Source organism: Aureitalea sp. L0-47, assembly GCF_026126405.1.
Classification (GTDB): domain Bacteria; phylum Bacteroidota; class Bacteroidia; order Flavobacteriales; family Flavobacteriaceae; genus Pukyongia.
In genome coordinates this window covers 1-57,671 of sequence record NZ_JAFMTQ010000008.1, presented here as the reverse complement: position 1 = coordinate 57,671, position 57,671 = coordinate 1, and the positions used below count along the sequence as shown (strand labels likewise).

At 43.8% G+C, this 57,671-nt stretch carries 48 protein-coding genes and 1 riboswitch (1 of these 49 running past the window's edge); of the genes, 8 read left to right on the top strand and 40 right to left on the bottom strand.

Annotated features, from left to right (window positions below; translation table 11 throughout):
* On the bottom strand, positions 1-2,116 hold the 5' portion of the coding sequence (locus tag J1N09_RS09395) for an alkaline phosphatase family protein (protein WP_265199917.1). Its footprint begins 437 nt before the window's first position; 2,116 of the gene's 2,553 nt are visible here — the first part of the coding sequence; it begins with the start codon at positions 2,114-2,116; the stop codon falls past the left edge of the window.
* Positions 2,103-2,249 carry a hypothetical protein gene (locus J1N09_RS09390; RefSeq protein WP_265199916.1) on the bottom strand — a complete coding sequence of 49 codons (147 nt, stop codon included), beginning with the start codon at positions 2,247-2,249 and terminating at the stop codon, positions 2,103-2,105. Before J1N09_RS09390 ends, J1N09_RS09395 begins: the two co-directional genes overlap by 14 nt.
* 120 nt (positions 2,250-2,369) lie before the next feature.
* Between J1N09_RS09390 and J1N09_RS09385 the strand changes: the two genes are divergently transcribed.
* Positions 2,370-3,164, top strand: a complete 795-nt coding sequence (locus tag J1N09_RS09385) for a T9SS type A sorting domain-containing protein (RefSeq protein WP_265199914.1) — start codon at positions 2,370-2,372, stop codon at positions 3,162-3,164.
* A gap of 57 nt (positions 3,165-3,221) precedes the next feature.
* Here the strand turns inward: J1N09_RS09385 and rlmN are convergent, their stop codons facing one another.
* The 9 genes from rlmN to rsgA all read right to left on the bottom strand — a co-directional run bounded on the left by rlmN (position 3,222) and on the right by rsgA (position 12,473).
* Positions 3,222-4,262 (bottom strand): 23S rRNA (adenine(2503)-C(2))-methyltransferase RlmN, encoded by a 1,041-nt coding sequence (rlmN, locus tag J1N09_RS09380; protein ID WP_265199912.1) that lies wholly within the window; start codon positions 4,260-4,262, stop codon positions 3,222-3,224.
* 75 nt (positions 4,263-4,337) lie between these two features.
* Complete coding sequence (locus tag J1N09_RS09375; protein ID WP_265199911.1) at positions 4,338-5,993, bottom strand: T9SS type A sorting domain-containing protein; 1,656 nt, start codon at positions 5,991-5,993, stop codon at positions 4,338-4,340.
* A gap of 109 nt (positions 5,994-6,102) precedes the next feature.
* Entirely contained in the window at positions 6,103-7,152 is a 1,050-nt protein-coding gene (queA, locus tag J1N09_RS09370) for a tRNA preQ1(34) S-adenosylmethionine ribosyltransferase-isomerase QueA (RefSeq protein WP_265199910.1), read from the bottom strand.
* 78 nt (positions 7,153-7,230) lie between these two features.
* Positions 7,231-8,472 carry a 3-phosphoshikimate 1-carboxyvinyltransferase gene (locus J1N09_RS09365; protein WP_265199909.1) on the bottom strand — a complete coding sequence of 414 codons (1,242 nt, stop codon included), beginning with the start codon at positions 8,470-8,472 and terminating at the stop codon, positions 7,231-7,233.
* Positions 8,469-8,711 (bottom strand): DMT family transporter, encoded by a 243-nt coding sequence (locus J1N09_RS09360; protein WP_265199908.1) that lies wholly within the window; start codon positions 8,709-8,711, stop codon positions 8,469-8,471. Before J1N09_RS09360 ends, J1N09_RS09365 begins: the two co-directional genes overlap by 4 nt.
* A complete protein-coding gene (locus tag J1N09_RS09355; protein ID WP_265199907.1) occupies positions 8,711-9,037 on the bottom strand; it encodes a nucleotide pyrophosphohydrolase in 327 nt (108 codons plus the stop codon). Before J1N09_RS09355 ends, J1N09_RS09360 begins: the two co-directional genes overlap by 1 nt.
* 114 nt (positions 9,038-9,151) lie before the next feature.
* Positions 9,152-11,065, bottom strand: a complete 1,914-nt coding sequence (locus J1N09_RS09350) for a DUF3857 domain-containing protein (protein ID WP_265199906.1) — start codon at positions 11,063-11,065, stop codon at positions 9,152-9,154.
* Positions 11,066-11,082: 17 nt separating this feature from the next.
* On the bottom strand, positions 11,083-11,535 hold the full coding sequence (gene dtd, locus J1N09_RS09345) for a D-aminoacyl-tRNA deacylase (RefSeq protein WP_265199905.1): 453 nt from the start codon (positions 11,533-11,535) through the stop codon (positions 11,083-11,085).
* Between the two features lie 8 nt (positions 11,536-11,543).
* Complete coding sequence (gene rsgA, locus J1N09_RS09340) at positions 11,544-12,473, bottom strand: ribosome small subunit-dependent GTPase A (protein WP_265199904.1); 930 nt, start codon at positions 12,471-12,473, stop codon at positions 11,544-11,546.
* A gap of 79 nt (positions 12,474-12,552) precedes the next feature.
* Between rsgA and J1N09_RS09335 the strand changes: the two genes are divergently transcribed.
* Positions 12,553-13,014 carry a hypothetical protein gene (locus J1N09_RS09335; protein WP_265199903.1) on the top strand — a complete coding sequence of 154 codons (462 nt, stop codon included), beginning with the start codon at positions 12,553-12,555 and terminating at the stop codon, positions 13,012-13,014.
* Positions 13,015-13,042: 28 nt separating this feature from the next.
* On the opposite strand, the gene J1N09_RS09330 is transcribed toward J1N09_RS09335, so the two are convergent.
* Together J1N09_RS09330 and J1N09_RS09325 are read right to left on the bottom strand one after the other, a co-directional pair.
* Positions 13,043-14,143 (bottom strand): bifunctional 3-deoxy-7-phosphoheptulonate synthase/chorismate mutase type II, encoded by a 1,101-nt coding sequence (locus J1N09_RS09330; protein WP_265199902.1) that lies wholly within the window; start codon positions 14,141-14,143, stop codon positions 13,043-13,045.
* On the bottom strand, positions 14,133-15,002 hold the full coding sequence (locus tag J1N09_RS09325; RefSeq protein ID WP_265199901.1) for a prephenate dehydratase: 870 nt from the start codon (positions 15,000-15,002) through the stop codon (positions 14,133-14,135). Before J1N09_RS09325 ends, J1N09_RS09330 begins: the two co-directional genes overlap by 11 nt.
* A 234-nt stretch (positions 15,003-15,236) precedes the next feature.
* Here J1N09_RS09325 and gldA point away from each other — a divergent pair, with 234 nt between their 5' ends.
* Positions 15,237-16,136 carry a gliding motility-associated ABC transporter ATP-binding subunit GldA gene (gene gldA / locus J1N09_RS09320; RefSeq protein ID WP_265199900.1) on the top strand — a complete coding sequence of 300 codons (900 nt, stop codon included), beginning with the start codon at positions 15,237-15,239 and terminating at the stop codon, positions 16,134-16,136.
* On the opposite strand, the gene J1N09_RS09315 is transcribed toward gldA, so the two are convergent.
* The 15 genes from J1N09_RS09315 to thrA form a co-directional block, all read right to left on the bottom strand.
* Positions 16,123-16,875, bottom strand: coding sequence for a head GIN domain-containing protein (locus J1N09_RS09315; RefSeq protein WP_265199899.1), 753 nt, complete (start codon positions 16,873-16,875; stop codon positions 16,123-16,125). The genes gldA and J1N09_RS09315 overlap by 14 nt on opposite strands.
* 7 nt (positions 16,876-16,882) lie before the next feature.
* The gene (locus J1N09_RS09310; RefSeq protein WP_265199898.1) at positions 16,883-17,992 is read right to left on the bottom strand and encodes an acyloxyacyl hydrolase; all 1,110 of its coding nucleotides are present in this window, start codon (positions 17,990-17,992) and stop codon (positions 16,883-16,885) included.
* A gap of 27 nt (positions 17,993-18,019) precedes the next feature.
* A complete protein-coding gene (locus J1N09_RS09305) occupies positions 18,020-18,769 on the bottom strand; it encodes a head GIN domain-containing protein (RefSeq protein ID WP_265199897.1) in 750 nt (249 codons plus the stop codon).
* A gap of 1 nt (position 18,770) precedes the next feature.
* On the bottom strand, positions 18,771-19,862 hold the full coding sequence (locus J1N09_RS09300; RefSeq protein WP_265199896.1) for an acyloxyacyl hydrolase: 1,092 nt from the start codon (positions 19,860-19,862) through the stop codon (positions 18,771-18,773).
* 22 nt (positions 19,863-19,884) lie between these two features.
* Positions 19,885-20,841 carry a threonine/serine dehydratase gene (locus tag J1N09_RS09295; protein WP_265199895.1) on the bottom strand — a complete coding sequence of 319 codons (957 nt, stop codon included), beginning with the start codon at positions 20,839-20,841 and terminating at the stop codon, positions 19,885-19,887.
* Between the two features lie 19 nt (positions 20,842-20,860).
* Positions 20,861-21,490 (bottom strand): phosphoadenosine phosphosulfate reductase family protein, encoded by a 630-nt coding sequence (locus J1N09_RS09290; protein ID WP_265199894.1) that lies wholly within the window; start codon positions 21,488-21,490, stop codon positions 20,861-20,863.
* Between the two features lie 71 nt (positions 21,491-21,561).
* On the bottom strand, positions 21,562-21,972 hold the full coding sequence (locus J1N09_RS09285; protein WP_265199893.1) for an RrF2 family transcriptional regulator: 411 nt from the start codon (positions 21,970-21,972) through the stop codon (positions 21,562-21,564).
* Between the two features lie 50 nt (positions 21,973-22,022).
* Positions 22,023-22,979: a methylenetetrahydrofolate reductase [NAD(P)H] gene (gene metF / locus J1N09_RS09280; RefSeq protein WP_265199892.1), complete on the bottom strand. Its 957-nt coding sequence runs from the start codon at positions 22,977-22,979 to the stop codon at positions 22,023-22,025.
* A complete protein-coding gene (metH, locus tag J1N09_RS09275) occupies positions 22,979-25,666 on the bottom strand; it encodes a methionine synthase (RefSeq protein ID WP_265199891.1) in 2,688 nt (895 codons plus the stop codon). The genes metF and metH overlap by 1 nt, the downstream gene beginning before the upstream one ends.
* A 7-nt stretch (positions 25,667-25,673) precedes the next feature.
* Complete coding sequence (locus tag J1N09_RS09270) at positions 25,674-26,684, bottom strand: homocysteine S-methyltransferase family protein (protein WP_265199890.1); 1,011 nt, start codon at positions 26,682-26,684, stop codon at positions 25,674-25,676.
* Positions 26,681-27,100 carry an OsmC family protein gene (locus J1N09_RS09265; protein ID WP_265199889.1) on the bottom strand — a complete coding sequence of 140 codons (420 nt, stop codon included), beginning with the start codon at positions 27,098-27,100 and terminating at the stop codon, positions 26,681-26,683. The genes J1N09_RS09270 and J1N09_RS09265 overlap by 4 nt, the downstream gene beginning before the upstream one ends.
* A 12-nt stretch (positions 27,101-27,112) precedes the next feature.
* Entirely contained in the window at positions 27,113-27,907 is a 795-nt protein-coding gene (gene proC, locus J1N09_RS09260) for a pyrroline-5-carboxylate reductase (RefSeq protein ID WP_265199888.1), read from the bottom strand.
* A 176-nt stretch (positions 27,908-28,083) separates the two neighbouring features.
* A riboswitch (SAM riboswitch) is annotated at positions 28,084-28,190 on the bottom strand.
* Between the two features lie 109 nt (positions 28,191-28,299).
* Positions 28,300-29,601 (bottom strand): threonine synthase, encoded by a 1,302-nt coding sequence (gene thrC / locus J1N09_RS09255; protein WP_265199887.1) that lies wholly within the window; start codon positions 29,599-29,601, stop codon positions 28,300-28,302.
* Entirely contained in the window at positions 29,601-30,527 is a 927-nt protein-coding gene (locus J1N09_RS09250) for a homoserine kinase (protein WP_265199886.1), read from the bottom strand. Before J1N09_RS09250 ends, thrC begins: the two co-directional genes overlap by 1 nt.
* A 4-nt stretch (positions 30,528-30,531) precedes the next feature.
* Positions 30,532-32,970 carry a bifunctional aspartate kinase/homoserine dehydrogenase I gene (thrA, locus tag J1N09_RS09245; RefSeq protein ID WP_265199884.1) on the bottom strand — a complete coding sequence of 813 codons (2,439 nt, stop codon included), beginning with the start codon at positions 32,968-32,970 and terminating at the stop codon, positions 30,532-30,534.
* Between the two features lie 159 nt (positions 32,971-33,129).
* Here thrA and J1N09_RS09240 point away from each other — a divergent pair, with 159 nt between their 5' ends.
* On the top strand, positions 33,130-33,663 hold the full coding sequence (locus J1N09_RS09240) for a hypothetical protein (RefSeq protein WP_265199883.1): 534 nt from the start codon (positions 33,130-33,132) through the stop codon (positions 33,661-33,663).
* Positions 33,664-33,821: 158 nt separating this feature from the next.
* On the top strand, positions 33,822-35,078 hold the full coding sequence (gene metK / locus J1N09_RS09235; RefSeq protein WP_265199881.1) for a methionine adenosyltransferase: 1,257 nt from the start codon (positions 33,822-33,824) through the stop codon (positions 35,076-35,078).
* Positions 35,079-35,207: 129 nt separating this feature from the next.
* Here metK and J1N09_RS09230 read toward each other — a convergent pair whose 3' ends face one another.
* From J1N09_RS09230 to alaS, 9 genes are all read right to left on the bottom strand, one after another.
* Positions 35,208-35,858 carry a response regulator transcription factor gene (locus J1N09_RS09230; RefSeq protein ID WP_265199879.1) on the bottom strand — a complete coding sequence of 217 codons (651 nt, stop codon included), beginning with the start codon at positions 35,856-35,858 and terminating at the stop codon, positions 35,208-35,210.
* 88 nt (positions 35,859-35,946) lie between these two features.
* Complete coding sequence (locus J1N09_RS09225; protein ID WP_265199877.1) at positions 35,947-37,890, bottom strand: sensor histidine kinase; 1,944 nt, start codon at positions 37,888-37,890, stop codon at positions 35,947-35,949.
* Positions 37,883-38,125, bottom strand: coding sequence for a hypothetical protein (locus tag J1N09_RS09220; RefSeq protein WP_265199876.1), 243 nt, complete (start codon positions 38,123-38,125; stop codon positions 37,883-37,885). Before J1N09_RS09220 ends, J1N09_RS09225 begins: the two co-directional genes overlap by 8 nt.
* A 72-nt stretch (positions 38,126-38,197) precedes the next feature.
* Positions 38,198-40,222, bottom strand: a complete 2,025-nt coding sequence (locus tag J1N09_RS09215) for a sensor histidine kinase (RefSeq protein ID WP_265199875.1) — start codon at positions 40,220-40,222, stop codon at positions 38,198-38,200.
* 35 nt (positions 40,223-40,257) lie between these two features.
* Positions 40,258-41,619 carry a hypothetical protein gene (locus J1N09_RS09210; RefSeq protein WP_265199873.1) on the bottom strand — a complete coding sequence of 454 codons (1,362 nt, stop codon included), beginning with the start codon at positions 41,617-41,619 and terminating at the stop codon, positions 40,258-40,260.
* A gap of 200 nt (positions 41,620-41,819) precedes the next feature.
* Positions 41,820-43,679: a PQQ-like beta-propeller repeat protein gene (locus J1N09_RS09205; protein WP_265199872.1), complete on the bottom strand. Its 1,860-nt coding sequence runs from the start codon at positions 43,677-43,679 to the stop codon at positions 41,820-41,822.
* 187 nt (positions 43,680-43,866) lie between these two features.
* On the bottom strand, positions 43,867-44,406 hold the full coding sequence (locus J1N09_RS09200; protein ID WP_265199870.1) for a DUF6252 family protein: 540 nt from the start codon (positions 44,404-44,406) through the stop codon (positions 43,867-43,869).
* 79 nt (positions 44,407-44,485) lie between these two features.
* Positions 44,486-45,436, bottom strand: a complete 951-nt coding sequence (locus J1N09_RS09195) for a GSCFA domain-containing protein (RefSeq protein WP_265199869.1) — start codon at positions 45,434-45,436, stop codon at positions 44,486-44,488.
* A 2-nt stretch (positions 45,437-45,438) separates the two neighbouring features.
* Positions 45,439-48,051, bottom strand: a complete 2,613-nt coding sequence (gene alaS / locus J1N09_RS09190; RefSeq protein WP_265199868.1) for an alanine--tRNA ligase — start codon at positions 48,049-48,051, stop codon at positions 45,439-45,441.
* Between the two features lie 121 nt (positions 48,052-48,172).
* On the opposite strand from alaS, the gene J1N09_RS09185 reads away from it, so the two are divergent.
* Positions 48,173-49,150: a M23 family metallopeptidase gene (locus tag J1N09_RS09185; protein WP_265199867.1), complete on the top strand. Its 978-nt coding sequence runs from the start codon at positions 48,173-48,175 to the stop codon at positions 49,148-49,150.
* On the top strand, positions 49,150-49,479 hold the full coding sequence (locus J1N09_RS09180) for a MerR family transcriptional regulator (RefSeq protein ID WP_265199866.1): 330 nt from the start codon (positions 49,150-49,152) through the stop codon (positions 49,477-49,479). Before J1N09_RS09185 ends, J1N09_RS09180 begins: the two co-directional genes overlap by 1 nt.
* Before the next feature lie 531 nt (positions 49,480-50,010).
* Here J1N09_RS09180 and J1N09_RS09175 read toward each other — a convergent pair.
* The 3 genes from J1N09_RS09175 to der all read right to left on the bottom strand — a co-directional run bounded on the left by J1N09_RS09175 (position 50,011) and on the right by der (position 56,895).
* Positions 50,011-50,934 carry a type IX secretion system membrane protein PorP/SprF gene (locus J1N09_RS09175; protein WP_265199865.1) on the bottom strand — a complete coding sequence of 308 codons (924 nt, stop codon included), beginning with the start codon at positions 50,932-50,934 and terminating at the stop codon, positions 50,011-50,013.
* On the bottom strand, positions 50,935-54,750 hold the full coding sequence (locus J1N09_RS09170; protein ID WP_265199864.1) for a gliding motility-associated C-terminal domain-containing protein: 3,816 nt from the start codon (positions 54,748-54,750) through the stop codon (positions 50,935-50,937). It abuts the gene before it with no gap.
* An 840-nt stretch (positions 54,751-55,590) separates the two neighbouring features.
* On the bottom strand, positions 55,591-56,895 hold the full coding sequence (gene der / locus J1N09_RS09165; RefSeq protein WP_265199863.1) for a ribosome biogenesis GTPase Der: 1,305 nt from the start codon (positions 56,893-56,895) through the stop codon (positions 55,591-55,593).
* A gap of 109 nt (positions 56,896-57,004) precedes the next feature.
* On the opposite strand from der, the gene J1N09_RS09160 reads away from it, so the two are divergent.
* On the top strand, positions 57,005-57,502 hold the full coding sequence (locus J1N09_RS09160; RefSeq protein ID WP_265199862.1) for a GTP-binding protein: 498 nt from the start codon (positions 57,005-57,007) through the stop codon (positions 57,500-57,502).
* The last annotated feature ends 169 nt before the right edge of the window (positions 57,503-57,671 follow it).

The following is a 57,671-nucleotide window of genomic DNA, read 5'->3' as shown; positions in this document are numbered from 1 at the left end:
CATAATACCCTTTCGGATTGGATTCATCGGCTTCTCGTTTATCATCTATCAAACATTCCACGCCTCCTTTATCCATCATTTGCATCATAAGAGAAGTTCCCGACCTTGGAAGACCCGATACTATTACGATTTGATTATCTCTGTACTTAAAATTATTCTTATCGCGAAGTTCAAGAGGGGTTTTGATCTTCTCCTCAATATTTTCTAATGCTTTCTCTTCTCTGTAACTGTATGTTTTGGCTGTTAAACGAGCCGATGTCTCGAAGGCAAGTTTAGCATTATCTAGATCTCCCAGTTTCTCTAATGCCCTTCCCAGTGCATAATGAGCGGCGGGATAGTATTTAACTAATTCAATGCTGGTTAACGCATATTCTGTCGCTTCCTCATATTCGCCTAATTCGAACATTGTATCAGACATCGCCTTATGGTATTTTGACCTATCCGGATCAAGTTCGATGGCCTGTTCAAAGCATTCCCTTGCCTTCTGAAAATTCTGAAGAATAAACTGAATATTACCAATTCTGTAATGAAGTTCAGCGTTTGGTTTTATATCTCTGGCCTCTTCTAAAACTTTCAGAGCTTTCTTTGTATATCCATTTCCCAGAAGAATATCCGCTTCAACAAAGTAAATATTGTAATTAACAGGTGTTTTTACTTTTTTAAAGGCCTCAAGATACGTTTCTGCACTTTCATAATCCTTTTGACCAATGCATACGGTCATCATATCGATATAATAGGGAGCAAGATCAATTGGAGGCTCCTCTTCTAAAAGTTCAAGCAAAATGCTTTTGGCTTTTTCGTAATCCTTCTTGCCTAAATATACTCGAGCCAAATTATGTTTAAGCTCACATTTGGTTCTATGAATACTTGTTTCGATCTTGTCGTCGGGTCGCTCAATATATCCAAGTTCAATAAGTTGCTCCATGGTTTCTTCATCGGACAGAATATCATTTCGTTCCTCCTTTTCTAATTCGGCAAAATCTCCCTCAACATCTTCCCAACTATCTATATACGATGGAGAAGTCGGGCTTTTATACATGTCCATAATAACTTTACCGTCCATATCCTTCCCGATTGGAAGTCCGAAATGATGCAATATCGTGGGTGCCACATCAATTAAACTCGCTCCAAAAATCTTCTCATTCTTTTTTATATTAGGACCACTTGCCACAAAAATTCCGAACTGCCTGTGATCTAAGGCAGGGGCAGCAGCAACCTTAGGCATGGCCAGTATTCTTTTATTGCCAGATTCGAAACCGTGATCGGACATAACGATTACCGTAGTGTCGTCGTCAATAAGACTCAGAACACGCCCCAGCATCATATCCTGAAATCTATAAGCTCCTGTGACTACTCCATTATAAAGGTCATACAATTCCTGACGAACCCCATCCAGTTTAGGCGGATGATACTTCATAAAGGAATGGCAGAAATGATCGATCATATCGAAATAGACTGCCATAAAATCCCATTCGGTTTCTCTCAATAAATAAGTGGAAGCATTGTGCAATGAAACGTTTTGAGTAAGAATTTTCGAAAAAGGAATAAGTCCATTATTCTTATCCTCTTGATCGATCTTCGCAGCATCAGGTATAAAGGGTAGAAAGTGCTCGTGAGTGATTTCCCAGGGAAACATTCGAAGTTCTTTAAGAACTTCCCTAAGATTTTCAGGATGAATGGTGCCATCTTGCATCCCTCGCTGTTGTTTTGGGTCGGCACTAACTCTCTGAAATTTATCTGTTACAATAACACCATTAATAGGCTCTGCAGGAAAACTAGGCCACCACCCTACTACATTACTTTTATACCCTTCATGATGTAGAATGTTCCATAAAGCTCTAACTTTTCTTGAATTTGCCGTTACAGGGCGTAAAGCTTTTTTATTTGGAACAACTTCAATAAAACCCAAAATCCCATGCTTATCTGGCGTTTTACCGGTTGCTACTGTACTCCATAACATCGGACTGTATGGTGGATTCATGGTACTCATATTACCATATACCCCATTGTCAATTAACTTTTTTAGTGATGGCATCAGCCCCTTTGCCAACATTGGGCCAATGATTTTCCAATCGGCTGCATCCCATCCAATTAATAGTAACTTATTCCTTTTCATATTCTTCATTCAGGTTTTGTTCTTTCTTTAATTTTCGCCAGGCAGTAAAGGCAAGATCTCCGTAAGCCAGGTGACCAAGAGAACTACTAAGCGGCATATTTGAAAAATCTATTTCTCGCTTTTTTTTCTTCATTTCCTCTAAATTTTTGCAATAGTAGGTTGGATTTAATACATTTACTCCAAACCAATTTTTAAACCTGAGTTATTTTTTTCGTAAAAAAACAAAAGATAACTCGCAAAACCTAAAATTAATATGACTAAAATTACGAAAAACAACCTAGGTAAAAGAATTGCCAAATATGGTGCCTTATCGCTTGCCATTGCTGGTGTAGCGGATGCTACAGGGCAAGTAGTTTACACGGATGTGGATCCAGATTTTGTAGGTGGACTTGGAGATAGTTTTGCTATCGACTTTGACGGAGATTCCGTTGATGATGTGACTATCCTGCAATCTAACAACGGTAATTATGAGCTTGTTCAAGCAAATACCGTAGGACCAAACGGTGTAGTAGCAAATAGTAATGGATATCTTTATGCTTCTAATCTTTCATATGGAACCCCAATCGATGGTGCCCTTACTTTCTATAGTGGAGGTGCGTCTTTCTGTGCAGGAGTTGGATATGCTGGTAGTGCGTTTTGCGGGACTGGTGAAGGATATCTTGGCGTAAAATTCGATGCTGGTGGAGGAACAACTCACTATGCTTGGGTACGTGTTGACATCGCCGACAGTTCAAACTTTACTGTACTTGACTACGCTTTCGAAGCTACTCCAGACACTGCGATCAATGCAGGTGATATGGGAAGCTTAGGTTTGGGAGATCAGGCTTTCAACAACTTCAATTATTTCGTTACAGAGAACAGTCTAAACCTTTCTGCAGCTAATGTAATGGAGGAAATAACCATTCACAACGTTCTGGGACAGCAAGTGATCAATCGACAATTATCTTCAACTTCTGAGGTAATCGATGTTTCAGCCTTGAAGTCTGGAATTTATCTTGCAACAGTTTCCATAGAAGGAACACGTAAGACAATCAAATTTGTGAGATAATCACAATTCAAATTTTAAAAAAGCGGCTTTAGGGCCGCTTTTTTATTTAATATCATATTAGGATTTATTCGCCAGTTGTCCGCAGGCAGCATCTATGTCCTTTCCCCTGCTGCGTCTCACCGTTACCGGAATTCTCTGAGACTCTAGCCCACTTATGTAACGATTGATGGCCTCGTCGCTGGCTTGCTGGAATTCCCCATCGTCGATAGGGTTATATTCAATCAGATTTACTTTACAAGGGACATACTTACAGAACTGAATGAGTGCCTTGATATCGGCATCTGTGTCGTTTACATCTTTCCAAACTACATATTCATAGGTAATACGCCGTTTTGTTTTAGAATACCAATATTCCAAAGCATCCCTAAGATCAGTAAGAGTAAACTGTTTTGCGAACGGCATGATCTGCTCCCTGGTTTCCTGAATCGCCGAGTGGAGAGAGACCGCCAGGTTGAACTTCACCTCATCGTCCGCCAATTTCCGGATCATCTTTGGTACTCCTGAAGTTGATACGGTAATACGTTTGGGTGACATCCCCAGGCCTTCGTCCGAAGTTATCATCTCAACAGACTTGAGGACATTCTTATAATTCATCAACGGCTCCCCCATTCCCATGAAAACTATATTGGACAGTGGCCGGTCATGGTATAGTATACTTTCCCTATGGATAGCCACCACCTGGTCATAGATCTCATCCGGGTTTAAGTTGCGCATTCGTTTGAGCTTTGCCGTAGCACAGAATTTACAATCCAAACTGCATCCTACCTGTGAAGAAACGCAGGCCGTGGTCCTGGATTCCGTAGGGATCAAAACCGACTCCACCACATATCCATCGTGTAATCGAACCGCGTTCTTAATGGTGCCATCAGTGCTTTTCTGCAGGCTATCCACCTTAATATGGTTGATCACAAAACGTTCTTCAAGCTGTGCCCGGGTGTCCTTAGAGATATTCGTCATATCCTCGAAACTGTGTACCCCTTTGTTCCAAAGCCACTCATATACCTGGTCACCTCGGAACTTCTTATCACCAATACCGATGAAAAAATCCTGTAATTCCTTTTTGGACAATGCCCGTATGTCTTTCTTTGCCGAACTCATGTGGCTGCAAAAATACCACATAATTAGTTACTTCAGTATTGCAGAGGGAGAAGTAAGAGAAAGTAATGATGAAACTTAGCGGTTAATGATGATCTTCTTAGTGATATCGGCACCACTATCTTCGTCGATAAGGTGAAGGAAATAGACACCCCTGGTGTAAGATTCCACGCTTATCATATTCATTGTACTGGACAAAGATCCGCTGGAAAGCATTTGCCCCGTTACTGTGTAGAAGCGATACACCAGGTTCGGGTATCTTGAGTTTTCTACAGTAATTTGTGTAGAGGCTGGGTTTGGATATATGCTCAATTGACCTGTTAACACATTGTCCTGTACAGAAAGTATGTTCTGCATAGTGTCTACAGTAGATTGACCTGTTCCATCCGGATCAAGCCATTCCATTAGTCTGCTGTTGGCATCAGGGCCTGCGTTCCACGAAATACCAAACCTGCCATAAATATCGTAATCACCGTTATTCTGGGTTCCTTCACAGAAAGCTTGCCCGGCGTATAATTGGCCGATTACGTGTCCGGATTCGTTGAACAAGGGCGATCCTGATGACCCGCTCTCGGTAGTTCCTATTTCCCATCCGTCTCCATTACCCACCGAAACACCTTTTATCAACCAAACCTCGGTACCGTTGGCGTTCTCTTTAATAGCACCGCTATCATCACGACACACCTTCATGATATCACCGTTCGGGTGGTGAATACCTACTTCAAATAAGGGTATTTCGTCCGTATTATCCCAACCGGCGAATGCAACGTCCCATGTACCTGGTATTTCATCGAAGAGTTCAACCAGCGCAAAATCGCTGAGAGAATTATTTGCCTTCAATTCGGCACCACTCATGGTAAAATTTGTCTGAATATCTCCACTGTCGCCTTCTGTTCCGCAGACGGGGTTCGGACTTACCCAATTAAAGCGTACCGACCAAAGCGCCGGATCACTATTTTCTAAACAATGGTTTCCTGTTAGTAAGAAAGGTGTTTTATCTCTCGCCGTATTGTTCATCAGTACGGCCGAACAAAGGTACCCGTTGCCAAGATTAAGAAGGGCAACTGCCTTTTTTACAAGGTCCTTCTTATCGTCGAAATCCTCTCCAATAGGGCAGTTTACGTCGTAATTACAATCTCCGGAGTCATTGAGGCCCCTCATGCCATCGACAAAGGTAGTTACCTGTCCCATCCTATATCCATGGATTAGGCCTTCCAATAGCAAACTTGCATCCTCTTGAACCACTGCTGGCTCGAAGTATTCTATCCTAATAATATCCCCCTCCACAAACCAGGACCCTAATCGTAGGTCGGGCCTATTGCTGTTTTGTGTATAAGTCCGGGAAAGGTCTGTACCGTCGTCATTGAAAAAATGCAACCTACCGCCTTGTGGCATGTAGAGTTCCCTGAAGTTTACGCTTAAATTGATCGCCTCGGGTGAATGAATGGCCATTTGCCAAACTTTATCACCATTTGGTAAGACGGTTAATTCCCCTTGTTGCTGAATGTCGATTTGCAAAGACCTGTTTACTCCATAACGCCAGGGTAAACTCTTATCTCTGTCATTGATTAAATCCTGCTGATGAATCTGCGTAAGGTCCAAAGGAGACAGTTCGATAGGTGTTACCGAACGTAGATTGTGCTCCCAACTAACCGGATAATAGTCCTGCCCTTCCTGAGCGAAGGAAGTAATGATTATCGAAAAAAGAAAAAAGTAAAGTAAAACTTTTCTCATAAAGGATTGATTAGTTGCTCTCTAAGCATACTAAAGTACCCTTTTATTTTGATTTTTGAAAATCAAAATAAAGAATATAAAAAAACCCGGCAGTACCGGGTTTATGTTTTTAAATGATCAACATTGCGTCGCCGTAGGAATAAAACCTGTATTTCTCCTTAATAGCTTCTGCATAGGCCTCCTTCACGAATTCGTGTCCGGCAAATGCGGCAACCATCATAAGCAAAGTAGATTTAGGCGTATGGAAGTTGGTTACCATGCTATTTGCGATACTGAAATCATAGGGAGGAAAGATAAATTTATTGGTCCAGCCACTGTAAGCATTCAGGGTGTTGTTTGATGAAACAGAGCTTTCCAAAGCTCTCATCACTGTTGTCCCAACAGCACAAACTCTGCGTTTTTCAGCTATTCCCCTATTGATGATATCTACAGCATCGGCCGGAATTATTATCTCTTCAGAATCCATTTTGTGTTTGGAAAGGTCTTCCACTTCAACAGGACTGAATGTTCCTAATCCCACATGCAGTGTTAATTCAGCAAAATTCACCCCTTTAATTTCGAGACGCTTCAACAAATGCTTTGAAAAGTGCAATCCTGCCGTTGGAGCTGCAACTGCTCCTTCATTTTTTGCAAAGATCGTCTGGTATCGCTCCGCATCTTCCGGCTCTACATCACGCTTGATATATTTTGGCAATGGAGTCTCACCCAGTTCGTTCAGCTTGTTTCTGAATTCTTCATAGGAACCATCGAACAGAAAACGCAGCGTTCTTCCTCTGGAAGTTGTATTGTCGATCACCTCAGCAACCAGGGACTCATCCTCTCCGAAGTACAGCTTATTTCCAATCCTGATCTTACGCGCAGGATCTACGAGCACATCCCATAGACGGGTTTCAGGATTCAATTCTCTCAAAAGGAACACTTCGATGCGAGCACCGGTCTTTTCCTTATTTCCGAACAATCGTGCCGGGAAGACTTTTGTATTGTTCAAGACCAATACATCATCTTCTTTGAAATAATCGATCAGGTCCTTAAACATTTTATGTTCAATCGTCTTGGCATTTCGATCTAATACCATAAGCCTAGCTTCATCCCGGTTGGCTGCGGGATATTCTGCCAGCATTTCAGTGGGTAGATCGAAATTAAAATTTGAGAGTTTCATTCCCATAAGTAAGCGGATTTATAGTCAAAAGCTGCAAATATACAATCTCAGAACAGGGGTTGTCAAGTAAATCGGAATTTATATTTCGAAATCACTCCGAATCCCTACTAGAGACAGGTCATCCCAGAACCCCGGATAGGATTTCGAAACGACCCCTGAATCTTCTACAAATAGGGTAGTCTTAAGTGCCAACGGAGCAAATGCCATCGCCATACGATGATCGTGGTAGGTCTTTACATTTACTTCGGAATTTATCTTTTCTGAAGCCAGTAGATGGAGGGAATCATCAGTTATTCGAATCGATGCTCCCAATTTTTCCAATTCTGTTTTAAGGGCCTGGAGCCGATCGGTCTCCTTGATCTTTAGCGTATGCAAACCCCTTAGCTCACATTCGAGACCGAGGCCAAAACATGTTACTGCGATCGTTTGTGCAATATCAGGAGTTTTGTTGAGATCAAGCTCGATCTTATCCGAAGGAATAACGCCTGTTTTCGACAGTATCATTGATTGATCTGAAGGATGGAAACTCGTCCTAACTCCTAGTTTCTCATAAATGGTTATCAGCGCAGAATCACCCTGAAGACTTTCCTCCCGGTAACTCTTCAACTTAACCGAAAGATCTTCAGAAAGTGCCACAAGACTGTAGTAATACGATGCAGAGCTCCAATCAGACTCGACAGTGAGTTCAATACTTTCGGAAGAACTAAGATGTGGTATGATGATCCTATTTTCAGAAAAAACAACCCGGCAACCAATTTGTCTTAGCAATGCCGCCGTCATTTGGATATACGGGAGCGAGGTAACTTCACCCTGGAGTTGCAGTTCAAGGCCCTGGGGAAGCGACGGTGCGATAAGCATCAGCGCCGAAATGTATTGGCTGCTGGTACCTGCAGCAATTTTAATAATCCCGGAGCGAAGTCCGGCCCCTTTAATAGATAGAGGTGGATAACCTTCCTTTTCAATATAAAAAATATTAGCTCCTAACTCTCGAAGTGCATCCACGAGAATGGCAATGGGACGTTCCTTCATTCGTTCACTACCAGTAAGAACCACTTTTTTACCCGGTTGTGAGGCGAGCAGGGCAGTGAGAAAGCGCATTGCAGTTCCAGCGTGATTAATATCGATCTCCTCTTTATTCTCTTCTGAAAGTGCAGATTGGAGAATACGAGTGTCGTCACTATTGGATAGATTATTGATCCTGATTTCCGGATAGATCGACTGAAGGATCAGAAGGCGATTTGATTCACTCTTGGAGCCCGTGATCTCTACGACGGGCGTATTCGGCACCCAGTTATGATCCCTGCATAGTTTAACGGTCATTTTTTCTGATCTTCCTTCTTAAGCCGTGCATTGAATTTTCCGTAGGTAACAAAAAAGCCATATACCAGTCCTGCACCAAGCACACCTCCGATGAATAGAATCGGATTTTGTTCCGTAAGGAATGCAAAAGAGAAGCGATCAATAGCCCATTTGATCACTATGAAAAGTACAGCGAATGCGACTGCCAGGGATATTACCGACCTCCAGAAACCGGGAGTTGAAATTACACGTTTGAACATTAGTTAAGTTTTTTATTTCCGTGATGACGGTCGTGGTCACGTGCGGTCTTTTTATTCAATTTTTTGTAAAAGGCAGCCTCGAGGTCCACACCTGTTTGATTCGCCAGGCAAAGAACCACAAAAACAACATCTGCCAGCTCTTCCCCCAGGTCTTTCCCTTTGTCGCTTTCCTTTTCGCTCTGTTCACCGTACCTGCGTGCGATGATCCTGGCCACTTCTCCTACTTCTTCAGTTAACTGCGCCATGTTCGTGAGTTCATTAAAATAACGCACTCCATGTTCCTTGATCCACTCGTCCACCGCCTGCTGCGAATTCTTTAGTTCCATACGTTCAATTTATCTGATCACTTTTACCTACCAATATTTGAATATGAGCAATTCCCTCATCCAAAGTACTATTTTACAAAGGTAATTTATCGATTAAAATCACCAATTCCCTAATCATTTCTTTATTAATACAATTTTAGATCGGTCTCGCTTTGCGACTTCCTTAATAAAATCTACATATTCGTTAAATGTTTCCTTAGGGTGCCTTCCTGAATTCAGTATGAACTCTCGTTTATACAAAAAATCATCTCCATCTTTAACCAGCTCTGCTTTGTAGGTACCAAATTGTGAGTTGATCTCTATTTGTTCGAAAACAGACTCCACATTGTAATTTTCCGGGATTGCCCATCTAATCTCATCGCGTTCGGTATAGCCCCGCTTTATCACAACAGGTTGGGTCCGTTTTTTACTCTTTGAAGGAATGTTCTTTAGTCGCCTGAACAAGTTGGGATTCAACAAGATTCGGTCTCCCGCTTTTGAACAATAACCTGCTGTTTCGAATTTCAAGGACTCCTCGAAAACAATATTTTCCTTGTCATTTCTGAATTCAATATTATCCAGTCGAAGATCATTTAAATGAGACCAGGTATTCTTGTATGAAGAATCCTGTTCGTCTGCCTTGGCGTCTTTCAGACCGTACCTGAAATGATAAGAAACACCCGATGACGCCTGAAGAATCTCACCTGTCACTAAAAGCGACTCTTCAAGGGACGCCTGCCCCGTGATCCTCTCCAGGTTATCCTCTTCACTGTACTCATGCGTATTTATTATTACGCCTCCTTCCGGGGTGACCATCAAGACTTTCCTGTTGTCTGTATGCACCCCTAAATAGTTGAACGGCGCATCCTGGTTTGTGCACTCCAGAAACACTCGTTCATCTTCAAATGGAAGGGTGAGGATCACATGGTTACCTTGAAGTGCTACAAATTGCTCATCAATATCCTGGCCATTTGGACCCGAATTTACTATTGTATAATAGGATTCTATCCCCTGGCTCTCAAACAGAGCCATCGTATAATTTGTTAGGCCTTTACAATCACCGTAGCCTAATTTATCAACTTCTGAGGCGAGAGTTGGCTGCCAGCCCCCTATCCCAATCTGAACGCTAACATAGCGCGTCCTGGATTGCATGTACTCATAAATTATCCGAGCCTTTTCCCGTGGATCATCTATGCCAAGCACCAGCGATTTTACGCGAGCAATAGTGGACTGAGGCAATTCACGCCTCCCATTTAACAATTGCCGATACTGCCATAATCCAAAGTCTTTCCAATTCGAAATACTGGCCCTCTTACCTTTTAGCACAAAACGGGATGGAGCAATCCTAACCATCGGTAGAAATTCTGTATAATGCGGACCCATTTTCTCTTGTTCGATAGCAGGAAGATCTCTTACTTCATAAGAGATCAATTCATCTGATACAATTGTTTCTACCTCTCTGCCAACCAGGTTGTAAACACGAGGGTTCAAAGGTATTCTTGATGGATTTTTAAGTACATATTTTGAGCGTTCCAGACCTACACCAGTAAATGGGTTTGGCACCCAAAGTGGAAGAAACGAAGTAGAGGATGAACGCCAGTCACGTTTAAATTCAAAAGTAAAGGGGTAAAAGGCCGGTGTGAAATCCAGCACCTTCATGCGGCTGTCGGAATAAAGGTTAGAACCTGTAGCGCTCACGTCCTGAAAATCCTTTTCTTGAAATTCCTTGATTATTGTACCATTTTTATCATAGACTTTTGCCTCAACTAGTTCCACGGAAGTATCTTCATCGTAGCTTACCCATGGCTGTATGGTGGCAAGTCCCTTTTTGTTTAAAACCGTAATCACCGTTTTCTCGGATACTCTCATCTGATCTTCCGATATCAACTCCACGGATTTCGAATTATCCCGAATCACAGCACTGGAATTTTTCAACAATTCTGACGGAATATCTGCTACAGCATACCTCTGCTGAGCGCATAAAGTCGAAAAGAAAATTACATTCAAAGCAAAGAAAGCTTTAACTATATGCAATCTTTTTTTTATCATTTCTTAAACCGTAATATTCACTCTTTCAGTTTGGAATCAATCACAATGGTAACCGGACCGTCATTGACAAGGGCCACATCCATCATCGCCCCGAATTCTCCGGTGTAAACTTCTTTGCCTATTAGCTTCTCCATTTCATCCACAAATTCCTCGTATAGTGGTACGGCAGTCTCGGGTCGTGCTGCCTTAATAAACGAGGGTCTATTGCCTTTCTTCGTGCTGGCGTGGAGTGTAAACTGACTCACCACGATGATATCTCCTCCGGTTTCTAGTATGCTTCGGTTCATCGCACCGTTTTCGTCGGAAAAGACTCTAAGCCTGGCGATCTTTCCTGCCAGCCATTGAATATCTTCGGAATGATCTTCGGTCTCAATCCCAAGCAAGATGAGAAAACCGTTCCCAATAGTGGAAATTGTTTTCCCTTCTACATTTACTGATGCTTCACTTACTCTTTGTATTACCGCTCTCATGGTTGATTTTATCGATAGGTATCTTCTTCACCCGACATGATCTGCTGGTAACTTTTATACCTGGACCAGGCGATCTCTTCATTCTCAAGCGCTTCTTTCACTGCGCATTGTGGTTCTTCCAAATGAAGACAATTATTGAACTTACATTCTTGTTTTAATCTGAAGAATTCCGGGAAGTAATCTCCCAGTTCTTCATTGTCCATTTCAACTACCCCAAAACCTCGAATCCCAGGGGTATCTATGATCTTTGCTCCGAATGAAAGATCATACATTTCGGCAAAGGTGGTTGTATGCTGTCCCTGCTGGTGCTGCTCACTTATCTCCGAAGTCTTTAGGTCCAATCCCGGTTCAAGGGCATTGATCAGGGTAGATTTCCCCACACCACTATGCCCGGAAAACATGCAAACTTTATCTTCCATCAAGGCCTTTACTTTTTCTACATTCTTACCGGATTTAGCTGAGATTCCCAAGCAGGTATAGCCTATCTTTCGATATACCGATGCCAGATATTTCATCTCCAACAATTCTTCTTCGGAACAACTATCTACCTTATTGAAGAGCAAGATCGCTTCGATATCGTAGGCTTCAGCAGTAACCAGGAATCGATCTATAAAGGTTGGAAAAGTCACAGGGTTGTTGACAGTTACCAGTAGAAAAGCGATATCTATATTCGCCGCTATAATATGTGTTTGTTTTGAAAGCTTTACCGATCTGCGGATGATATAATTATCGCGTTCATCGATACCGTGTATGATCCCGATGGTTTCATCCCCTTTGGTTTCAACTTCGAAAGACACACGATCTCCTACGGCTACAGGGTTTGTACTTTTAATTCCTTCAATCCGGAATTTACCCTTGATCCTACACTCATAGAATTTTCCATTGTCAGTTTTCACCGTGAACCAGCTCCCTGTCGATTTGTATACAACTCCTTTCATTCAGTACAAAAGTCAGAAAATTAAAATAAACCACATTATAATTCCTGTATATTTGCCCATCACGTAAACAAAACATCTTATGAAAAAAATCCTCATTACATTATTTGCAATTTTTAGCTTTATCCAAGTAAACAACGCCCAGGCATATGAGTATCAAATTGTAACAGTAGTAGAATCTATCGTTCCTAACGGACTTGGTAGATCACGAATGGTAAGCGCCAACGAAACCAGGGACTACACTGAATTCACTTCAACACGAACTGAAGAAGACAACACTCGAAACAAATCAAAACGTAAAGATATCCGCGTTAAAGGCTTCGATGAAACCAAATTATTAAACTTCTATAACCTTGGAGGAATTCGCTTTCAGAATATTGCAGCAAACGACGCCATTGTGATGTCTAAACTAAACACCATGTCGGCTGAGGGCTGGGAATTGTTCTGGATCAATAGCGCCGTGGAAAGTGAAGGTGGAAAAGGAGATGGTAACGGGATCTATATTACCCGCTACACATTCAGAAAAGCGAAGGCCGCCGAATAATAAGATTCAAAAAATTAAGGAAGCCCGTTTAAACGGGCTTTTCTTGTTTCTGATTTATAATTCTTTTCTGGTGATTGATCGATTCCTGGTGGATTGCTTTGTATATCCGTAAGACGAATTCTTCGCTTAGGCTCTGTTCTTCTCCTTCCAGTATCATCTTTCCAAGGATCTCATTCCATCGCTTGGTTTGAAGGATAGCAACATTGTTATCCCTCTTCAGTGTCCCGATCTCATCCGAGATCTTCATACGCTTTCCAAGGATCTCCAGCAACTTGTGATCTACCACGTCGATCTTGGTTCGTAATGTAGCAAGCTTGTTTCTGAATTCCACCTCGTCACTTTCCTCTTCGCGTATTCTTAGATCGATGGTGATCTGGTCTAACGTTTCCGGGGTGATCTGCTGTGCTGCATCACTCCAGGCATTATCGGGGTCGTTATGGGTTTCGATCATGAGACCGTCGTAATTTAGGTCTAGGGCCGTCTGACAAAGATCGAAAATGATGTCCCTTCTCCCAGCGATGTGAGACGGATCCAATATCAAAGGAAGGTCGGGGAACCTGTTTTGTAGATCTATTGGGATCTGCCATTCCGGGTTGTTCCTGTACCTTGTCTTTTCATAGGTTGAAAACCCCCTGTGGATCACTCCCAGGTTTGGTATGTCCGCCTTATAAAAGCGTTCCACCGCTCCCAACCAGAGGGAAAGGTCCGGGTTTACAGGGTTTTTTATCAAAACTGGCTTGTTAGTTCCTCGCAGGGCCTCGGCAATCTCCTGTACAATAAAAGGCGATACTGTTGTCCTGGCACCAATCCAGAAAATATCTACATCGTGTTTTTGAGCGAGATCCACATGTGTAGGGCTGGCTACTTCAGTGGTGATCATCATACCTGTTTCTTCCTTTGCCCGCTGCAACCATTTCAAACCCAATGCTCCTACACCTTCAAAATTCCCTGGACGCGTACGCGGTTTCCAGATTCCTGCCCGAAGCACTGTTGCATCGGTATTCTTTAACTTGTGTGCAATATCCAATACCTGGTCCTCTGTTTCCGCACTGCATGGCCCTGCGATCACAAGCGGATGCGACAATTCCATGTTGTTTAACCAGGTTCTTAGCTCTTTTTTATTTTCCATCCAGCATTACGTTTGTAAGTTCACTCGGCCTGTTTTCTTTATTCTGAGCATATGCCCCTACGATCTTCAACTCTTTCACCTGTTGGTCCAAAGCTTCAATAGCATCATAGAACTGCTGGCTGTCCTCGAAGGTAAGGTCTACAAAGAATGCATATCTCCAAGGCGCGCCAAGCACAGGCAGCGATTGAATCTTTGTAAGGTTAATATTAAATCCGGCCAACAATTGAAGCGCCTTACTCAAAGTGCCCACCTCGCTACCCAATTGGAACTTAATAGTCGCCTTATTCGGTACTTTCTTACTTAAACTGGTTCCACGTTTACCGATCAATACAAACCGTGTTTCATTTTCCTTGATATCCTGAATATTACTGTCCAGTATCTTTAGTCCAAAGCGTTCAGCAACCTGCTTTCCTGCAATGGCCGCAACTCCCTTGATATTATTCTCCCGAATTCGTTTTGCTTCGAAAGCCGTATCCTTTCCTTCAATTATCTTGAACTGAGGTGGGAATTTCCGGAGGTATTCTCTACACTGTAACAAGGCCACAGGATGCGAGTGAACTTCGAATATATCTATTATCGATTCCGATTCCAGAGCCATTAAATACATCTGGATATTCAGAAATACCTCATCGAATATTTCGAATTCATCGGCATCAATTAGGTTGTAGTTAGGTAAAATGGATCCGGCTATGGTATTCTCTATTGCGAGTACGCCATAGTCTGCTTTGCCCTCCTTTACTCTTTGTGTTACATGGTCGAATGCTTCACATTTCACTAGTTCAACTTCGTGGTTGGGAAACAATTTCTGAACTGCCTCGTCGTGGAATGATCCTTCTATACCCTGAATTGCAACTTTCATAATTTTCAATTTTGATCCATAAAAAAACCCGGAAATCAATTCCGGGTTTACATGTTGTTATAGCAGCACTACATAGAGACCCGGTTCCTATTAAGAAAATAGAAAAACCAAAAGTTAAAAAATGTAGTGAACGTGTTCATTTCTGTTATTATCATTGCTAAAGTAAACATTTCGAAACAACAACAAAATGTTTTAGACGTTTTTTTATTTGCGTACTTTTATCAACGAGAAAAAATGTCGATTAGCGTTTCAAATATCAGTAAGGAGTATGGTGAGCAAAAGGCCCTGGACAAGGTATCCTTTTCCTTATCGAAGGGTGAAATAGTAGGATTTCTAGGACCCAATGGAGCCGGAAAATCTACCTTAATGAAGATTCTAACTACCTACTTGGCTCCTTCGGAAGGAGAGGCAGAGGTGAATGGACATTCCATTTTCACCAATAAAAAAGGGGTGCAGCAAAGTGTGGGTTATCTTCCGGAACACAATCCGCTATACCTGGATATGTATGTGAGGGAGTACCTGAAATTCAACGCGAATATCTATCAACGGTCAGATTCCGAAGTAAACGAAGTGATTAAGAAAACCGGTTTGGAACCAGAGTCTCATAAAAAGATCGGAGCATTATCCAAAGGGTACCGGCAACGTGTAGGGCTTGCTGCTGCATTGCTTCACGATCCGGAAGTGCTCATTCTCGATGAACCTACCACTGGTCTCGATCCTAACCAGCTTATCGAGATACGGGAACTTATAAAAACGGTAGGAAAGGAAAAGACCGTATTATTATCCACACACATTATGCAGGAAGTGGAAGCTATTTGCGACAGGGTCATCATTATCAACAAAGGAGTGATAGTCTTGGATAAAAAGCTCGATGAACTCGAGACAGGGAAACAACAGATCGTTGAAGTGGAATTCGATTATAGGGTTGAAACAGTAGCGCTCCAAAAAATGGACAAGGTGGCAAAGGTTGAAAACCCCAATGGATTCATCTATCATATTTATTTCGACACCGAAGAGGATATGCGTGCCAAGGTATTCGACTTCGCCCATGACAACGAGCTAAAGATCCTTCAGTTGCACCAGAAGAATACAACTTTGGAAAAACTCTTTACTGAATTGACTACTGGAAAATAAGTCGGCCCCTAAACAATTCTTCAACCTCGACAATAGGAGGACGATTCTTCGCGATGATGTCTCCAAGACCTCTTATTTGACCCCGGATAGAAACCTGGGGATTACAAATTATCTTATTAGTACTCCGATGGAACACGTTGATATTATTCACGATCAGGTCGGCTGCTTCCATCCTTGGATCGCCATCATCAAAACGTATACCCATATATTGGGCTTTTCCTCTAAGGAAGAAATTTGATAAACCATTGGACTGAACCCGAAGCAACACTACATCCAGATCGAGATCGAAATCACCATCGTGGTGATAAACTTCAAGATTTTCGGGATCATTGGAAATAAGACTGAGTTCGTTCCAGCCCAGGGTACCAATACTTGTCACCGGGAGACCGGAGCTTGTTCGAATTTCTCTTATGTCAGGACTCGACACAAAAACCTTGGTGATATCGAAATCACGCACATAGTTACAACTGTTTCTGTCACTCAGTTTCAGGGTGCTATCCTCCACTACCACCTGTATCTCGTTGATCAGGTTAGAACCTGTCTGCACCCTAACACTTTGGGTGTTCCCCTGCTGAACGATAAGCTGCACACGCTCCCATACCTGTATCTTTTTGAATAAAGGCACATCGTATTCCTGCTGAATCAATTCCCCGCTATCCTGAAAACAATCCCAGGCATTCTCCGAATCACATGCCCAGAACAACAATGGTACTATCAGTATAAATAATAATTTCCGCATAATTGTATCAAATTCTTACTCCCACTCCAAATTCAACGGCCTCTGCTTTGGCCCAATGTGCTTTTACCGTGATCACCCCGAAAAAACGATCATTAAAGAAATATCTCTTGACCCCTAACCTGTTGTAGATCCTGTTCTCGAATGCGTATGGCCAATATACATAATAACCTAGTTGAGAAACAAAGGCCGCTTTGTTAAATCTTAATTCGTGCCCTATAAATACACCAACCCGTCTGTAATCCTCGTCACCAGTTAATCCATCACCCGGAAAAGCTACTTCCCTGTATCGAATCAATTCGATCAGGAAATCTGAAAAGAAGAAGTCCACACCAACCTGGAATGTACTTTTGTAATTAATTCGTTTGTCTGCAAAGAAGGAGAAGGTGTAGAAAGGAAACTGTCCCAAACCATTCACATCCGCTTCATTTTTCCCGGTACGAATCACGGCATTGTACTTTATCCGCTCCGCATAATTTGTACTGCGCCATGAGCCAACAGGAATATAGGAAGGAAAAGTTATGGCATCAGGCTGGTAGCTGAGACCAACATTAAAAAAGAGGGTATTCGTACTGTTATTAGGCGCTCTGAAATTGGCATTCGAATAGTGCATCACGCCAAAACCTGCCTGTATCCCTAAACCGTCGATAAGGCGTTCCTTGGCATAGTTAACCATCATATAGGTTGAACTAAGGAGATGGCTTCCGTAAGCGTTATTCTGAAAATTAGTTTCCGGATCGTATGGGTTAGTATTGTAGGCAATACCCTGCCCCATGGTAATTCGGATGTTCCTGTTTAAGAAATACCAGTTAAAATGGCCGTAGAGTCCATAATTCTCACCCAAATAAGGATTCTTCATATCCTGGTAGGTAAACGTAAAACCCCAGTCGGGATAATTCCATCTCCCTTCGGGTTCATTCCAACCATAGGTTTTTCTATTGTACTGGATTACCAGGCCTGTAGGATGATCAGTTATAAGGTGTGCAATATCCGGGTTGTGTTCAAGGATACTTCCGGTGAAGGTATTTACTTCTATGGCAAAAGGAAATGTTTCCCGCTGCTGAGCGCTCGAAAACTGGTAAAAAAGAAGGATGATGATTAGGCAACGAAATTTCCTCATTTCTTCATAGAATCGTGTAAAGATACACTAATCTTCAAATATTAAACGACCGGTATAGTACGCATCTACCTCAACAATTTCAGGCCTGTTTACAGCTACGACATCTCCCGTTCCGCGTATTGATCCACGGATGCTGTTTATTGGATTCACTCTCATGATGTTAGCACTTCGCTGAAAAATCGTTAAATCTTCAATTTCAAGTTCAGCTCCCTCAAAAAGCGGGATCTCATCCGTAAAAAGTATATAGGCCTCTTTGGCCGATCCACTTAAATAAAACGTGCTAAACCCATTTCCTTCTACAAACAAATCATCGGTATCCAACTGCAATCGGAAATCTCCACTTTTCTTTGGATCTTCCAATCCGCCCGATGTATCACTCCTCAGTTCGAGATTTGAATATCGCAGCACACCTTCACTAATAACATCACCGGTAGACGCATTTCTCAATAGATCTATATCGGGCGCTGTTACATAGGCCACTATTGGTTCGTAATCTCGAAGGAGCTCGCAATTGTTATCACTGCTCACCACCAGAGTATTTCCGTATACTTCAACGGAAATATCAGTAAACAAATTGCCCCCTGCCTCCACGCGAACGTCAATCTCATTGCCTTGTCTTATTCTGAGATCTACGTTGTCCTCAATTCGGATTTTTGTGAATGAACCTACCGAATACGTCCTCGTCTCCCTGTCACCATTAACCTGAAGGCAATCCGGTGCGTCTTCACTATTACAGGAGAAGAAGAGAATACTCAGTATGATCAAAATTCTTTTCATATCATATTCGAATTCCGAGAGCGAATTCTATAGCCTCGGCATTAAAGGAATGCGATTTAATCGACACAGCCCCGAACCAATTCTTATTCAGAAAATATTTCATCCCAACCCGCGAATATACGCGACTTTCATATTTATAAGGGTAATACACATAATAACCCAGCTGGGTCTCAATTCCCAGATCACCAATTCTGAATTCGTGCCCGGCAAACAATCCTACTCTCCTGTAATCGTTATCGGGATCTATATTCCTAAGTGGAAACGAAACCGACAAATACTTAATCTCTTCTTGTAGAAATTCTGTGAAAAATATTTCAGCCCCTAATTGGAGTGTGCTTTTATAGTTCAGGCGTTTGTCGGCGTAACCCCCTAACACCCAAAACGGATGCTGTCCCAGGTCGATGTAATCACTGCTGTTCACACCTCCACGCACAAAAATATTAAAGTGAATGGGCTCACTAATTGGTTCATCGTCTACTTTTACATACTCCTTCGGTTCAACATCCTGTGGATTATACGAAAGACCTGCCGTGAAGGTTACAATATTCGTCCCTGAATTCGGTGCCTTTATGCTCCCGTTCGAACTATGGACCAGCGAAACTCCCAGTTCCAAACCGAAATCCTTAAATAGATCCTGCTCCACATAGGAAACCGCTAAGGTGGTAGAAAAAATAAAACTACTTCCGTAGGAAATATTCTTCGGATTGGTCCTGAGATCAAAGGGATTAGTGTTCAAGCCTATTCCCTCGGCCGCTCGTAAACGAAGCTTTCTATTCAGAAAATAAAAATTGTAATGACCCATCAGGGCGTAATTCTCACCCAGCACTTCATTTCCGAAGTCGGTATACTGAAGCATAAACCCCCAATCCGGATAATTGTATTCTCTATGCCATCGTTTTTTACCATAAGTCCTCTGGCTGTATGATAAGCTAATTATTCCCGGATGAGCGTTCACCAGATGAGCCACATTCTTATTGTGCCTAAGCATGGTTCCATATCCGTAAGAAACCTCGAACAAATTTCGGCCATTCACGGATTCCTGAGCTTTCAGTGGAAGGGACAGAAATACCAAAAAGATCAATATCCGGGACATGGCGCTAATTTAAACGAATTTGTTATCCCGCAAAGGGTAAATTCCCCAGATCAACATTGCCTCCGGAAATTAGTATCCCTACTTTTTTGTTTTTAAAACGTGTTTTTTCTGAAAGCAGCGCGGCAAAAGGAACAGCACAGGAAGGTTCAATAATAATTTTCATGCGTTCCCAAATGAGTTTAAGGGCTTCGATGATCTCTGTTTCACTTACTCGAATAATCTCAGGCACCAGTGATTTAATTATCGGAAAATTGACATCTCCCAGCTCCGTCCGAAGTCCATCGGCAATGGTATTGGCGGTTTCGTTCGATTCGATCTTTCCAGACTGAAGCGATCTCCAGGCGTCGTCCGCTTCAAGCGGTTCCCCTCCAATGGCCTTACACCCCTTTCCAAAATAATGCGCGGCCAAAGCAGTACCAGCAATTAGTCCGCCACCTCCAACCGGGGTAAAGATGTAGTCCAGGTTCGGATGGTCTTCAAGAAGCTCCATTGCCGCTGTGGCATTCCCAAGTATAACTTCATTCTGATTGGAAGGGTGGAGAAAGGTTGCTCCCGTAGCTCGCTGTATCTCTGCGGAAGTTGCTTCCCTGGCAGCCAGGGTAGGTTCACATTCAGTGATCTTACCTCCGTATTGCCGAACTGCACTCTTCTTTACATTAGGAGCATTCGAGGGCATGACAATGTAAGCATTCACACCAAGGTTCCTGGCGGCTAAAGCGACCGCCTGCCCAAAATTCCCGGACGAATGAGTTACAACCCCAGCCTTCCTTTGCGCTTCGGAAAGTTGTAAAATCGCGTTCTGGGCTCCCCTCATTTTAAAGGCACCCATCTTCTGAAAATTCTCACATTTGAAATAAACCCGGGCACCGGTTAACTGGTTAAGTAAAGTAGAACTCAATACAGGAGTACGGTGGATATACGGTCTTATACTGCGATGCACTTCGAGCAGTTCATCTCTCGTAGGGAATTCTGGGTTCATGCAGTAAAAATAGCTAAAATTAATTCTGTAGATGGATACCGCACTCTCGTTTTTCAAGGGCCTTTACGGGATCAAAGTAGTTGTATTCTGCCGGTAGATCATACTGTTCCAAATACTTCTTGATTCGCTCGTCATCAAAATGATAGAACGGACTCACTTTTAGAACCCCATCGTTACTAAAACTCAAAATATCCAGGCCATTTCTATAGTCCGTTTGTCCCTTGCGGACATTTGTAAACCATACATCGGGGCGATGCTGTTCCAGCGCCCTTCGAAAGGGTTCCAGTTTAACCCTTTCTGAAAACAGAGCGTGCCTGGGATCATGAACATCAGGCCTACCTAGCGTATTATCCAGGTACGCCGTGGTATACCTCGGACTGTAAATTTCTATATTTAGCTCAAGTCGTTCAATTAATTTATTTGCATGTGAATAAGTGTCATCGGTGTTATAGCCCGTATCACACCAAACAATTTCTACATCTTTCTGAACAGCGGTCACCGCGTGAAGCAATGAAGCCGAATACGGTCCAAAACTGGTTGTGACCAAAGGTCGCTGAGCAAACTCTAACACAAAACTTATGATCTCCGGGGGATCTTCGTAACGTAAATTATGGTTGAATAAATGAATGTTTCGAGGTGAAATCTTCATGGTAACACTTTATCCCTATAGACTTACTAGGTTATGCAAACTTACAATTTTATTTGAGTTCAACTTCACAACTAATGAATTAAATCTGCCAGGCTGGTATTTTCAAATATCTGAAGGGTATTGTCACGCACCTGGATCATAAGGTTGTGAACACTACAGGCATCCTCATCCGGACAATCGTCACACTTCTCGTAAAAATTCAAACTTACACAGGGGACCATCGCAATAGGGCCTTCCAATATCCGGTATATAGCAGCGATCGGTATTTCCGAAGGATCCTTCATGAGGTAATAACCTCCTCCCTTACCTTTCTTCGATCCAAGGTACCCGGCCTTTCTCAAAATGAGTAAAATGGTTTCAAGGAATTTATGAGAAATGTTCTCGGATTTTGCAATTACAGATATCTGCACAGGGGTATTCGACTCCTGTCTGGCGAGATAGGTGAGTGCTTTTAGACCGTATTTTGTTTTACGAGAAAGCATTTCTTCAATTAGTGTAAATATACGTTTTAGCCGAAAATTTTTCGTTGCGATTAAAATAATTGTTTCGCAATGGCCCTGATATTATCACTCTTACCCATTGAATAATAATGAAGAAAAGGCACTTTTGCTTCGATGAGTTCCTTACTTTGCTGTACACACCATTCGATACCTACTTCGCGAATTTGTCCATTGTCATCGCATTTCAACACTTCCTTGATCAGCTCTTCCGGTAGTTCGGTGTTAAAGCGATGTGGGATCATATTTAATTGCTTTTTCGTAGAGATCGGCTTTAAACCCGGAATTATAGGTGTCGTGATCCCTTGCGAACGACATTTTTCTACGAAATCGAAATACTTTTTGTTATCGAAGAACATCTGGGTAACTATGTAGGCAGCTCCATTCTTCAGCTTCTTCTTTAGAAAATGAATATCACTATCCATATTAGGAGCTTCAATATGCTTCTCAGGGTATCCCGCTACTCCAATACAAAAGTCAGTTTTCGCCTGGTTCTGAATCTCCTCATCCAGGTATTCACCCTTATTCAGTGCATCGATCTGCTTTACCAGTCCATTGGCGTAACTATGCCCCTCTTTATCAGGAGTAAAATAGGTTTCAGTCTTTACCGCATCTCCCCTCAGCGCCATTACATTGTCGATTCCGAGGAAATCGAGATCGATGAGGAAATTCTCAGTATCCTCCTTGGTAAAACCACCACAGAGTATATGGGGAATGGCATCTACATTATATTTATTCTGAATGGCCGCACAGATGCCCACAGTTCCCGGCCTTTTTCGCACTACTTGTTTCTGAAGCAGTCCGTTCTCCATCTCCTTGTATACGTACTCTTCCCTATGGTAGGTCACGTCGATAAACGGGGGATTGAATTCCATTAACGGATCGATACTATCGAAGATAGATTGGATATTCTGACCTTTCAATGGTGGCAGGATCTCAAAGGAGAACTGTGTCTTACCGTTTCCGTTTGCTATATGTTCGGTTACTTTCATTAGTCTGCTAAATTTGGTTGCAACCACTTAAAAGCTTTCTCCTCGGAAATACCTTTCCTTCGGGCGAAGTCTTTTACCTGGTCTTCTTTAATTTTTCCCAATCCGAAATAACGTGCGTCCGGGTTTCCGAAATAGTAACCGGATACCGATGCTGCCGGCCACATGGCCAGGCTTTCCGTTAGGGACACTCCTATCGTTTCTTCTACCTTTAATAACTCCCAGATCGTTTCTTTTTCCAGATGGTCTGGGCAGGCGGGATATCCCGGAGCCGGGCGAATTCCCAAATACGATTCTTTGATGAGTTCCTCATTGCTGAGTTTTTCTTCTGAAGCGTAACCCCAATACTCCTTTCTTACATGCTCGTGCAGGTATTCCGCAAATGCTTCCGCCAACCTGTCCGCCAGTGCCTTTATCATGATACTACTGTAGTCATCGTGTTCCGCTTCGTACTTCTTCGCGAGTTCCTGGGTTCCAAATCCCGCCGAGACACAGAAACAACCGATATAGTCTTTAACACCGGAAGATTCCGGGGCAATAAAATCGGCCAGGGCCAGGTTGGGCCGACCTTCGGCTTTACGCGATTGCTGACGTAACGTTCTGAAATAGGTAGTTTTCTTGTTTTCTTCAGTGAGAGACGAAACAAGGATATCGTCATCGTTTACCGTATTGGCTTCGAACAATCCGAAAACCGCTCTTGCTTCAAGCAAGCCTTCAGAAATAATTTCTGAAAGCATCGCGCGGGCATCCTTAAACAATTCCGTAGCCTGTTTTCCTATCACCGCATCGTCGAGAATGACGGGAAATCTACCGTGCAGGTCCCAACTCCTGAAAAACGGGGTCCAATCTATGTACTCCTCCAATTTCTCAAGAGGAAGTTTTTTAATTATGTGAATTCCCGGTTTCGAAGGAGCTTTTACTTCACCCGTCCAATCCAGTTTCAATTTATTTTTTCGCGCATCCGCAAGGCTAACATATTCCTTTTTCTGCTGACGGTCCAGGAAGCGTTCTCTAAAATCCGCATAATCCTTCTTCAGTTCCGATTTATAGGCCGTTTTCCTGTCTGGTTGTAAAAGGTCGCCCACCACAGTCACAGCACGGGATGCATCGTTCACATGCACCACGGCATTCTTGTATTCAGGGTCTATCTTCACCGCGGTATGGGCCTTGCTCGTTGTCGCACCACCAATAAGAAGCGGAACTTCAAATTCCTGTCGTTGCATCTCCCTGGCAAGGAAAACCATTTCATCAAGAGATGGAGTAATCAAACCACTTAGGCCTATGATATCGACATTCTCTTCCTTAGCCGTAGCGATGATCTTCTCCGGCGGTACCATTACCCCAAGATCCACGATCTCATAGTTGTTGCAACCTAACACCACAGAAACGATATTCTTTCCAATGTCATGGACATCTCCTTTAACCGTGGCCATAAGGATCTTACCATTGGAGCCGGAATTGTCATCTTTAGTTGCTTCAATGTATGGCAGCAGGTAGGCTACGGCTTTTTTCATCACTCTTGCCGACTTAACCACCTGCGGTAAGAACATTTTTCCACTTCCGAAGAGATCACCTACAACGTTCATCCCGGTCATCAGGTGACCTTCGATCACATGGATCGGCTTTTCCACCGATTGACGTGCTTCTTCCACATCTTCCACTATGAAGGAATCAATCCCTTTTACCAACGCCCTGGTAATCCTGTCCTGCAAAGGCTCTTCACGCCAGGACAGGTCGGCAGTTTTTTCTTTGCGCTCCCCTTTTACCGTCTCCGCTAATTCAAGAAGGCGTTCGGTAGCATCTTCTCTCCTATCGAGAATTACATCTTCCACATGCTCTAGCAGATCCTTGGGAATATCGTCGTAAACCTCCAGCATAGCCGGGTTTACGATACCTATGTTCATCCCTGCCTGGATAGCGTGATAGAGAAAAACAGAATGCATGGCCTCACGCACCACATCATTCCCCCGGAAGCTGAATGAGACATTACTTACCCCTCCACTTACACTACAATGTGGTAAATTCTCCTTGACCCAGCGAGTACCTTCAATAAAATCAAGGGCATTTCGCCTGTGCTCATCCATTCCCGTTGCTACAGGAAAGATATTCAGATCGAAAATGATGTCCTCCGGTGGAAACTTAACCTTATTCACTAAAATATCGTAGGAGCGTTTGGCAATTTCTATTCTTCGTTCCAGGGTGTCTGCCTGGCCGACCTCGTCGAAAGCCATCACTATAACAGCGGCCCCGTAGCGCCTGATAAGTTTTGCCTGGTGAATGAATTCTTCTTCCCCTTCCTTCAAGCTAATGGAATTCACCACACATTTTCCCTGCACGACTTGTAGCCCGGCTTCAATGATCTCCCACTTGGAACTGTCGATCATAATCGGAACCCTGGCAATGTCCGGTTCGGCAACAATAAGATTGAGAAACCTCACCATAGCCGCCTTCCCATCGATAAGGCCGTCGTCCATGTTCACATCGATGATCTGGGCGCCTCCTTCCACCTGGTGCCTGGCAATATCAAGGGCTTCCTCGTAATTGCCCTCTTTAATCAATCGCAAGAACTTTCGGGAGCCTGCCACGTTGGTCCGTTCCCCTACATTAATGAAGTTACTCTCCGGAGTGACCACAAGAGGTTCGAGTCCGGAAAGTTTAAGGTATTTCTTTTCTGAGGTAGCTGACGTCATGAGGCGTTTAATGGATCTGTTGCAGGGCTTTAACTTCTCTGGGTTTGTATTTGGCGGCAAGATCTGCAATTGCCTTGATATGTGGAGGTGTGGTTCCGCAGCAACCTCCAATGATATTTACAATTCCTTTGTCCAGGTATTCCTTAACCTGAAGAGCCATCTGTTCGGGAGTTTCATCGTATTCACCAAACGCATTCGGCAGCCCCGCGTTAGGATAGGCAGAAATGGCATAATCGGTTCTATTGGAAATTACCTCCAGGTGAGGTGTGAGCTGCTTGGCGCCCAGGGCACAATTGAATCCCACACTCACCAATGGGATATGTGATATGGAAATTAAAAACGCTTCCGCGGTCTGTCCGGACAAAGTACGCCCCGAGGCATCTGTGATCGTACCGCTTACCATAACAGGAATATTAACTCCTCTCTCTTCACGGATCTCTTCGATCGCGAAAAGGGCGGCTTTTGCATTCAGTGTATCGAAGATAGTTTCAACTAATAATAGATCTGCACCTCCGTCCAGAAGGGCTTCTGCCTGTTGCTTGTATGCGATCCTCAATTCGTCGAATGACACTGCGCGATATCCCGGATCATTTACATCTGGAGAAAGGCTGGCCGTTTTATTGGTAGGCCCCATAGCACCTGCGACGAACCTCGGTTTATGGGGTTCTATTTTAGTGAATTCATCCGCTACCTCTCGTGCTATCTTCGCCGATTCATAATTCATCTCGTATACCAGGTCCTCCATGTCATAATCTGCCATAGCGATGGTGGTACCGGAAAAAGTATTGGTCTCCACTATGTCCGCACCCGCTTCAAAGTACTTACCATGTATCTCGGCAATAGCCTTGGGTTGGGTAATGGACAAGAGGTCATTGTTGCCTTGTACCGGTTTATGAAAATCCTTAAATCTTTCACCACGGAAATCCTCCTCGGTGAATTGATAACGCTGAAGCATGGTACCCATAGCGCCGTCAAGTACTAATATCCTGTTCGCCAGGGCCTCTAGAAAGGTGCTCATACTTTTTCGTTATTTACAAAGACATCATAGGTAACATCCACCGCTCCTTCAAGGGTGATGGATACCGAACAGTATTTATCGAAGCTCAATTGAGCCGCTCTATCGGCCTTTGCTTTATCGATCTCTCCTTCCAGGTAAATTGAAACATGGATAGATTCGAAGGGCTTTGCCTGTCGGACCTCCTTTCGCTTTCCTTCCACTTCAATATGATAGCCGGTTATTTGCTGGCGCTGTTTTTTCAGAATGGAAACTATATCTATTGCATTACATCCTCCCACTGCCATAAGGAGAAGTTCCATTGGGCTGGCACCATGAACTTCCTCGTTAACTTTGCTATCAATATTTACAGTCACATTCGAATTCCCCTTGGCTTCAAAGTGAAAATCGTCGTTTACCCGGTCTAGTGTTACTTTCATTGTTACTATTTTCTATTTTTCAATTTTTTCATAGGAGGTTACAATACCCTTTATTAATGCTGAGCTGAAACCGTGGTGTTCCATTTCATTCAATCCTTCAATGGTACATCCTTTAGGAGTGGTTACTTTATCGATCTCCTGCTCGGGATGGGTGTCATTCTCGATCAATAATTTCGAGGCGCCATTTACGGTCTGATTTACAATAAAACTGGCAACCTTAGAACTGAATCCGATCTGGATTCCCCCCTGTACCATGGCTCGCATGAATCGAAGCACATAAGCTACCCCACAGGCTCCAAGAACCGTCGCGGCTTCCATAAGCTCTTCTTCAATGAATTGAATCGAGCCTATGCCCTCGAACATTAGTCGGACAGTTTCATTAGTCTTTTCATCCGCAGTATTTCCGCAGATACAAGTGAGCGACTCACTTACAAAAGCGGCCGTATTTGGCATCGCTCTAAAGATGGCCAGCTCCCGGGAAGTAGCTATCCCGAGTTGATCAATGGTAATCCCCGTTGCCAGGGAAACCAGTATATGTTTCTCGGGGTTGAAGGCATCACGAACCTCCTCCAGGATGGAAAGAATATTGTGTGGTTTCAGAGCCACCAGGACCAGGTTGGCGTTTTTAATCGCCTTACTGTTGTCTGATGTAACATTCACACCACGATCCTTGAAAGTTGACAGGGTTTCAACATTCCTGCGAGTTGCAGTGATGTTTTCGGGAGATGTATATCCTACGTCCAGCAATCCTTCCAGAATTGCTATACCTAAATTGCCACATCCGATGATCGCTACTTTTCTTTCCATTTCAGTATAGTTTAATTAAACCATAAAGGTAGTATGAATCACGCATTACCACATGATCCAAATCATACTATTCACTACTTCTCATCTTCTGAAACGGGTAATTACAAAAACCCATCATAGATGTCTTTACCAGAAAATATTATCAAAAAAGGAAACAAACAGACTGTGTAGTCTCGTGGTTATCTATCATCGGCTGTGCCGTGTAGAAAGTAGCACCTTCTTTCAAGAGAAAGGGTTGCTAAGGTTTCACAGGGTCTAATCCCTCCACCTTTCTTGATAACGTTTCAGTAAAAGTTTGAACTTTAATCCTACAAAGATTGGAAAACAGAATGGACTTCTCCAAATAAATTTTGCTAAACTTGAATTCAGAAGTAAGAAAACAGCCTAAATCTCTACCGCAACAAGTTTTGTTTCAGCTCGGCGTAGGAAGTTATCTTTTGTGCCACTTTTTTCTTCGGAAGTATTTCCTTTATGGATTTGGGCAGGTCGATCTTTTCTGAAATTTCCTTCGGAATGACATCCAGGAACTTCACGGGGTGAGCGGTTTCCAGGAATATTCCCAAACCGTCGAAACCACTATCCCTGGTGTAAGCCTTCAAAGCCGAATACCCGATCGCACCGTGAGGATCTGCGATGTATCCGAACTTGTAGTAGAGATATTTCATTGTAGCCCGGGTCTCCTCGTCGGAATAACTATATCCACTCAAATTGGAGCGTAGTTTATCGAGGCTGTGATCGTGCAATTCTTCTATTCTTATAAAATTACTAGGCGCTGCCACATCCATGGCATTCGAAATAGTAGGAACCGTTTCCCGGGTATCAAAGGTACCGGTTCGAAGGTAATTCGGGACAACGTCATTGGCGTTGGTAGCCGTAATAAAATGATGGACCGGCAGACCGATCTTCTGCGCCATCATCCCCGCACAGATATTTCCGAAGTTCCCACTGGGAACAGAGTAAACAATGGGTTTCCCCTTGGATTGCAACTTTTTGTACGCACTGAAATAATAGAACATTTGCGGAAGCCAGCGCGCTACGTTAATGCTATTCGCCGATGTAAGGTTCACCTTGCCTTCAAAATCCGAGTCCAGAAATGCTTTCTTCACCATGGCCTGGCAATCGTCGAAATTACCTTCCACCTCGAGAGCCCTGATGTTCTTACCTAAAGTTGTGAGCTGCTTTTCCTGTATCTCGCTCACCTTACCGGAAGGGTACAGAATGACCACCTCAACACCATCCACCTCGTAAAACCCATTAGCCACGGCTCCACCAGTGTCACCGGAAGTAGCAACCAGAACAGTCACCTTTTCTGAAGTAGCTTTCTGACTATTGAAGTAGCCCAGGCATCGTGCCATAAAACGAGCTCCCACATCTTTAAATGCTAATGTAGGCCCATGAAATAGCTCCATCGAGTAGGTGTCCGGTTCGATCTCAACCAATGGGAAATCGAAAGAAAGTACCTCATCTACAATTTGTCTTAGTTCATCCTTCGGAATTTCACCAGCGACAAACTGCTCTATTACCTGAAAGGCAATTTCCGCATTTGATAGTTCACTAAGTTGCTGAAAGAATTCTTCTGGTAAGGGTTGGATGGTTTCAGGATAATACAATCCCCGATCCGGAGCCAAACCACGAACTACGGCTTCCCGAAAAGAAACCTTTGGTGCATTCTTATGCAAACTGAAATACTTCATCAATCCTTAATTATCCTAACACCTCTGGGCCCAATAGCCGAGGTGTAAATATGATAGTCTATGCCCGAAGGCTTGTACACCGCATCAAAAGCGGCTTCCACTTGCCTGGCTGTTGTCTCACCTTTCGATAATGCAAAAACCGACGGACCTGAGCCTGAAATTCCCCCACCCAGTGCACCGGAATCCTTTGCAGATTTAACTAGTTGGTCAAAATGCGGGATAAACTGTTTTCTGTAGGGTTCGGCTACACCATCCACAAGTGAGCGACCAATGAGTTTGTAGTCTGAAGCAAACAATCCCGAGATCAGTCCACCCACGTTGGCCCACTGCGCTATGGCGGTCTTCATGGGAATTTCCTTCGGAAGTACATTCCTGGCGTCTTCGGTCTTCACTGCGATCTGGGGGTGAATCACCGTTGCAAACAATTCCGAAGGAACCGGAATCGAAACAACCTCCAGTGGTTCAAAACTTCTAATTAAAATAAATCCCCCGTAGAGTGCTCCCGCCACGTTGTCCGCTATAGGTGAGCCACAGGCCACTTCCTCGCCCATCATTGAATAACGAAGCATTTCGAGTTGTGAAAACTTTCCCTCGAGAAAATGATTTACTGCATAGGCAGCGCCCGCACTGCTGGCTGCACTGCTACCCAGTCCACTACCGGGTTTGTATTTTTTATGGATCTCCATTTCTATTCCGAAAGAAGCTCCACTGTCCGCGAGCATCGCCTTGGCAACAACGCCAGCAACATTCTCGTCTACCTCGAAAGGCAGATCTGCTCCGGTGATCTTTGAGATTCTCACTTCGGGCTCGTTGATCTTTCGGAATACCATTTCATCACCCAGGGTATCCAATGCGAAAGCCATGGTATCGTAACCACAGGATACATTGGCAACCGTTGCCGGTGAAAAAATTCGTATCTGATCCATTTTTTTATCTTTTTCCGAGACTGATAATATCCCCGAATAGTCCGGAGGCCGTCACTTCCGCACCGGCTCCCGCTCCTTTAATGATAAGTGGTTGTTCCACATATCGATCTGTGTAAAACAACACTATATTGTCCTTGCCGTCCAGGTTGTAGAACGGATGATCCGCACTTACTTCCTGCAGGCCTACTTTTGCTTTTCCCTCGTTAAATTCAGCTACGTATTTGAGTCGGTTACCATTCTCATTCGCCTTTCTGAAAAGCGCATCGAAATGATCCGCCTCATCTTTGAGGGTCTCATAGAAATCGTCCACCGAATCCGCATCCAGCGAAGCTCTCGGGAGAAAGGAATCATTTTCTATGTCCTCCATATCGATGGCATGGCCACTCTCTCTTGCCAAAATGAGTATCTTCCTTGCAACGTCTACCCCACTCAGGTCAATTCTTGGGTCGGGTTCGGTATATCCCTCTTCCTGCGCCTGCTTCACCACGTCGAAAAAGGTAGTACTCTCATTGAAATTATTGAACACGAAATTCAGGCTTCCGGATAGCACCGCTTGTATGGAAGTGATACTGTCTCCCGAATTGATGAGGTTATTCAGCGTATTGATCACTGGCAGGCCTGCTCCTACGTTAGTTTCAAAGAGGAAGGGCGCATTGTAGCCTCGGGCAAGAGACTTAAGCTCCTGGTATTTGCCGTATTCAGAAGAACAGGCGATCTTGTTACAGGCAATGATAGCGATATTCTCTCTCAGGTAATCTGCATAGGAATTCGCAACGTCTTCATTGGCCGTGATATCGATAAATATGCTGTTCCTCAGGTTCAGGTCCCGAATGGTATTGAACCATTTAGTAGTATCCTTAGTTACTCCGTCATGCAGAAGGGATTCCCAATTATCGAGGTTCAGGCCTTCTTCGTTGAAGACCATTTTCCTTGAGTTACTTAACCCAACCACTCGTACCTTCAGGTATAGATGATCATACAAATGTTGTTGCTGCTGCCTGATCTGGTCCAGCAAACGTTTCCCCACGTTTCCAACGCCTACTACGAACAGGTTAAGGGATTGCACCTGGCGTTCAAAGAACCTGTAGTGTAGTGTGTTTAATGCCTTTTTTACATCCCGTGCATCGATCACTGCAGAAATATTACGTTCTGAAGCTCCCTGTGCAATGGCCCTGATATTTACGTTGTTCTTTCCTAAAGAACTGAACATTTTTCCGCTGGTTCCCTGTTGGCTTTTCATATTATCACCTATCACGGCAATAATTGCGTGGTCGTGCTCTACAGAAGCTTTGTCTATTTTGCCCAGTGAGTTCTCGTAAGCAAATTCTGAATCAATAGCTGTTGCCGCTCGATCGGCATCCTGTGTTTGTACCGCAATACAAATGGAATGCTCGGAGGAAGCTTGTGTGATTAATATAACGTTGATCTTTTCGTTCGATAGCGCCTCGAAGAGTCGTTTACTGGATCCAGGTATTCCCACCATCCAGGTTCCCTCCAGTGTGATTAGGGATACATTGGGAAGGTGACTAATTCCCTTTACGGCTCCAAAATCCGGGTTTCCCTGGTTATTGATCAAGGTGCCTTCCGCTTCCGGTTCAAAAGTATTCCTTATACGTATGGGGATGTTCTTATCGAGAACCGGTCGGATAGTTGGCGGATACAGCACTTTTGCGCCAAAATGAGAAAGCTCCATGGCTTCATGATACGAGATCTCTTCTACGGGAAAGGCTTGTTTTACAAGCTTTGGATTTGCGGTGAACATTCCACTTACATCCGTCCAGATTTCCAGTACTGATGCATTGAGCGAGGCTGCAAAGATGGCGGCGGAATAATCGGAACCCCCACGTCCCAGTGTAGTTGTTTCTCCTTCAGTACTCCTTGAAATAAAGCCAGGTGCGATGGTGATCAGGGCATCGTGTTCGGCAAAATACCTTCTAATATTGTCTCCGGTAGTTTCAGGATTCACCTGGGCACAAGTATAACTGGAATCCGTGGTAATTACGTCCCTGCTATCCAGTCGCTTTACCGAGTCTAACTGCAGCCGTGTACATTCAGCAATAATAAATGAAGAGAGTAGCTCACCAAAGCTCAATACCTTGTCTTTTGTCTTTGCTGAAAATTCGTTGATGAGATAGATACCCTGTAATATCTTCTTCAGTTCCGAGAGGCCTTCGTTTAGATAGTCCATCGATGCCCCGGAAAGACCTAGTTCTGAAGCTGTTTTCCGATGTCGTTCCGCGATCGACTCCCAAAGCTGAAGATAATGCTCATCCTTCACATTGGCCAATTCACCCGCTCGCTGCAGGGTATCGGTCATACCCCCCAGGGCCGAAACCACTACGATCATTCTTTTTTCGCCGGCTTTCGACTTCAGGATTTCCACTACTTTCCGAATATTTTCGGAACTCGCCACAGATGTTCCACCGAACTTAAGTACTTGCACAGGATTCGATTTAGAAAATTGAAGCTGTAAGTATACTAATTTCTCAAGGAAATAAGACTGATACCGGTCATGATATTGCAAATAATAAGCCGCTAAGCCTACTATATCACCGACAATTGTTAATTTTCAGTAGTTTTTGTAAAAATTTAATCACTCACTATGAAAATCCTTTCTTTTCTGCTGTTTTTTCCCTTTTTATGTTCCTTCGGAATCAATGCCCAAACAGAATCCGAACTAAGCTTCCCGGAAGACTATTTCGGGGTTTATAAGGGCACACTTGAAATCGAAGCAGAAAGAGGTTCGCAGGAGGTCCCAATGGAATTTCACCTGAAACCCACAGACACCATCGGAAAATATCACTACACACTTGTCTACGGCGAAGGAGATATGCGGCAGGAACGCAAGTATACTTTATTGGCCGAGGATGCCGAAAAAGGTAACTACGTTGTAGACGAAAACAATGGTATTATTCTAGACGACAAAGTACAGGGCAACAGGCTGTATTCACTTTTCGAAGTACAGGGAACGCTACTCACTACATTTATGACCTTTCAGGAAGATCACATGGTTTTCGAGATCACAGCCGCCAACATGGAGAAAAGGAGGGTTTCCCAAGCGGATAACGAGGAGAAAACAAAGGTGATTTCCTATCCAATTTCCACAGTTCAGCGGGCTGTTTTAAAAAAGCAATAAACTTTTTAAATATTGCGGATTTATGTACATTTGTGCGCTCGAAGAGGAGAGATTTGACTGATTGCAACCTCGATAAAAAATGCTAAAGGCAGTGCAAACTTCCTTCACAGGTTACGTCAAATCTTCCCCGAACAAAATTTTTAATTATAGCTTAGCATATGCCGTATTTATTTACTTCGGAAAGTGTTTCTGAAGGACACCCGGATAAAGTCGCAGACCAGATCAGCGACGCTTTGATCGACAACTTCTTAGCCTTCGACCCTCAGTCGAAAGTAGCCTGTGAAACCTTAGTGACCACGGGACAGGTTGTTTTGGCTGGTGAAGTGAAGTCCAATATCTACCTCGATGTTCAGAAAATTGCCAGGGATGTGATCAACCGAATTGGTTACACCAAAGGTGAGTACCAGTTCGACGGAAACTCCTGTGGAGTGCTATCGGCCATACACGAGCAATCTGAAGACATCAACCGCGGAGTAGACCGCGCAACCAAAGAGGAACAAGGTGCCGGTGACCAGGGTATGATGTTCGGTTATGCAACTCGGGAGACAGATGACTATATGCCGTTGGCTTTGGACCTTTCGCACAAAATATTGAAGGAACTAGCCAACCTGCGACGGGAAAACGATGAGATTTCCTATCTGCGTCCCGACTCAAAAGCCCAGGTGACCATTGAGTACAATGACGACAACAAACCGACACGAATTGATGCTATTGTTGTTTCCACTCAGCATGACGACTTCGACGCGGATGAAGATCGTATGCTTGCCAAGATCAAGAACGACATCATCAGCATATTGATCCCAAGAGTAAAATCACAACTCAAGCCTGAAATACAGGCATTGTTCAATGGCAACATAAAGTATCACATAAACCCAACGGGGAAATTCGTTATCGGTGGCCCCCACGGAGATACCGGACTTACGGGAAGAAAGATCATCGTTGATACCTATGGTGGTAAGGGAGCCCACGGTGGTGGTGCCTTCAGTGGAAAGGACCCAAGTAAGGTAGACCGTTCGGCGGCTTACGCCACCAGGCATATCGCCAAGAACATGGTAGCTGCAGGCGTTTGTGATGAGATACTGGTTCAGGTCTCTTACGCAATTGGAGTGGTAGAACCCATGGGAATCTTTGTAGATACCTACGGAACTTCAAAAGTGGATATGACAGACGGTGAGATCGCTGCCAAGATCAATGATATTTTTGATATGAGGCCTTCTGCCATTGAAGAGCGACTGAAACTCCGACAACCGATGTATTCAGAAACTGCGGCGTACGGACACATGGGAAGAAAGAACGAGATCGTTCACAAAACCTTCAAAACTCCGGACAACACCGAAACTACTCTGGCTGTTGAACTATTTACCTGGGAGAAACTGGACTACGTAGATAAGGTAAAAGAAGCTTTTGGGGTTTAGGGTTTAGTGTTCGATGTTCATTGTTTGTTGTTTGTTGTTTGTTGTTTGTTGTTGAACACAACAAAACTTACATCCGACTTCCGACTTCCGACTTTTAACTTCTGACTTCCGACTTCCGACTTCCGACTTCTAAATAATATTATGCCTTTTCGCCTTCTGGACTGCCTCGATCTTGCTGTGCACCTGTAATTTCTTGTAGATATTCTCGATATGTTTCCTAACCGTACTGGGCGATAAGAAAAGATTGTCTGCTATCAAGGTATAGCTAAGACCTTTACTCAATTGCTCTAAAACCTCTACTTCTCGTTTCGAAAGTGAGATCTCTTCCTGGTCTCTCGGGTTATCGATATCTATTGGATTCCGAAGTAACTTCAATGTCTTAAGTGCAATGGAAGGATTCATGGCTGCTCCGCCATTCATAGTCTCCTTGATCCCGTTGTAGAGGTCGTCCGGATTGATCTCCTTCAGCAGGTAACCATCGGCCCCGGCTTTGATCGCGCTAAAGATATTTTCATCATTGTCGAAGGCTGTGAGCATGATGATCTTGATCTGCGGATACTTTTGTTTCACTACCTGGGTAGCTTCAATTCCATTCAGAACCGGCATTTCAATATCCATTAGGATAACGTCCACGTTGCGACTTTCTTCAAGCCTTTCCAACAACTCACTTCCGTTCAATGCAGTAGCCTTAACTGTAATGTCTTCAAAGAAAGACAGCTTTTCCTTTATCGCGTGGATAAGGAAACTGTTATCGTCTACTATGGCTACCTTTAGATTCATTTTCTCAAGTTTTGCATCAGTATAAATCTACAGCGTTTATTTTTAACCGAACATAAGGCAGCTGCCTTATTCTACATCACAATTTGAATTAGCAAGGAAAACGCAGTTGTAAACGTGTTCCCTCTTTGTCTTTGGACTTTATTTCAAGGACTCCGCCAATATCGGAAGCTCTTTTCTTCATATTATTAAGCCCATTGCCCGTTTCTATGTCATTCATATTAAAACCGATACCGTTATCCTCGATGAGGACGGTACAATTGGAATCCTCCGCATCGATCCGAACATTGATTTCGTTAGCTTCTGAATACTTCATCGCATTGTTCACCCCTTCCTGTATGATGCGGTAGATATTCATCCCCTTTGTGGATGTAAAAGTTTCGTCTTTTTGGAGTCCTTCTGAAATAAAAAATTGAAAGCTGGTATCCTTATTTGCCCACTGTGCCTTATCGATGAAATTCGTTATTCTCGCCTGCAGGTCTTCCAGGCTAATACCGTTCTTGTTCATTGCCCAAATGGTATCCCGTAGTTCATAAATGGTCTGACTCGTGAAGCCGCTTATTCCTTGTAGCCTGGATTCCAGTCCTTCGCTCATGTTCTTGAATCCATATTTCAGGTTATCCAGGCTTGAAATGATAAAAGTGAGCTGGGCGCCGATATTGTCATGCAGATCCCTCGATATACGGAGTCGCTGTTCCTGGAGTTGGTTTTGAGTTTCGATCTTTGCAAGTGCCGCCTTCAATTCACCTTCTTTCCTGAGCTGTCGGTTTTTCAATTTTTGCTGTTGGTAGAGTAAATAACCTATCAATGCCAGTACAAAAGCCAATCCAAATCCCCCAAAGATCATATTGTTCTTTCTCTTCACTTCCAGTTCCTTCTCGGCCAGTTCAGCACGTTGGGTCATGATCTCTTTTTCCTTCTTTTCGGTCTCGTATTTGGCTTCCATTTCAACAATGGCCTCGGTTTTCTCTTTGGAAAACAGACTATCTATACCCCTGGCGTAGCGACTGGAAAAATCGTGGGCTGCCCGGTAGTTGCCACGTTGAGCTTCAGCTTTTGATAGTTCTTTCAGGGCTTTGACACGAAATTCCATGAAACCATTGGCTTCGGCCATTTGCAGAGCCTCGTTTAGAACCGTAATTCCTCCCGAAACATCTCCCTGTTTTGTCATTAAGGATCCCAAGCCGATCCTGGCATTCGATAACTCGTACAGATTATTGTCCTGCTCAAACAATGAAACAGATTGATCGTACAATTGTTTCGCCTTGGTGTAGTCACTCAGACTGTCCCTGGCAACGGCCATATTGATCAGCATATAGGGGACGTATCGATCGTAGCCCAAGTTCTTATATCCTTGCATGGCTTCTTCAGAATACCGAATGGATTCCTCAAATTCCTTCAGATTCAATAGCACCGAACCTATATTTCCCGTGGTAATGGTAATACCAAAGTCCGAGTCGTTCTCCCTGTAGATCTCAAGCGCTCTTTCGTAATATTCAAGGACCTTGTCGAACTCTTTCTGTTTTTTGTAGACTATCCCAATATTGACCAGCACCATAGGTACTTTGTCGAATTCAGTTGCTTTTTCTTCGTATATCTCCAGTGCCTGGAAGTAGTGCGAAATTGCTTCGGAATAATCGCCTTTTTCATCATAGATGATCCCGAGGTTGTTGAAGGAATCGGCCATTCCTAAGCTGTCTTGTATTGCAATTTTAAGCTCAAGGCCTCTCTCGTGATACAATTTTGCGCTGTCCAGCACTCCCCTGGCTTCAAAAACACTGGCCTTACTGTTGAAAGCGGAAGCAATCGATCTATCGTCCTTTAATTTTTCAGCTTCGATGATAGCGTTATTGGCAAAATAATCGGCACTGTCCAGGTCCCTGTTCTTGTAGTGCCAGGACAGCTCGTTGAAGGTTTTTACCAATTCGATCCCTGTTTGGTCCCCAGCAACGTTCCGCAGACTGTCAATAGGATCCTGGGCAAATACAGAACTTGTACAGCAGATTAAAACGAGGAGCTTGATATGTTTAAACATTGATTGAAATACCCGGTTGAACAATAAGCGATTGTTGTAAATTATATTTGAGAAAGTCATAACCATTGAGCCCGGATTCTCTCTTCACCATTTGACTACGATTCTTTTCATATTCATTGTTCATATATGTCATTTCGTTATTGTGTTCTGTGGTGATCCTTCGAACATTACGATAATGCAGGAGCAATACAGCGGCTACAATACATATAAAAACACAAACAATAATATCCGTCATGGTTATTAATAGTTATTCAGATAAAAGTAGGATTATTACCCCGACTATTCCATAGGGCAATCGCCTTATTTTTTATTCTGAAGCCAACACTAGCTTCACTTTAGTGCCTTCGTTGTCATCACTCGTAATGTTGATCTTCGCCTTGATATCCTGGGCTCGTTTCCGCATATTCCTGATACCATTGCCCATTGAGATCGCAGCCGGATCAAATCCTTTTCCGTCATCGGATATCTCGATTTTAATCGCCGATGGGTCACCCGAGATCTTAACCCGAATCAAGGTTCCTTCGGAATACTTCAGGGCATTGTTCACGGCTTCCTGTATGATACGGTACAGGTTCATTCCCACAATGGACGTAAACTTATGGTCCTTCGGAATTTCTTCAGAAATACTAAAATCGAACTCAATATTAGAACTACTTTCCCTGGCTTTTTCAATAAAATTTGAAATCCTCACCTGGAGGTCCTCGAAAGTGATACTATTCTTATTCATCGCCCAAATAGTATCCCTGAGCTCGTAAATAGTTTCCGAAGCAAACCTGCTAATGCCACCAAGTTTATCGGTTACAGCCGTTGAACCGTCCTTTAGTCCGAACTTCAAATTATCCACCGATGAAATAATAAAGGTGAGTTGAGAACCGATGTTATCATGCAGATCCCTTGAGATCCTCAAACGTTGCTCCTGAAGTTGATTCTGAGTTTCTATCCTGGCCAAGGCAGTTTGTAATTCGGCTTCTTTCTTTAACTGCCGGTTCTTGAGCTTTTGCTGGTTGTAGAACAGGTAACCTAGCAGGCCAAGTAGGATGGCCAGTCCGAACCCACCGAAAATAAGCATGTTCTTGTTACGTACTTCCAGCTCTTTCTCAGCCAGATCAGCCCTGGTTTCAGCCAGGTCTCTTTCCTTGCGTTCGGTTTCATATTTCACCATGGCATCGCGAATAGCCACCTGCTTATCTTTCCCCAGGATGCTGTCGTTGTACGTACGATACATTTTGTAATTGTCTATGGCTGCTCGGTAATCTCCCAAACTTTCATGTGCTTCGGAAAGACTGAAATAGACCGAACTGATATCGTCGAGACGCCCGTCTTCAATGGTATTGTCCAACACCTCGTTCAGCAATGAGATTGCTTGTTGCGGTTTGTTGGTCTTTGCATAGCAAATTCCCAGGTTCTTACGGAGAGAAAACACCTCAAAGTCATTGCGCTTTGCCTGCTCGGCTATTTTTAGTGCCTGGTTGATCTCCAAAATTGCCTCCTCGTAACTTTCTTCCGCAATTAAGAGATTCGCGTTCGACTTGGAAACCTGGAACTGGATCATATCCAGATTGTAATCATCTACCACACCCTGCGCCAATTGATTGTACTCACTGGCTTTTTCATACTCCTTGTCTTCCGTTGCATAACCGGCCAATTTGATATAAGCCATTACCATATCGTCCGGGTAGTTGGTATTTGTAAGGGAAAGGTCGAGCGACTTTTTCGCATAATGCCTGGCGAGCGATGGTTCTTCAATTTGCTGGTACAATTCAGAAACATTCAAATACAACTGAACCTTGATATAGAGATATTGGGTAGTATCCACATTCTTGATCGCCTGGAGCATGTTCTCAATAGCTCCTTCATAGTTACCCAGGATCTGGTAGACGTTAGCCACATTATTCTTAGAAATTAGCACTCCAATACTATCACCATCCTTTGCGTAGAGGGAATCTGCCTGCTTGAAATGATACAAGGCCGAATCCATCTTTTCCATGTAGTAATAAGTTTCGGCGATCTCACTATGGCTATCGGGTAACAAAATATCCTGACCGGCTTCTCTAAGGAACCTATGCGCTTTTCTAAAATAGAAGCGAGCACTGTCGTAATCGCGAATTCTTGTTTTTTGCTGAATTAATTTGGTTAGAAATAGTCCTTTCTGGTAATCATCATCGATCGCCTCGGCTAATTGAATGCCTTTATGTAAATAGTACTGAGCACTATCCGGTTGTGCCGTGTAATTCCTTGTGGCGAATAGTAAAACGCTGTCAATACTTACTTCTTTCTGGGAAATAAGAAGTGAAGGAAAACTTAGTACAATGAGGAATAAAATCCGTTTCATTCTTGCTATCTAAGATGGATGATAGAACATGATGATCAATTCGATGTTTTATAGACTTTGGTGAGAACACCCTCGGTCCATTCGCCTATCTGCGGCGTCTCATCGACATCTTCGTAATAGCCTCTTCCGTGATATTTGCCGTTTTTCCACTCACCGCCGTAATATGCACCAGATTCAAAAAAGTAACGACCCATTCCGTGAAACTCTTCTTTTTCATTGAACATACCCACGTATCGGTCTCCGTTCGCGAATTTATACGATCCCTGGTGCATCTTTCCGTTTTTGAAAAATCCAATGAAGTTGTCCCCATTTTCGAGCCAGTACGAACCGTATTTGTCCTGGCAATCACCCGATGTACATCCAAGTTCACCTTCGTTTCGGGCATAAGTAAACTCTTCAGAAAGTACACCATTTACAAAAACTCCTCTTCGCCAGACATCATCTGTTATCTCATATCCAAGACCGTCCAATTCGCCATTGCGAAACTGTCCAACCATATCGTTGTCGTTGTCTGGCAGATACGCTCCGTATCCATTCATACCGTCGTTCTCCCAGTTCCCAATATACTGGCCAATGCCCTTCCATGAGTAAAGACCGTAACCATTCTTAAGACCGTTGGACCAAAATCCATCGTAATAATTTCCATCATCGTATTGCCACTTTCCCCATCCGTAGTCACAGTTACCATAAACACAACCTGTTTTGGCCGGCTCTTCCGTATTACCTTCGTAAAGTTCCACAGGTTTCACCACGTAGGAAGCCATGGTGTAATAGCCCGGTAAATTATAGGTGGGCTTATCATCTATAAGAATGATCACATCATCACCATTTCTTCGAGCTCTGGTTACATCGTAATCTAAATGATCTCCTTTTACTATGACCCAATAATTCTTTGTTTCCGAATTTCTATACCAGTAGGCATTGTCAGGAGATTTTGGTAATTCTTCAAGGTTTCTGGCACCCCAGCTTGGAAATTTCCGAATGTCCTTATGAAAGAATGTTTTGTCAAACTCCTCAATATAGTAGATATAGTTCCCATCCATATTCACAAACTCCCCATTGTAACTTTCATCATCAATGTAGGTTGCGAATGATTTTTCATTCGTGATATAAAAATCCTTACCGATGTTACGCTTGAGAACTGACAGCTTTCCGCTGCTTCCCACATCGGCATCCACACAATCGGGCAATAGATATAAGATTCGTGAATCCTGATCAAGGTAACTCAAGGTATCGGTTCTCAGTCTGTTGAGTTCTTTCGCGTTTCGAATCTGTTTACCCTTGGCATCAAAGAGTGTATAGGTGGAATCGGTTGTCTTCTTCCAGGATAGAACCTTTGTGGTTGTCGATTTAGGTTGCTGAACCTGCCCCTGTAAATACAAAATTGGACAAAGCATTATTGCGAATAGCAAGTTGCTAAAACAAGATCTCATAATTGATTGGTCTTTAGTGATATCCAAAGTACCGAAAATTGTTCATAATGTAAAATAAGGCAACTGCCTTAGTTCACCAAGAACAAAAAACCCCATACAAGATGGGGTTCAGTGTGTTGCAAACACTCCTCAATATTTGCAAACGGTGTAACCTGGTTAGTTAGTTACTTCTTAAGATCGTAAGCGAAGATGGAGTTATTATCGGCTTTGTAATACAAGATCCCTCCGAAATCATCCACTTTGTACTCTGGTTTTTTGTCCTTAAGGACGATCTCTTTTTCGACGGCCCCGGTATCTTTATTGAGTTTCACCAGACCTACCCCTTCGTCTAGTTTGGTTAAAACGAATTGTGCATTCTCAGTGGCCGATGTAGCTTTAAATCGGCGTAACATCTCGGCTACCGACGCTCCGGTCGCCATAGCCATACCGTCACCAAGATCGGCGTAGGCTTCTCCTTTTGAGGTATAATATCCCAGACGGTTCCTGTTGGCATTTGCTTCGGCATAGGCAGCTGTTGCGGTTGCGGCGGTTGCTACTGCAGTAAGCCCCATTAGGATCGCTCCAACAGCACTCTTACCGGGCGCCCTGTGATACTCATGCCAGTTTGTGGTTCCTCCCCAGTCCAGCAGCATCATATTCTGATCACTGGTTAGCAGTATTCCTCCGTTTCGTACTTCTACATCGGTTGGGCTTTCTTTTCCGTCGAATTTGGATTCTGCTAAAGTGGAAACATCTCCATTAGCGGCATCAACACTGAACAAGTCTTCATCAGCACTAATGAGGTAGCGTCCATTCTTTTCGTCATAAGCCGAAGCCACAGCATCGGCTCGCTTATATTTCAATGGTTTCTTCCATATCGGGTCTCCTGTTTCAAGATTTACAATGTTGGCATCTTCTGAAGTGATATAGATCAACCCCTGGTCGGTTTGTGCCATGGTAAGTATATTCTCGCCGGTTTTCAGTGGCTTTTTGAACAAGGTCTTCCCGTCGAAGGAGATCTTGTTGATCCCTCCTTCATAAATTCCGAATAGAATACCATCCTCCATGATGTAAAAATGCTGCACATATCCCTTGGTTTTAGGCGCCTTTTCCCATAGATCCTCTCCGTTTGCCGCACTTAAGAAACCGATCTTCGACTCCGCCTTGGCGCTGGCCAGTTTCGCTAGTCCCGATTTTCCGGAATTATCCACATTACTAACAATCGCCAGACCCTGTGGCAGGATTTCGAAATTCACTACATGACCTTTCACCTTATGAGGGTCACCCCAAAGCAGGCTTCCATTGCTTCCTATTTTGTGTACCTTGGTGTTCGAACCATTGGCAGATATCTCGAATCCATAGATCTCCTTTTCGGTCTCGTCTGCAACCATCCACTTGATATCATCTACCTTGATCGACCAATCGATACCACCACCACTCATGCTTATCTTTTTAAGGGTTTTCGTGGTTGGAAGAATAAGGCCGTCTTTCAGCAACAAGGGCCTTCCACTCACCGTTTCGGAACCTTTCATTGTAAAATAGTGCTCCTGCTCACCTGAATCGAGGTTGTAAATAGCTACAGCATTGGCATATTTATCGGCAGCCCTGCGCTGACCGCTTACCACCAATTTATTTTCCGGCATCATCACATCACAGGTCCAGACCATTTTCCATCCGTTGTCCTCCGTACTGAAGAGTTTCTTCCCGGACATATAATCGATCACCGCTTTTTTGGTGGTCATGGCACCAAAACCGGTTTGACCCACAACCAGGTAGGGCGCATTTGGAACGAAGAAGAGTTCTTCGGGTTTTACCCGGCCGTAATCCTGGAAATTAAATAGTAAATCGTTGTTTCCCGGCTTGATACCTACCAATCCGTCATTGGTAGCCACAACCATGGTGCCACCCTGCGTGAGGGTCATATCGTTAATCTTCCCGCCAACATCGTAGCGAAAATCAGGGGCTTCCGCCCTTTGTGCCATGGCAATAGTACTTAAAAAGAACAGTAGCCCGGCAAGTTTCTTAATCTCGATTGAAAGTTTCATAATCGTGGTTTTTAATTTGTTATTCAAAGATGAATTAATAGCCTACGCCATTCAATAGGGCAATTGCCCTATTCTGTTTGTCTACCGCCTTTTAAACACAAAAAAAACCGGAAGCACTGCACGAAGCATTGCTACCGGTTCCACGTAAAAACCTCAACACTGAGATTTCCTTCAAATAATATAATGATTAGTCGATCGAGAATTTAAACTGACCCTGGGTGATCATCTTGGATGTCATATCCTGGGCGTTGTAACCTTCAAAAGAGAAAGTACCTTCTATCTTTCCATCGGCGTCCACAGTGATCTCGATGGTTCCTGGTGCGATCCCGGCAGCAGAAGTTGCAAGGTTTGACGCCCATACATTGGCGGATTGACCAGCTAGTTCGCCGTACTGAAGCGCATTGGGATTGGTTAGATTGTCTCCTGTCTTGTAAGTGCCAGGTCCGTTGTAACCGATAATATTGAAATTGATAAAATCTCCGCTATTTGTACTTCCTTGCCCGCTAACCACTGTCATGCCGTTGGCCGTGGATTTTGTACCGCCGATCAAAGTAGCTGGATCCATGGAAGCGGCGAAGTCGGTTCCATCGATCTTGGCAGTGAATAATTCACCACTTCCGTTATTTTGCTGATTGTTGTTTGCATTGTCATCGTCCGAACTACATGCTGTTAGCACCAGTGACAGACACAGGAACATATAGTAGATTGATGTTTTTAGAGTTTTCATAATTGTTGGGTTTTAGTAATTGAACAGGACAAAGATGCCCTAATACCCAACGCCACTCAATAAGGCAATTGACGTATAATCAGAACCTAATGTGCGGATAACGAGCCTGTAATTGCTCTATTTTTTGCTGAAGTTGTTCCTCGAACGCCTTGTGAGATGGGCTTTCAGGATGGAATGGTCGATGTGACAACCCGGATTGTATTTTTGCGATCTCCTTACGTATAACTTCGGTGGAAGAATGGATCCACACCTTGGAAAAACGATCCCATATCACTTCGATCGCGGTTTGGTTGGGATGCAGCATATCTTCAGAATAAAAACGATAATCACGCAATTCGTCCATCATAAGCTCATAGGAGGGGAAATAAGCAGTACCCTTATCCATGGTATCGATCAGCCGATGAATTCCCGAGATAAGATGAGCTTTGGATCGCATATTTTCTATAAACCCGTCTTTGAGATGTCGCACAGGAGATACCGTGAACACAATTTGAACTTCAGCATTGAACTCACTTACCATCTGTACTATGTTTTGGCAGGTGGTGGTTACTTCGGAAACGGACAGCAGCTCTTTCCTGAATTCAGATTGCGGGATCTTATGGCAATTGGCAACCACGGCGTCCGTTTCTACATATCGATATCCCCATACCGTTCCGAAGGTGATCAATAGATGCGAGGCGCTTTCCAGGTAGCTTCGCAACTTGTCCAGGGTGTCATTCAGTAGCTGAATGTATTCTTGCTTGTCCACATGACTCAGCAAGGAATGAACCTCCAGGCAGTGCCAGTTACCGTCTCGTTCGAAGATGTCTTTTTCTACAAAGGTTTTATTCTGAATCGCCCTGGCGATCAATCGTTCCAAAGCAATCGGATGAAAGATGATCCCAAATGGATTCTGAACGTTCTGAAATTTGAAGTAATCCAGCTTTGCACCAATATGTTCGGTAAAACAACTACCTAACAGTATGGTTTTCGATTGATAATCGATCTGGTTCGCTTCCGAAGAAAACGGTATTTGGGTTTGAAGTTTCATATCTATTCCAGATACGAGCGCGCTGCCGAAAGGGCTTCCGCGATACCGGCCGGGTTCTTCCCACCGGCTGTAGCAAAGAAGGGCTGTCCTCCTCCACCTCCCTGGATGTGTTTCCCGAGTTCCCGAACAATAGTCCCGGCGTTCAGGTCTTTGGACTCAACCAGGTCCTTGGAAATATAACAAGCCAGCAAGGCTTTTCCGTTAGTTTCGGATGCGAGTAACAGGAACAAATTATCCGTTTCACCACCCAGTTCGAAGGCTAGATCTTTCATTCCGCCGGCATCGAGTTCCACTTGTCGAGTGACAAAATTAACTCCGTTTACCTCTTGCAGGTCATTTTTCAGATCGCCTTTTAAGTCCTTCGCTTTGTCTTTAAGCAGTAGTTGTATTTGTTTCTGAAGTGCGGAATTCTCTTCCTGTATCTTCTCGATCGCTGCAAGGGGGTCTTTGGTATTGTTCAACACCTTCTGAACTTTCTTGAAAGCTTCGCTCCTATCCACAAAATAGTTCTTCGCTGCATCACCAGTAATGGCTTCGATCCTGCGAACACCTGCCGCTACCGCACTTTCCGAAGTTATGATAAAATGCCAAACATCACCTGTGTTTTTCACATGCGTCCCTCCGCACAATTCCATGGAATCACCAAATTTGATCGCACGTACCGTATCACCGTATTTCTCCCCGAATAATGCCAGAGCTCCTTCGTCTATTGCTTTTTGATAAGGAATGTTCCTGCGCTCTTCCAACTCAATACCCTCACGAATGCGCGCATTTACAAAATCCTCCACCTGTCTTAGTTCTTCATCGGTCATCTTACTAAAATGAGAAAAGTCGAAACGCAGGTACCTGCTGTGAACCATGGATCCTTTCTGAGCTACGTGCTCGCCAAGTATGTTCCGCAGCGCCTGGTGCAAGAGATGCGTTGCAGAGTGGTTCGAAGCGGTTCTGGAGCGTTGTTTGGCATCAACAACCGCTTTGAAGCTACCCTTAGGATCACGTGGTAAATTCTTTACGAAGTGGATGATAAGGTTATTCTCCTTCTTGGTATCCACTACATATACTACTTCGCCATTGGCAGCTTCGAGGTATCCTTTATCACCTACCTGCCCTCCGCCTTCTGGATAGAAAGGAGTTAAATTGAAAACCAGTTGGTATAGTTCTCCTTCCTTCTGACTCTCGGTTCTTCTGTACTTCGTAATCCGAACCTGTGCTTCCAGTGCATCATAGCCAATGAATTCCTCTTCAGAATCGTCTGAGAGTACTACCCAATCTCCGGTTTCCACTTTCCCTGCTGCCCTGGATCGTTCTTTTTGTTTCTGAAGTTCACTTTCGAATTCTTCTTCATTAAAACTTAAGCCCCGTTCCCTGAGGATTAGACCGGTAAGGTCTTTCGGGAATCCATAGGTGTCGTAAAGCTCGAATACTTTTTGCCCGGATATTTCATTGGAACCGGCATTTCCGATGATGTTTTCCAACAGCACCAGACCCTGGTCCAGGGTGCGTAGGAAAGATTGTTCCTCTTCCCGGATCACATTGATGATAAGGTTCTTCTCGCTTACAAGTTCCGGGAAGGCATTCCCCATCTGCTTCACAAGAGTATCCGTAAGCTGGAAAATGAATGGTTCTTTTTTATCGAGAAAGGTAAAACCATATCGTATGGCCCTTCTCAAAATCCTCCGTATCACATAACCGGCTCCCGTATTGGATGGCAGTTGGCCATCGGCAATTGAAAATGCCACGGCGCGCACGTGATCGGCGATCACTCGGATGGCTATATCTTTCTTCTCATCAATTCCGTATTTCACGGAAGTGATGGTTTCGATCTCGCGGATGAGTGGAGTAAAAACATCAGTGTCGTAGTTACTTTGTTTCCCCTGGAGTACCATGCAAAGGCGCTCGAAGCCCATTCCTGTATCCACATGTTGTGCGGGTAATTTCTCCAGGCTGCTGTCCGCCTTTCGGTTGTACTGCATAAAAACCAGGTTCCAGATCTCAACCACCTGCGGGTGGTCCTGATTCACCAGTTCGGCACCGGAAAGTTTCGCCCTGTCCTCTGCGGAACGAATATCCACGTGGATCTCACTACAGGGACCACAAGGACCCTGATCGCCCATCTCCCAAAAATTGTCGTGTTTAGAGCCATTCAGTATACGATCTTCAGGAATGTACTGCTTCCAGAAATCGTAGGCATCCTGGTCGCGTTCCAGTCCCTCTCCTTCGTCTCCTTCGAAAATGGTTACGTATAAAATGTCCTTATCAATTCCGAAGACATCTGTAAGCAATTCCCAGGCCCATTCGATAGCTTCTTTCTTGAAATAGTTACCAAAACTCCAGTTACCCAGCATTTCGAACATGGTGTGATGGTAAGTATCCATCCCAACTTCTTCAAGGTCGTTGTGCTTTCCGCTTACACGAAGACATTTCTGAGTATCGGCCACTCGTTCACTTTTAGGTATGCTGTTACCCAAGAAATACTCCTTGAACTGGTTCATACCCGCATTCGTAAACATAAGTGTGGGATCGTCCTTGATAACCATAGGTGCTGAAGGAACGATCTCGTGTGATTTCGATTCGAAGAATTCCAAGAATTTGGAACGGATTTCCCGTGATTTCATATGCCTTAATTTGTACGGAACTGTATATAAATGATATCCGCAAAACAATTTCTATATTTGCAGAGCGTTAGGTAAAAGTTAGCACTACCCTTCAACGAGCAAAAATAAGTTTTTTTAACGTATGTCTAAGGTAAAATATTACTACGATAGCGAAACCCTGTCGTACCGGAAAATAGAGGGAAAAAAGGGGCGCAAGATCGGTATTTTTCTTTTGAGCTTATTGGGGATGTTCTTAAGTGGATTCCTCTTGTTGCTTGTATACATCAACTTACCTTATATCCAAACTCCCAAGGAGAAAGAGCTGAAACGCGAATTGGCTAACCTGGAACTTCAGTACGAACTACTGAATAAAAAGATGGACCAGGCCGAAATAGTTCTTTCCGATATGGCTGAACGCGATAATAATCTTTACCGAGTCTATTTCGAAGCCAACCCTATCCCGGACGAGCAGCGCAAAGCTGGTTTTGGAGGGATAAACCGCTACAAGGAGCTTGAAGGATTCGATAATTCGAAACTCATTATTGCTTCCAATCGCAGACTGGACATACTTACAAAACAGATCGTTGTTCAATCTCGATCCCTGGACGAGATCGCGAAAATGGCGGAAGAAAAAGAAGAGCTTTTATCAGCAATTCCGGCTATTCAGCCTGTGCGTAACGAAGACCTAACCCGAATGGCTTCAGGTTTTGGATACAGAACCGATCCGTTTACAAAGGCCAGGAAATTCCACTGGGGAATGGATTTTACCGCTCGTCGTGGTACACCGATCTATGCATCGGGTGACGGAGTGGTGAGCAGGGCAGACAACACGGCTGCAGGTTATGGAAAGCATATTCGCATCGACCATGGATACGGTTACGAAAGTCTGTATGCCCACTTATACAACTACAATATTAGGAAAGGACAGCGCGTGAAGCGTGGAGACCTTATTGGTTTTGTGGGAAGTACGGGACGGAGTGAAGCCCCTCACCTGCACTATGAGATATTTAAGGATGGAGAGCGAATCAATCCGATCAATTTCTACTACGGAAACCTAACTCCGGAGGAATTTGCCAAGATGCTTGAATTGTCCAAACAGGAAAACCAATCACTTGACTAATGCATGTTGAATTGCCCGAAAAACGATACTACGGTATAGGCGAGGTCGCCAGGGCATTCGACGTTAATACTTCGCTACTCCGTTTCTGGGAAAAGGAATTTGATATTCTACAGCCTAAAAAGAATGCCAAGGGGAATAGAAAGTTTACCCCGGAGGATATTAAAAATCTCGAACTCATCTACCATCTTGTGAAAGAACGAGGTTTCACACTTGAAGGAGCCAAAATACATCTCAAAGAAAACAAGAAACCAACCATGGACAACTTTGTGATCATTCGTAAACTGGAGACGGTTAAAGCGGAACTACTGAAGATCAAGGAGCAGCTCTGAAGGGTGATTTGTTGATGCGTTGAGTTGTTTATTCGTAGTAATACACTTCCGACAACCGACAACCGACAACTGACAACCGACAACTGACAACCCACATCAGTATATTCGTATCACTTCGTTCTTAGTATCGCTACGCTCTTGGAATCTTAGAATGTTGGAAAAAACCTCTGACGACCGACTTCCGTCTTCTGACTTCTGACTTCTGACTTCTGACTTCTGACAGAAAAATCTAACACTTGGCAAGAGATGAGACCTCTCGACTGCCTGCCCGTTCCGTTCAGGCGGGCGCTCGAGGTGACACTTCCCACTTTCAACATGAACATCGATCAATTTATTCGTTGGTTCGTTTATTTGATCATTTCGGAATTATGCGAATAATCCCTTTTGGGAAATCACAAATTCCAATTCTCAAAACTCAAATAAATCACAACTTACAAGGACCAATGATTTTGAGTTTGATTTTTGGAACTCTTTGATATTTGTAGTTTGTATTTTGATCTTTTAATACCCCGACTGTGGGATCCCTTATATCTAGTTATAAAGATCCTTACACTTACACCGTGGCTTCGGCCACAGGAATTCGAAATTCAGCATCAATTCGTGAGATCCCCAGGTCGCGGTATTCAATCCTGAAGTCACATAATCGTAGGCATAACCCACATTTACTCCTCTTGCAACCTTGAAATTCACCAGGGCACCGAAGGAATCATTAAATCGATACGAACCGCCTAACCAGAAATTTTCATTGATCAGGAACATAGCAGACATATCGAATGAGATAGGCGCTCCATTGGTATACTTGACGATGAATGCTGGTTTGAAGACGAGGTTTGGGTTGAGATCCATCACATAACCTCCATTCACGTAATAGGCAATACGTTCCAGTGAAAAGTATTCTGAACTTCCCCGGTAGGTGAGTAATCGTGGTGCCGAAACACCTAAATAGAAAGATTCTCCTCGGAAGTAAACACCAACACCCACATTCGGATCCCAGTTGAAATCGGCATTCATCAGGAAAGGATCATTCATCGAACCAGGATCGTTCAATAGTTCTTCATCCAGGCTGTATTTTCTGAAACCAGCCTTGATTCCGAAGGTTAGTTTGTACTCGTCGTAGTGATCGAGATTCAGTTTATAGGAAACATCCGAGTAGATATAGGTGGTGCGTTCAAAACCTAGTTTGTCGTTGACGATAGACAATCCCACTCCCAGGTTCGACCCGGGAATTCCACTGTGCGCGGAAAGTGTTTGGGTGACAGGAGCTCCGTCTACACCCATCCATTGGTTCCTGTTCAGCAGGTTAACCACCAGGACCTCTTTAGAACCGGCGTAGGCCGGGTTAATGGAGATGGTATTGTACATATACTGAGAGAATTGAGGCGTCTGCTGCCCATAGGCCTGCTGTAGCGTTATCAACGCCAACATCACGAATACTATGTTTTTCAATACTCTCATTTATTCTGTTCCAAGTAGTATAAAGCCCTGGATTGGGTCGAAACCACTGTTTCTAAGGGTTACTACATAGTAATAGGTTCCGGTTGGCAGCAGTGTCGCATCTCCAAAGGATCCTGAAGGTGAAACGCCGTACCAGTCGTTCTGATAATTATCGTCTTTATACACTCGTGCCCCCCAACGATTGAAGATCTCCACTTCCACCACGATATCACAAGGTTCATTGCTGTTTGGGTCGAGGTCGAAATTCACTTCGAAGAAATCGTTGAAGCCGTCGTTGTTTGCCGATACCAACTTGGAAATACGCACATCGTCCTTGGATGCTATACATGGGAAATTGGTACAGGATTCACTAATGGATACTTCGATCACTGTTGACCACTCACATTCGTTTTCCATGAATGTGTAGTTGAAACTGAAAACACCGGGATCGAAGGTTGACGGATCGAAGATAGTTCCTTCCAACTGGTCGAGATATTCGCTATCCCAGGTGCCATCCAGGTTGGAAGTATTATCGATCAGGGTTTCCAGGTTTATCGGGTCGTCTGTCGGGCAGATCTCGAATGAAACCTCATCGAATTCAACTTCCGGACGAATCAACAGGATCTGTTCATAGGTACTTTGATTGTTACAATCGTCCGTAACAACCCAGTTTCTTATAATGTTATAATCGATATCGTTCAGTTCGACCATTTCCTCGGAATAGTCTACTGTTGGATTCGCTGTACAATTATCACTGAAAACCAGCTCAGGTACTTCAGGTAGTTCTTGGCAACTCAAATTGATCTCCGGCTGAAGGTTAGTTACCAACTGAGGTGCTGTTGTATCCTGAATAATTAATGACTGCTCTACGAAAATTGTATTTCCACAAGCATCCGTTACACTATAGGTACGTGTGATGGTTTCGGGGCAGGAACCATTGTCTGAAACATCAGAAACAAATTCCACTATAGTTGAACCACAGTTATCACTTGCATCGATAACAACCGATGTGTCTGGTGGCGGAACAGAACCGTCGCATTCCAGCATCATGGGTTGCGGGTTACTTGCAGTTGGCGGGATATCATCCTGAATGATGATCTGTTGTACCACCTCGATGGAATTCCCACAACTATCAGTTACGCTGTAAGTTCTGCTAATCGTTTCAGGACAGGTCTGGTTATCGGAAACATCTGAAACAAAGGCAACCTCCGGAGTTCCGCAGTTATCACCTGCATCAGTAACTACCGAAGGATCGGGCGAAGGAACATCGTCAATACACTGGACATTCAGTGAAGCCGGGTTGCTGGCGGTTGGTGCGATATCATCCTGTATAATGATCTGCTGGGTAACAACGATTGAATTTCCACAGACATCGGTTACGCTATAGGTGCGTGTAATAGTTTCAGGACAGGTCTGATTATCCGACACGTCAGAAACAAAAGTTACGGTTGGAGTTCCGCAATTGTCGGCTGCGTCTGTTACAACGGCCGGATCGGCTGGAGGTACTTCAGAAATACAACTCACATATAATGGGGCCGGGTTACTGGCGGTAGGTGAAATATCATCCTGGATAATGATCTGCTGGGTGACATCGATCGAATTTCCGCAGGTATCAGTTACGCTATAAGTTCTTGTGATAGTTTCGGGGCAGGTCTGGTTATCGGACACCTCAGAAACGAAAGCTACTGTAGGGGTTCCGCAATTATCGGCTTCATCCGTTACAACGGCCGGATCGGCTGCTGGTACTTCAGAAATACAACTCACATTTAATGGAGCCGGGTTACTGGCGGTAGGTGAAATATCATCCTGGATAATGATCTGCTGGGTGACATTGATCGAATTGCCACAGGCGTCGGTCACACTGTAGGTTCGAGTAATAGTTTCAGGACAGGTTTGGTTATCTGAAACATCGCTCACAAACACCACGGTTGGCACTGAACAATTATCGGCTTCATCTGTTACCACTGTCGGGTCCGGAGCGGGTATCTCGCTTACACATTGAACATTGATCGGCGATGGATTTGAGCCTATTGGATCCTGGGTGTCGGTTATGGAAATCACCTGAACATAATCTGCGATAGTCACACCACAGGCGTCGGTAAAGTTCCATGTATTTGTATAGGTTCCGGTGTTTGGGCAGCTACCAGGCACAAAAGGTCCCGATGTCTTGTTCAGTGTAAAAGTACATTTGTCCGGTACCGGTTCCAGGTTCTGCGCCTGGGCCAGGCCGGTGGTATCGTCGCAATCCAGGTTTACATCAAGTGCACCTGGTGCAGTAAGCCAGTTAACGACTGGCTGATTTACGTCTATTGTATATGGGGTAGCAGTACAAGAGGTTGGATCTGCAGTACTTACCGTATTGATCACACCCGGAAACTGTGCGCCTTCGTAGGTTGCAGTGAATTGCAGGTCGAAGGAAAGGGTACAATCGTCTTCCAGGAAGTAACATTCGTCATTCACCTGTAGTTCCATGGGGATAGTAATAGGTGGATCTCCTACGTCCAGAAAGCCATTGGCTACGACGAAATTCAAGTCACCTGTAGCTGCGTTATAGGTATAGGTAACACCGGGAGGCAGGTTGGTAATGTTAAGTAAAGTTGCCTGGGGAGGGATCACGGTAGATAAATTGGTATTTATCGCATTGTCGTTCCCAGTGTTTTCAAAGGTAAAATTGAAACCCAGAATGTCCCCTGGATTGGCAGGGTTGGTTCCTGAGGTTTGCGTGATCACTAAGGGATCTAAACTCGGGCTATAGACTTCAACGGCAAGTCCCAGAAGGTATAAGCCATACACTTCATTCTGGGAAGAGATTCGCACCGTTGCACTGGTTTGATTGTTCGTAATTACTGAGTTACCCGGATTATCAAGCGGAAAGGCCGCTGCATCAAAGCCGAGGGTATTTGTACTGGCTGGAACACGATTCACAAAGTCTCCGGTGGCATCGGTAATTCTACTATTGAAAAAGTTATTTGCCGCACGCTGAGGAGCAGTAATATCTACAAAGTTGTTAGACACATCCTGAATGCGAAGTCGGTCACCATTCAGACCCCTATCACCTTCCAGTCCACCAATGAGCATATTAGCATTCACATTTCCGGCCGGGGTGGTTTGAAATCCGCTGAAATTAATATCAATATCGTTAATGATGTTGGTTACGTGAGCATAACCATCGAACAGGGTGATGTTCTTTGCCGGTAAACTCTGACTCTCATAGATGAATACGATCTGCCATCCTCCGGTAGTACCCACTAACGGGTCGTGTGCCACGGAACCTATGGCCGCTTCTACATTGGCTACCTGGTAATCTCCAAACTTATTCGTTAACGCAGTTACTTCGGTGGTGATATCTTTCACACAGATGTAAGGATCATTACTGAAGTGGGTATCTCTTCCCCGGAAGATCACATCATCTGCCGTATAGGTGGTGTAGGTAGTTTCACCCGGCATCATCATCATGACATCATCGAAATTCCAATTGGGCTGATTATCCCCTCCACCGGGTTGCTCAACGTCTACAGCCGCCCAGTATAGGTAGGCTCTGAAAATATTGATACATGCACCGTTGATACTTGGATCTACAAAATTCGCCGAACTGGAGTTGAACGTATTCGGATCACCGTCTATGTCGACATAAACGTTATTGTTGAAGTCGTGATTATTACCGTTACCGTTATAGGGATTTGTGGGATGTCTTCCCACCATATTATTAGCAATCGTGGTGAAGTCGCCATTGAGCGACTGACTAAAGCGTATGGAAAACGGTTCCTGTATCTGTGCATTGGTGGAAGGCACGAATCCCAGGGATATAAGTACGATATAGAACCACAACTGTTTCATGAAGTTGATTCGTCATTGTAAAGCCTGTGGTGTTGTCGGAAGTGAGGTTCTAAGCAATCTGAATTCGTTCTCGAGGAACGTATTCCGAAAAATAGTTGCAAAGTTAGTTGGCGACAAGGGGCACGATCACAGGGGCTTTTCGGTTTGTTTACTACAATTATATAATATTTTATCGTTAAAACGCATATTTATTCGTCTAAATGCATTTTATTTTAACATTCAAGTCGCCGTTTTAACAAAAAGTCAGTTGAATCCTACAAATTAGAGCCACAATAGGCGATTGTTAGTGGCGTGTTGATTCAACTTTAAGAACGGCTTGACTTTCAGTACTTTTCTGTTTTTTTTTTCGGCAAAATGATTCCGGAGCTTAAAAATTATCGGTAAGGAAGAGTTAGGTCCGGTTTGTAATGCCAATCATGAAGCGAACGTGGGGAGTTTAACTTCAATAAAAAGTAAATTGAAAATCGATTTATGACTACTAAAGTAGCTTCATTTTCGGGCTTAGAACCCAACATTTTGTTAAATATTTATCATCGTCTCATGCTTCCATTTGTCCGGCAAAAAGATTTAAATTCATCATACAAGAGCGATATCAGAATCCATTTTCCGTTGAATCGTTTCGGAGCGTGAAAATATTTTATGGCGCCTTATTTGTTTAGTATATTGTACGGAGACAAAACCTTGAAACTTTAACACTTCCTTTTGAAAACCAAGTCGATTCTCCTGCTCCTTTTTGCCATCGCAGTACTATCCTTTAAAATAAATTCTTAGCCGAAGAACAACAAAAAAGGATAAAAGAGATAGTTCCTATGAAGCTATCGGAAGCGGTCCTGGAATGACCTATTTCTTACGAATATAGATAGTAACAGGCACACCTGTAAAATCGAAGTTGTCCCGCAACTGGTTCTCCAAAAATCGCTTATAAGGATCTTTCACATACTGCGGAAGATTGGCAAAGAAGGCAAAAGATGGATAAGGTGTGGGTAATTGTGTAATGAACTTGATCTTTACATATTTCCCCTTGGTAGCAGGAGGTGGTTTAATTTGGATGATAGGCAGCATCACATCGTTCAACTTTGAAGTCTTAATGCGCTTGCTTCTGTTCTTGTAAACATCCACCGCGGTCTCAATCGCCTTGTAAATACGTTGTTTTGTGAGGGCAGAGATAAATACAATAGGAACATCAGTAAAAGGTTCACATTGCTTTCGGATGTAAGCCTCGAAATCCTTGGTAGTCTTGTTATCCTTGCCTTCAACCAGGTCCCATTTATTCACCAGGATCACTACTCCCTTATTGTTTCGTTCAGCCAACCAGAATATATTCTGAACCTGTCCGTCGAAGCCCCGAGTCGCGTCGAAAACCAGCAAGACCACATCGCAGTGCTCTATGGCTCTCACCGAACGCATCACCGAATAGAATTCCAGGTCTTCTTTTACTTTGCTCTTTCTTCGAATACCGGCCGTATCCACAAGGTTGAATTCGAAACCAAAGCGATTGTATTTGGTATCGATACTGTCTCGCGTAGTCCCTGCGATGTCGGTCACCACAAATCGATCTTTTCCAATGAGCGCATTGATAAAGGAGGACTTTCCAGCGTTGGGCCGCCCTACCACTGCAAACCTGGGCAGCTCGTCCTCTTCTCGATCTTCGGTTTCGGGTAGTACTTCAACAAGATCATCTAAAAGGTCCCCACTTCCGCTGCCATTGATCCCAGAAATAGGATAGTATTTTTCGAAGCCAAGGGAATAGAACTCCACCGCATCGTGCATTCGGTTTGCGCTATCCACTTTATTCACTGCCAGGAAAACCGGTTTTTGACTTTTCCGAAGCAATTGAGCTACATCTTCATCCATACCGGTCACCCCGGTTTCAACATCCACCATAAAAATGATGGCATCCGCCTCGTCGATTGCCAATTCTACCTGCTTATCGATCTCGGACTCGAAGATATCATCGCTACCCACCACATAACCTCCGGTATCGATAAGGGAAAACTCCTTACCGTTCCAGTCGCTTTTTCCATAATGACGATCACGTGTCACCCCGCTCACCGCGTCTACGATGGCTTCGCGACGCTGTATGAGTCGGTTAAAAAAAGTGGATTTCCCTACATTTGGCCTTCCTACGATGGCTACAATACTCATGCTCCTTGAATTTGCGGCAAAAATAGGGCTTTTTGGCCGAAGGCTGATAAATGTCAGCTTTAGTTTCCTTCAAATTAAATACTTTAATCAATTCTACTAATCAACCAATATGGCTTTATCGAATGAAGTAGTACTCCGGCCCCGGTTCAGGATGGAACTGGAACATAGTAGTGAAGAGGCATTACAAGCTTTCGAAGCCGCAAAGAATTCCACTGCGGAAATCGTTATTACCAGGGTGGACGATCATGTTTTTCTGAAAATTCCGAAGAATAAACAACACTACTGGTCGCCACAATTGGATCTCGAAATTGTATCTTTTGAAGAAGGTAAAACGTTTTTAAGAGGGGTTTTCGGGCCTAAGCCTACCGTTTGGACCATGTTCATGTTCCTGCATTTTGCCGTTGCCAGTCTTTTTATCGGTTTTGGGATCTGGGCGTATACCAGGGCTTCCCTGGGCGAGCCTTATGCTGTCCAATTATTGTTGATGTGTTTTATGATCCTGGGGTGGTTCGCACTATACTTTGCAGGTAGAATGGGAAAAGCCAAGGGACGGCCAGAAATGTACCAGCTGTACGGGTTTATGAAGGATGTGCTGGATTTGGACTAGATGTTGATTCGTTGAGTTGTTGAGTCGTTGATTTGTAGAGTTGTATATGCAGAATTACTCACCGCTCACCGCTCACTTCCGACTTCCGACTTTCAACTTCTTACATCGTACACCCGACACCCGACAAAAGTTGATTCGTTGAGTTGTTGAGTCGTTGATTTGTAGAGTT

Excerpts from the sequence above, each read along its gene's own strand:
- J1N09_RS09390 (WP_265199916.1), bottom strand. The coding sequence starts at position 2,249 with ATGAAGAAAAAAAAGCGAGAAATAGATTTTTCAAATATGCCGCTTAGT.
- J1N09_RS09385 (WP_265199914.1), top strand. The coding sequence starts at position 2,370 with ATGACTAAAATTACGAAAAACAACCTAGGTAAAAGAATTGCCAAATAT.
- rlmN (WP_265199912.1), bottom strand. The coding sequence starts at position 4,262 with ATGAGTTCGGCAAAGAAAGACATACGGGCATTGTCCAAAAAGGAATTA.
- J1N09_RS09375 (WP_265199911.1), bottom strand. The coding sequence starts at position 5,993 with ATGAGAAAAGTTTTACTTTACTTTTTTCTTTTTTCGATAATCATTACT.
- queA (WP_265199910.1), bottom strand. The coding sequence starts at position 7,152 with ATGAAACTCTCAAATTTTAATTTCGATCTACCCACTGAAATGCTGGCA.
- J1N09_RS09365 (WP_265199909.1), bottom strand. The coding sequence starts at position 8,472 with ATGACCGTTAAACTATGCAGGGATCATAACTGGGTGCCGAATACGCCC.
- J1N09_RS09360 (WP_265199908.1), bottom strand. The coding sequence starts at position 8,711 with ATGTTCAAACGTGTAATTTCAACTCCCGGTTTCTGGAGGTCGGTAATA.
- J1N09_RS09355 (WP_265199907.1), bottom strand. The coding sequence starts at position 9,037 with ATGGAACTAAAGAATTCGCAGCAGGCGGTGGACGAGTGGATCAAGGAA.
- J1N09_RS09350 (WP_265199906.1), bottom strand. The coding sequence starts at position 11,065 with ATGATAAAAAAAAGATTGCATATAGTTAAAGCTTTCTTTGCTTTGAAT.
- dtd (WP_265199905.1), bottom strand. The coding sequence starts at position 11,535 with ATGAGAGCGGTAATACAAAGAGTAAGTGAAGCATCAGTAAATGTAGAA.
- rsgA (WP_265199904.1), bottom strand. The coding sequence starts at position 12,473 with ATGAAAGGAGTTGTATACAAATCGACAGGGAGCTGGTTCACGGTGAAA.
- J1N09_RS09335 (WP_265199903.1), top strand. The coding sequence starts at position 12,553 with ATGAAAAAAATCCTCATTACATTATTTGCAATTTTTAGCTTTATCCAA.
- J1N09_RS09330 (WP_265199902.1), bottom strand. The coding sequence starts at position 14,143 with ATGGAAAATAAAAAAGAGCTAAGAACCTGGTTAAACAACATGGAATTG.
- J1N09_RS09325 (WP_265199901.1), bottom strand. The coding sequence starts at position 15,002 with ATGAAAGTTGCAATTCAGGGTATAGAAGGATCATTCCACGACGAGGCA.
- gldA (WP_265199900.1), top strand. The coding sequence starts at position 15,237 with ATGTCGATTAGCGTTTCAAATATCAGTAAGGAGTATGGTGAGCAAAAG.
- J1N09_RS09315 (WP_265199899.1), bottom strand. The coding sequence starts at position 16,875 with ATGCGGAAATTATTATTTATACTGATAGTACCATTGTTGTTCTGGGCA.
- J1N09_RS09310 (WP_265199898.1), bottom strand. The coding sequence starts at position 17,992 with ATGAGGAAATTTCGTTGCCTAATCATCATCCTTCTTTTTTACCAGTTT.
- J1N09_RS09305 (WP_265199897.1), bottom strand. The coding sequence starts at position 18,769 with ATGAAAAGAATTTTGATCATACTGAGTATTCTCTTCTTCTCCTGTAAT.
- J1N09_RS09300 (WP_265199896.1), bottom strand. The coding sequence starts at position 19,862 with ATGTCCCGGATATTGATCTTTTTGGTATTTCTGTCCCTTCCACTGAAA.
- J1N09_RS09295 (WP_265199895.1), bottom strand. The coding sequence starts at position 20,841 with ATGAACCCAGAATTCCCTACGAGAGATGAACTGCTCGAAGTGCATCGC.
- J1N09_RS09290 (WP_265199894.1), bottom strand. The coding sequence starts at position 21,490 with ATGAAGATTTCACCTCGAAACATTCATTTATTCAACCATAATTTACGT.
- J1N09_RS09285 (WP_265199893.1), bottom strand. The coding sequence starts at position 21,972 with ATGCTTTCTCGTAAAACAAAATACGGTCTAAAAGCACTCACCTATCTC.
- metF (WP_265199892.1), bottom strand. The coding sequence starts at position 22,979 with ATGAAAGTAACCGAACATATAGCAAACGGAAACGGTAAGACACAGTTC.
- metH (WP_265199891.1), bottom strand. The coding sequence starts at position 25,666 with ATGACGTCAGCTACCTCAGAAAAGAAATACCTTAAACTTTCCGGACTC.
- J1N09_RS09270 (WP_265199890.1), bottom strand. The coding sequence starts at position 26,684 with ATGAGCACCTTTCTAGAGGCCCTGGCGAACAGGATATTAGTACTTGAC.
- J1N09_RS09265 (WP_265199889.1), bottom strand. The coding sequence starts at position 27,100 with ATGAAAGTAACACTAGACCGGGTAAACGACGATTTTCACTTTGAAGCC.
- proC (WP_265199888.1), bottom strand. The coding sequence starts at position 27,907 with ATGGAAAGAAAAGTAGCGATCATCGGATGTGGCAATTTAGGTATAGCA.
- thrC (WP_265199887.1), bottom strand. The coding sequence starts at position 29,601 with ATGAAGTATTTCAGTTTGCATAAGAATGCACCAAAGGTTTCTTTTCGG.
- J1N09_RS09250 (WP_265199886.1), bottom strand. The coding sequence starts at position 30,527 with ATGGATCAGATACGAATTTTTTCACCGGCAACGGTTGCCAATGTATCC.
- J1N09_RS09240 (WP_265199883.1), top strand. The coding sequence starts at position 33,130 with ATGAAAATCCTTTCTTTTCTGCTGTTTTTTCCCTTTTTATGTTCCTTC.
- metK (WP_265199881.1), top strand. The coding sequence starts at position 33,822 with ATGCCGTATTTATTTACTTCGGAAAGTGTTTCTGAAGGACACCCGGAT.
- J1N09_RS09230 (WP_265199879.1), bottom strand. The coding sequence starts at position 35,858 with ATGAATCTAAAGGTAGCCATAGTAGACGATAACAGTTTCCTTATCCAC.
- J1N09_RS09225 (WP_265199877.1), bottom strand. The coding sequence starts at position 37,890 with ATGTTTAAACATATCAAGCTCCTCGTTTTAATCTGCTGTACAAGTTCT.
- J1N09_RS09220 (WP_265199876.1), bottom strand. The coding sequence starts at position 38,125 with ATGACGGATATTATTGTTTGTGTTTTTATATGTATTGTAGCCGCTGTA.
- J1N09_RS09215 (WP_265199875.1), bottom strand. The coding sequence starts at position 40,222 with ATGAAACGGATTTTATTCCTCATTGTACTAAGTTTTCCTTCACTTCTT.
- J1N09_RS09210 (WP_265199873.1), bottom strand. The coding sequence starts at position 41,619 with ATGCTTTGTCCAATTTTGTATTTACAGGGGCAGGTTCAGCAACCTAAA.
- J1N09_RS09205 (WP_265199872.1), bottom strand. The coding sequence starts at position 43,679 with ATGAAACTTTCAATCGAGATTAAGAAACTTGCCGGGCTACTGTTCTTT.
- J1N09_RS09200 (WP_265199870.1), bottom strand. The coding sequence starts at position 44,406 with ATGAAAACTCTAAAAACATCAATCTACTATATGTTCCTGTGTCTGTCA.
- J1N09_RS09195 (WP_265199869.1), bottom strand. The coding sequence starts at position 45,436 with ATGAAACTTCAAACCCAAATACCGTTTTCTTCGGAAGCGAACCAGATC.
- alaS (WP_265199868.1), bottom strand. The coding sequence starts at position 48,051 with ATGAAATCACGGGAAATCCGTTCCAAATTCTTGGAATTCTTCGAATCG.
- J1N09_RS09185 (WP_265199867.1), top strand. The coding sequence starts at position 48,173 with ATGTCTAAGGTAAAATATTACTACGATAGCGAAACCCTGTCGTACCGG.
- J1N09_RS09180 (WP_265199866.1), top strand. The coding sequence starts at position 49,150 with ATGCATGTTGAATTGCCCGAAAAACGATACTACGGTATAGGCGAGGTC.
- J1N09_RS09175 (WP_265199865.1), bottom strand. The coding sequence starts at position 50,934 with ATGAGAGTATTGAAAAACATAGTATTCGTGATGTTGGCGTTGATAACG.
- J1N09_RS09170 (WP_265199864.1), bottom strand. The coding sequence starts at position 54,750 with ATGAAACAGTTGTGGTTCTATATCGTACTTATATCCCTGGGATTCGTG.
- der (WP_265199863.1), bottom strand. The coding sequence starts at position 56,895 with ATGAGTATTGTAGCCATCGTAGGAAGGCCAAATGTAGGGAAATCCACT.
- J1N09_RS09160 (WP_265199862.1), top strand. The coding sequence starts at position 57,005 with ATGGCTTTATCGAATGAAGTAGTACTCCGGCCCCGGTTCAGGATGGAA.